This is a genomic window from Flavobacterium sp. XN-5, from assembly GCF_008033395.2.
Taxonomy (GTDB): Bacteria; Bacteroidota; Bacteroidia; order Flavobacteriales; family Flavobacteriaceae; genus Flavobacterium; species Flavobacterium hiemivividum.
This window is the reverse complement of sequence record NZ_VOGZ02000012.1, coordinates 1-57,671: the sequence shown is the minus strand read 5'-3', so window position 1 is coordinate 57,671 and position 57,671 is coordinate 1. Positions and strand designations below refer to the sequence as shown.

48 protein-coding genes (1 of these 48 running past the window's edge) are annotated in these 57,671 nt (G+C 34.0%); 27 read left to right on the top strand and 21 right to left on the bottom strand.

All coding sequences use genetic code 11. The features are described from left to right. On the top strand, positions 1 to 1,907 hold the 3' portion of the coding sequence (gene purL, locus FQU23_RS15530; RefSeq protein WP_147674653.1) for a phosphoribosylformylglycinamidine synthase. 1,747 nt of this gene lie to the left of the window's left edge; only the last 1,907 of its 3,654 coding nucleotides appear in the window; the start codon falls outside the window, past its left edge; it ends in the stop codon at positions 1,905 to 1,907. A 260-nt stretch (positions 1,908 to 2,167) separates the two neighbouring features. Here purL and FQU23_RS15525 read toward each other — a convergent pair whose 3' ends face one another. From FQU23_RS15525 to FQU23_RS15515, 3 genes are all read right to left on the bottom strand, one after another. After that, the gene (locus tag FQU23_RS15525; protein ID WP_147674652.1) at positions 2,168 to 2,662 is read right to left on the bottom strand and encodes a DUF4920 domain-containing protein; all 495 of its coding nucleotides are present in this window, start codon (positions 2,660 to 2,662) and stop codon (positions 2,168 to 2,170) included. Between the two features lie 302 nt (positions 2,663 to 2,964). Then, the gene (locus FQU23_RS15520) at positions 2,965 to 3,915 is read right to left on the bottom strand and encodes an NAD(P)H-dependent flavin oxidoreductase (RefSeq protein ID WP_147674651.1); all 951 of its coding nucleotides are present in this window, start codon (positions 3,913 to 3,915) and stop codon (positions 2,965 to 2,967) included. Between the two features lie 234 nt (positions 3,916 to 4,149). Continuing rightward, complete coding sequence (locus FQU23_RS15515; RefSeq protein ID WP_147674650.1) at positions 4,150 to 4,374, bottom strand: hypothetical protein; 225 nt, start codon at positions 4,372 to 4,374, stop codon at positions 4,150 to 4,152. A gap of 732 nt (positions 4,375 to 5,106) precedes the next feature. Between FQU23_RS15515 and FQU23_RS15510 the strand changes: the two genes are divergently transcribed. The 5 genes from FQU23_RS15510 to FQU23_RS15490 all read left to right on the top strand — a co-directional run bounded on the left by FQU23_RS15510 (position 5,107) and on the right by FQU23_RS15490 (position 13,006). Further along, positions 5,107 to 6,882 (top strand): AMP-dependent synthetase/ligase, encoded by a 1,776-nt coding sequence (locus FQU23_RS15510; RefSeq protein ID WP_147674649.1) that lies wholly within the window; start codon positions 5,107 to 5,109, stop codon positions 6,880 to 6,882. A gap of 189 nt (positions 6,883 to 7,071) precedes the next feature. Beyond that, positions 7,072 to 7,539 carry a MarR family winged helix-turn-helix transcriptional regulator gene (locus FQU23_RS15505; protein WP_147674648.1) on the top strand — a complete coding sequence of 156 codons (468 nt, stop codon included), beginning with the start codon at positions 7,072 to 7,074 and terminating at the stop codon, positions 7,537 to 7,539. Further along, a complete protein-coding gene (locus tag FQU23_RS15500; protein ID WP_147674647.1) occupies positions 7,523 to 9,913 on the top strand; it encodes a 3-hydroxyacyl-CoA dehydrogenase/enoyl-CoA hydratase family protein in 2,391 nt (796 codons plus the stop codon). The genes FQU23_RS15505 and FQU23_RS15500 overlap by 17 nt, the downstream gene beginning before the upstream one ends. 95 nt (positions 9,914 to 10,008) lie before the next feature. Continuing rightward, positions 10,009 to 11,190: an acetyl-CoA C-acyltransferase gene (locus FQU23_RS15495; protein ID WP_147674646.1), complete on the top strand. Its 1,182-nt coding sequence runs from the start codon at positions 10,009 to 10,011 to the stop codon at positions 11,188 to 11,190. Between the two features lie 25 nt (positions 11,191 to 11,215). Continuing rightward, positions 11,216 to 13,006, top strand: coding sequence for an acyl-CoA dehydrogenase family protein (locus tag FQU23_RS15490; RefSeq protein WP_147674645.1), 1,791 nt, complete (start codon positions 11,216 to 11,218; stop codon positions 13,004 to 13,006). 89 nt (positions 13,007 to 13,095) lie between these two features. Here the strand turns inward: FQU23_RS15490 and FQU23_RS15485 are convergent, their stop codons facing one another. The 3 genes from FQU23_RS15485 to FQU23_RS15475 form a co-directional block, all read right to left on the bottom strand. Beyond that, a complete protein-coding gene (locus FQU23_RS15485) occupies positions 13,096 to 13,614 on the bottom strand; it encodes a DUF4251 domain-containing protein (RefSeq protein ID WP_147674644.1) in 519 nt (172 codons plus the stop codon). Positions 13,615 to 13,693: 79 nt separating this feature from the next. Continuing rightward, positions 13,694 to 14,125 carry an META domain-containing protein gene (locus FQU23_RS15480; protein ID WP_132111034.1) on the bottom strand — a complete coding sequence of 144 codons (432 nt, stop codon included), beginning with the start codon at positions 14,123 to 14,125 and terminating at the stop codon, positions 13,694 to 13,696. Between the two features lie 433 nt (positions 14,126 to 14,558). Beyond that, complete coding sequence (locus tag FQU23_RS15475) at positions 14,559 to 16,580, bottom strand: BCCT family transporter (protein WP_147674643.1); 2,022 nt, start codon at positions 16,578 to 16,580, stop codon at positions 14,559 to 14,561. Between the two features lie 699 nt (positions 16,581 to 17,279). On the opposite strand from FQU23_RS15475, the gene FQU23_RS15470 reads away from it, so the two are divergent. Both FQU23_RS15470 and FQU23_RS15465 read left to right on the top strand, forming a co-directional pair. Next, positions 17,280 to 17,807, top strand: a complete 528-nt coding sequence (locus FQU23_RS15470; RefSeq protein WP_147674642.1) for a superoxide dismutase family protein — start codon at positions 17,280 to 17,282, stop codon at positions 17,805 to 17,807. Between the two features lie 101 nt (positions 17,808 to 17,908). Continuing rightward, positions 17,909 to 19,108 carry an LETM1-related biofilm-associated protein gene (locus FQU23_RS15465; RefSeq protein WP_147674641.1) on the top strand — a complete coding sequence of 400 codons (1,200 nt, stop codon included), beginning with the start codon at positions 17,909 to 17,911 and terminating at the stop codon, positions 19,106 to 19,108. 35 nt (positions 19,109 to 19,143) lie between these two features. On the opposite strand, the gene can is transcribed toward FQU23_RS15465, so the two are convergent. The 4 genes from can to FQU23_RS15445 form a co-directional block, all read right to left on the bottom strand. After that, positions 19,144 to 19,779 carry a carbonate dehydratase gene (gene can, locus FQU23_RS15460; RefSeq protein ID WP_132111042.1) on the bottom strand — a complete coding sequence of 212 codons (636 nt, stop codon included), beginning with the start codon at positions 19,777 to 19,779 and terminating at the stop codon, positions 19,144 to 19,146. Positions 19,780 to 19,889: 110 nt separating this feature from the next. Next, a complete protein-coding gene (locus FQU23_RS15455; protein ID WP_147674640.1) occupies positions 19,890 to 21,545 on the bottom strand; it encodes a SulP family inorganic anion transporter in 1,656 nt (551 codons plus the stop codon). 82 nt (positions 21,546 to 21,627) lie between these two features. Next, positions 21,628 to 21,912 (bottom strand): hypothetical protein, encoded by a 285-nt coding sequence (locus FQU23_RS15450; protein ID WP_132111046.1) that lies wholly within the window; start codon positions 21,910 to 21,912, stop codon positions 21,628 to 21,630. 139 nt (positions 21,913 to 22,051) lie between these two features. Next, a complete protein-coding gene (locus tag FQU23_RS15445; protein ID WP_147674639.1) occupies positions 22,052 to 22,525 on the bottom strand; it encodes a Dps family protein in 474 nt (157 codons plus the stop codon). Between the two features lie 95 nt (positions 22,526 to 22,620). Between FQU23_RS15445 and FQU23_RS15440 the strand changes: the two genes are divergently transcribed. Then, entirely contained in the window at positions 22,621 to 23,562 is a 942-nt protein-coding gene (locus FQU23_RS15440; protein WP_147674638.1) for a LysR substrate-binding domain-containing protein, read from the top strand. Between the two features lie 43 nt (positions 23,563 to 23,605). On the opposite strand, the gene FQU23_RS15435 is transcribed toward FQU23_RS15440, so the two are convergent. Together FQU23_RS15435 and mnmD are read right to left on the bottom strand one after the other, a co-directional pair. Next, positions 23,606 to 23,803 (bottom strand): hypothetical protein, encoded by a 198-nt coding sequence (locus FQU23_RS15435; RefSeq protein WP_132111052.1) that lies wholly within the window; start codon positions 23,801 to 23,803, stop codon positions 23,606 to 23,608. A gap of 135 nt (positions 23,804 to 23,938) precedes the next feature. Beyond that, positions 23,939 to 24,604 (bottom strand): tRNA (5-methylaminomethyl-2-thiouridine)(34)-methyltransferase MnmD, encoded by a 666-nt coding sequence (gene mnmD, locus FQU23_RS15430; RefSeq protein ID WP_147674637.1) that lies wholly within the window; start codon positions 24,602 to 24,604, stop codon positions 23,939 to 23,941. 304 nt (positions 24,605 to 24,908) lie between these two features. On the opposite strand from mnmD, the gene FQU23_RS15425 reads away from it, so the two are divergent. Further along, positions 24,909 to 25,976 (top strand): branched-chain amino acid aminotransferase, encoded by a 1,068-nt coding sequence (locus tag FQU23_RS15425; RefSeq protein ID WP_147674636.1) that lies wholly within the window; start codon positions 24,909 to 24,911, stop codon positions 25,974 to 25,976. A gap of 158 nt (positions 25,977 to 26,134) precedes the next feature. Here the strand turns inward: FQU23_RS15425 and FQU23_RS15420 are convergent, their stop codons facing one another. Continuing rightward, entirely contained in the window at positions 26,135 to 26,521 is a 387-nt protein-coding gene (locus tag FQU23_RS15420) for a nucleoside triphosphate pyrophosphohydrolase family protein (RefSeq protein WP_147674635.1), read from the bottom strand. A gap of 82 nt (positions 26,522 to 26,603) precedes the next feature. Here FQU23_RS15420 and FQU23_RS16275 point away from each other — a divergent pair, with 82 nt between their 5' ends. The 5 genes from FQU23_RS16275 to FQU23_RS15395 all read left to right on the top strand — a co-directional run bounded on the left by FQU23_RS16275 (position 26,604) and on the right by FQU23_RS15395 (position 30,001). Next, positions 26,604 to 26,792, top strand: a complete 189-nt coding sequence (locus FQU23_RS16275) for a hypothetical protein (protein WP_147674634.1) — start codon at positions 26,604 to 26,606, stop codon at positions 26,790 to 26,792. 469 nt (positions 26,793 to 27,261) lie between these two features. Next, positions 27,262 to 28,455, top strand: coding sequence for an SRPBCC family protein (locus FQU23_RS15410; protein WP_147674633.1), 1,194 nt, complete (start codon positions 27,262 to 27,264; stop codon positions 28,453 to 28,455). A gap of 64 nt (positions 28,456 to 28,519) precedes the next feature. Then, positions 28,520 to 29,062 carry an RNA polymerase sigma factor gene (locus FQU23_RS15405; RefSeq protein WP_147674632.1) on the top strand — a complete coding sequence of 181 codons (543 nt, stop codon included), beginning with the start codon at positions 28,520 to 28,522 and terminating at the stop codon, positions 29,060 to 29,062. 33 nt (positions 29,063 to 29,095) lie between these two features. Then, positions 29,096 to 29,515 (top strand): hypothetical protein, encoded by a 420-nt coding sequence (locus FQU23_RS15400; protein ID WP_147674631.1) that lies wholly within the window; start codon positions 29,096 to 29,098, stop codon positions 29,513 to 29,515. Positions 29,516 to 29,548: 33 nt separating this feature from the next. Continuing rightward, on the top strand, positions 29,549 to 30,001 hold the full coding sequence (locus tag FQU23_RS15395) for a sensor of ECF-type sigma factor (RefSeq protein WP_147674630.1): 453 nt from the start codon (positions 29,549 to 29,551) through the stop codon (positions 29,999 to 30,001). A gap of 57 nt (positions 30,002 to 30,058) precedes the next feature. Here FQU23_RS15395 and FQU23_RS15390 read toward each other — a convergent pair whose 3' ends face one another. Further along, positions 30,059 to 31,123: a WD40/YVTN/BNR-like repeat-containing protein gene (locus tag FQU23_RS15390; RefSeq protein ID WP_147674629.1), complete on the bottom strand. Its 1,065-nt coding sequence runs from the start codon at positions 31,121 to 31,123 to the stop codon at positions 30,059 to 30,061. 117 nt (positions 31,124 to 31,240) lie between these two features. Here FQU23_RS15390 and FQU23_RS15385 point away from each other — a divergent pair, with 117 nt between their 5' ends. The 3 genes from FQU23_RS15385 to FQU23_RS15375 all read left to right on the top strand — a co-directional run bounded on the left by FQU23_RS15385 (position 31,241) and on the right by FQU23_RS15375 (position 36,109). Next, entirely contained in the window at positions 31,241 to 32,617 is a 1,377-nt protein-coding gene (locus FQU23_RS15385; RefSeq protein ID WP_147674628.1) for a hypothetical protein, read from the top strand. Between the two features lie 125 nt (positions 32,618 to 32,742). Continuing rightward, a complete protein-coding gene (locus FQU23_RS15380; RefSeq protein ID WP_147674627.1) occupies positions 32,743 to 34,704 on the top strand; it encodes a KUP/HAK/KT family potassium transporter in 1,962 nt (653 codons plus the stop codon). A 139-nt stretch (positions 34,705 to 34,843) separates the two neighbouring features. Continuing rightward, complete coding sequence (locus FQU23_RS15375; RefSeq protein ID WP_147674626.1) at positions 34,844 to 36,109, top strand: RsmB/NOP family class I SAM-dependent RNA methyltransferase; 1,266 nt, start codon at positions 34,844 to 34,846, stop codon at positions 36,107 to 36,109. Positions 36,110 to 36,255: 146 nt separating this feature from the next. On the opposite strand, the gene rho is transcribed toward FQU23_RS15375, so the two are convergent. Then, on the bottom strand, positions 36,256 to 38,007 hold the full coding sequence (gene rho, locus FQU23_RS15370; protein WP_147674625.1) for a transcription termination factor Rho: 1,752 nt from the start codon (positions 38,005 to 38,007) through the stop codon (positions 36,256 to 36,258). A 183-nt stretch (positions 38,008 to 38,190) separates the two neighbouring features. On the opposite strand from rho, the gene FQU23_RS15365 reads away from it, so the two are divergent. The 3 genes from FQU23_RS15365 (at position 38,191) to FQU23_RS15355 (ending at position 41,201) form a co-directional block, all read left to right on the top strand. After that, positions 38,191 to 38,604 (top strand): DUF4293 domain-containing protein, encoded by a 414-nt coding sequence (locus FQU23_RS15365; protein ID WP_147674624.1) that lies wholly within the window; start codon positions 38,191 to 38,193, stop codon positions 38,602 to 38,604. 149 nt (positions 38,605 to 38,753) lie between these two features. Then, positions 38,754 to 39,416: a response regulator gene (locus FQU23_RS15360; RefSeq protein WP_147674623.1), complete on the top strand. Its 663-nt coding sequence runs from the start codon at positions 38,754 to 38,756 to the stop codon at positions 39,414 to 39,416. A 90-nt stretch (positions 39,417 to 39,506) separates the two neighbouring features. Beyond that, a complete protein-coding gene (locus tag FQU23_RS15355; RefSeq protein WP_147674622.1) occupies positions 39,507 to 41,201 on the top strand; it encodes a sensor histidine kinase in 1,695 nt (564 codons plus the stop codon). Here FQU23_RS15355 and FQU23_RS15350 read toward each other — a convergent pair whose 3' ends face one another. Next, entirely contained in the window at positions 41,202 to 41,699 is a 498-nt protein-coding gene (locus FQU23_RS15350; RefSeq protein ID WP_147674621.1) for a metallophosphoesterase family protein, read from the bottom strand. A 158-nt stretch (positions 41,700 to 41,857) separates the two neighbouring features. Here FQU23_RS15350 and truA point away from each other — a divergent pair, with 158 nt between their 5' ends. Together truA and FQU23_RS15340 are read left to right on the top strand one after the other, a co-directional pair. Beyond that, a complete protein-coding gene (gene truA / locus FQU23_RS15345) occupies positions 41,858 to 42,598 on the top strand; it encodes a tRNA pseudouridine(38-40) synthase TruA (protein ID WP_147674620.1) in 741 nt (246 codons plus the stop codon). A gap of 154 nt (positions 42,599 to 42,752) precedes the next feature. Then, positions 42,753 to 44,507: an ABC transporter ATP-binding protein gene (locus tag FQU23_RS15340; protein WP_147674619.1), complete on the top strand. Its 1,755-nt coding sequence runs from the start codon at positions 42,753 to 42,755 to the stop codon at positions 44,505 to 44,507. A 62-nt stretch (positions 44,508 to 44,569) separates the two neighbouring features. On the opposite strand, the gene FQU23_RS15335 is transcribed toward FQU23_RS15340, so the two are convergent. Next, positions 44,570 to 45,055 (bottom strand): OsmC family protein, encoded by a 486-nt coding sequence (locus tag FQU23_RS15335; protein WP_147674618.1) that lies wholly within the window; start codon positions 45,053 to 45,055, stop codon positions 44,570 to 44,572. 121 nt (positions 45,056 to 45,176) lie between these two features. Between FQU23_RS15335 and FQU23_RS15330 the strand changes: the two genes are divergently transcribed. Next, entirely contained in the window at positions 45,177 to 46,028 is an 852-nt protein-coding gene (locus tag FQU23_RS15330) for an EamA family transporter (protein ID WP_147674671.1), read from the top strand. Positions 46,029 to 46,108: 80 nt separating this feature from the next. On the opposite strand, the gene FQU23_RS15325 is transcribed toward FQU23_RS15330, so the two are convergent. Continuing rightward, on the bottom strand, positions 46,109 to 46,876 hold the full coding sequence (locus FQU23_RS15325; RefSeq protein WP_147674617.1) for an XRE family transcriptional regulator: 768 nt from the start codon (positions 46,874 to 46,876) through the stop codon (positions 46,109 to 46,111). 134 nt (positions 46,877 to 47,010) lie between these two features. On the opposite strand from FQU23_RS15325, the gene dinB reads away from it, so the two are divergent. Both dinB and FQU23_RS15315 read left to right on the top strand, forming a co-directional pair. After that, positions 47,011 to 48,177: a DNA polymerase IV gene (gene dinB, locus FQU23_RS15320; RefSeq protein ID WP_147674616.1), complete on the top strand. Its 1,167-nt coding sequence runs from the start codon at positions 47,011 to 47,013 to the stop codon at positions 48,175 to 48,177. After that, positions 48,167 to 51,214 carry a DNA polymerase III subunit alpha gene (locus tag FQU23_RS15315; RefSeq protein WP_147674615.1) on the top strand — a complete coding sequence of 1,016 codons (3,048 nt, stop codon included), beginning with the start codon at positions 48,167 to 48,169 and terminating at the stop codon, positions 51,212 to 51,214. The genes dinB and FQU23_RS15315 overlap by 11 nt, the downstream gene beginning before the upstream one ends. A gap of 216 nt (positions 51,215 to 51,430) precedes the next feature. Here FQU23_RS15315 and FQU23_RS15310 read toward each other — a convergent pair whose 3' ends face one another. From FQU23_RS15310 to FQU23_RS15300, 3 genes are all read right to left on the bottom strand, one after another. Continuing rightward, entirely contained in the window at positions 51,431 to 52,321 is an 891-nt protein-coding gene (locus FQU23_RS15310) for an SDR family oxidoreductase (protein WP_147674614.1), read from the bottom strand. A 68-nt stretch (positions 52,322 to 52,389) separates the two neighbouring features. Then, positions 52,390 to 54,075, bottom strand: coding sequence for a hypothetical protein (locus FQU23_RS15305; RefSeq protein ID WP_245181130.1), 1,686 nt, complete (start codon positions 54,073 to 54,075; stop codon positions 52,390 to 52,392). Positions 54,076 to 54,765: 690 nt separating this feature from the next. Beyond that, entirely contained in the window at positions 54,766 to 56,343 is a 1,578-nt protein-coding gene (locus FQU23_RS15300) for a GMC oxidoreductase (RefSeq protein WP_147674612.1), read from the bottom strand. Positions 56,344 to 56,559: 216 nt separating this feature from the next. Here FQU23_RS15300 and FQU23_RS15295 point away from each other — a divergent pair, with 216 nt between their 5' ends. Beyond that, entirely contained in the window at positions 56,560 to 57,465 is a 906-nt protein-coding gene (locus tag FQU23_RS15295; protein WP_147674611.1) for a DUF6268 family outer membrane beta-barrel protein, read from the top strand. Positions 57,466 to 57,671: the final 206 nt, after the last annotated feature.

The following is a 57,671-nucleotide window of genomic DNA, read 5'->3' as shown; positions in this document are numbered from 1 at the left end:
TAGAACAAGTGCTTCAATTAGAGGCTGTGGCTTGTAAAGACTGGTTAACGAATAAAGTAGACCGTTGTGTGGGCGGAAAAGTAGCCAAACAACAAACTGCTGGACCATTGCAATTGCCGTTGAATAACTGCGGTGTAATGGCTTTGGATTACAACGGAAAAGAAGGAATTGCGACTGCTATTGGGCATTCACCTGTAGCCGCTTTACTTGATCCTATTGCAGGAAGTAGAACCGCGATTGCTGAATCTTTATCGAATATTGTTTGGGCTCCAATTAAAAATGGTTTGGACGGAATTTCGTTATCAGCAAACTGGATGTGGGCTTGTAAAAACGAAGGAGAAGATGCTCGTTTGTATGCTGCAGTTGAAAGTTGTTCGAATTTTGCAATCGAATTAGGAATCAATATTCCAACAGGAAAAGATTCCCTTTCGATGAAACAGAAATATCCAAATGACGAAGTAATTGCGCCAGGAACGGTAATTATTACCGCTGGTGGTAACTGTACAGATATTAGAAAAGTAGTAGAACCAGTTTTACAAAGAGAGGGTGGTTCTATTTATTATATTAATTTATCGCAAGATGAATTTAAATTAGGAGGTTCGTCATTTGCGCAAACCTTGAATGCTATTGGGAAAGATGCACCAACAATTAAAGATGCTGCCTTTTTCAAAAAAGCATTTAATACTATTCAGGAATTAATCTTAGAAGACAATATTCTTGCAGGACACGATATAGGAAGCGGTGGTCTAATTACTACTTTATTAGAAATGTGTTTTGCTGATAACAATTTAGGAGCTAAAATAGACTTCTCTGTTTTTGAAGAGAAAGACATTATCAAATATTTATTTGCTGAGAATATCGGAATTGTGTTCCAAGCTAAAGACGATGCCTCTTTAGAGAATAAGCTAAACACAAATGGAGTTTCTTTCTACAAATTAGGAACAGCAACTACAGAATCGACTTTAGACTTTGGTCCTTGCAAATTAGATATTGCGAAATACAGAGACATTTGGTTTAAAACTTCGTTTTTATTAGACCAAAAACAATCAAAAAACGGAATGGCACAAGCGCGTTTTGACAATTACAAAAATCAACCGTTAAACTATACTTTTCCAACACATTTTACAGGAAAAAAACCAGTTATCGATGCTTCGAAACCAAGACCAAAAGCAGCTATTATCCGTGAAAAAGGAAGTAATTCTGAGCGTGAAATGGCAAATGCTATGTACTTAGCCGGTTTTGATGTTAAAGACGTTCATATGACCGATTTGATTTCAGGTCGTGAGACTTTAGAAGACATTCAATTCATTGGAGCTGTTGGAGGTTTTTCTAACTCTGATGTTTTAGGTTCAGCTAAAGGTTGGGCTGGAGCTTTTAAATACAATGAAAAAGCAAATACTGCTTTGAAAAACTTCTTCAAACGTGAAGATACTTTGTCAGTGGGAATTTGTAATGGTTGTCAATTGTTCGTCGAATTGGAATTAATCCATTCAGAACATGAAGAAATGCCAAAAATGTTGCACAACAAAAGTAAAAAACACGAAAGTATCTTTACATCAGTTACAGTGCAGGAAAACAAATCAGTGATGTTGTCTAGCTTAGCTGGATCAACATTAGGAGTTTGGGTTTCACACGGTGAAGGAAATTTCGAATTGCCATTAGGTGAAGAAAATTACAATATCGTTGGTAAATACGCTTACGATGCGTATCCTGCTAATCCAAACGGTTCTCATTATGATGTAGCCATGCTTTGCGATCTTACAGGACGCCATTTAGTGATGATGCCGCATATCGAGCGTTCTACTTTTCAATGGAACTGGGCACATTACCCAAAGGACAGAAACGATGAAGTTTCACCTTGGCATGAAGCATTTGTCAATGCTAAAAAATGGATTGATAGAAACTAAATTACACTGTTATTTATATAGTAAAAGCGTTCTCTTTCGAGAACGCTTTTAGTTTTATATAGAAAAATAAGTTCTTTTAATTTTAAATTTGATTAAAATTAAAGTACCTGTTAATGTTTGCCTGTTTAAACAATTCTGCTGTAACATTAAAATTGAAATTAAATAAAGCTACAACCTACATTTCATAGTTTATATTGCTCGTCTGTAATGCTTTGTTAACAAATTTTATTTCCAGAATTATTCAATGAAAGAAATAGTACTTATATTTTTTTTATTAAAATACCATTAGCCATCAGCGAGTATTTTGTTTTTGGAGTAACGATACTATCAATAGCAGCTTGAGATTTACCACCGTCTTTTGCGTAATGTTTCAAATCCGCAACGCTTTCCACACTAACATACGCTTTCCCGCTAATTACAACTTCCTCGTTAGCTGCATCTGTAGGAACGAAAAAAGCATAGTCTTTAAATTTAACAAACACTTCTTTATCATTAGATAAATCTAAATTCATCCAACATCCTTTCTGCTTACATACTTCCTTTATTTTTGACTTAAATTTCACATCAATTGTATCTCCTTGGGAAAGTTTATCAAATTTAGCCAGCATTTCCTCTTTAGACATTGCATTTTCATCTGAAATACTATCCCCAAAAGTAGCATACGCTATTTCCGTTTTTATTTCTTGAACTTTATCCTCTTTTTTACAACTCATTAATGCCAGAATCGAGCAAGCAATTAAAATTGATTTTTTCATTAGTTTCATTTTTAGTTAGTTATTGGTTATTCTATTTTCAAAAATAGCTAGAATATTGAGACAGCGATTAATTATCTAGGATAATTTTAAAATAAAACATACTTTAAACTTACAATTTTGCAACTAACTTCGGAAAAATATCCAATTGAAATATAACGTTTCTCATTGACAGAAAGATTTTTCGAATGCCTAAAAATATAATCTTAGTTATTTATATAGGAAAAATGTTCTCGAAAAAGAGTGCTTTTTTTTTAGTTTACAGTGGCAATTAAGCGCATATTGAACGTTACTTTAATAAGAAATTAAACCGTAATTGCATTAACAATTTCCGAAACTGGACGTATTGCCCTCGTATCTTCAATTGTGGGGCCAGCAACCCAAACGGTTTTATAGGTAACTTCGGTAGCTGCTTTTGTTACGGCATTTGATCCCATAACATATCGGATCATTTTCACCCATTTTTTCAAGGTTTTATTTTTGCTCAAGGTTTTCTCTATCCAAGATTGTTTAGTCCCTACTTTTTGGACATACGGCGTATTAATCACCGTGCAAGGTGTTCCTGATATTTTCTCGGTTAAAACTATATCATTGGCACCATAATCAACACAAGCTTGTTTGTATTCCTCCGAAACGCCAGATTCAAATGACGCTATAAAAGGACTACCAACTGATACTCCTATAGCTCCGTAGCTTACCATTTTATCTAAATCTGATTTAGTGCTCACGCCACCTGCCGAGATAACAGGCAATCCTGTATTTAAGTTTAACTCTTTAATTAAGGCTTCTGGAGATTTTGGTCCTCTATGTCCTCCAGCCAGATTGTTAACCGCAATTAATGCATCGGCACCTAAGCTTTCTACTTTTTTGGCGAAAGCCAAGTCGGTTACATCACAAAAAACTTTAATCCCTACCTTATGTGCGGCATTAATGGTTTCTTCTGGTGAACCCAGTGAAGTAATAATAAAATCTACATTTTCATCACACAAAACAGCCAGCTGATCTTTATATTTGAGATTTGATTTATTCACAATCAAATTATAACCAAAACTACCTCCTTGAACTTTCGCAGCTTTAAGTTCCACAATGGAAGCTCGAAGTTCCTCCAAGGTACGGTAATTTAGAGCTGGAATACATCCCGCAACACCAGATTTCATTCCTTCGATCACCATTTTAGTATTCGAAACTAGAAACATTGGTGCTATTATCAAGGGGCGATCAATATTCAAAAGGGATGTCAACGAAGGTTTTGTCATTATTTAAAATTTTAATTGAAACAAATATAACAAAATATACTATGCACGCCTAGTATTTACAAAGTTATAGACTAACGCAGTATTCCTTCTCATTAATTAGACCTAATGTACAAAAAGGACTAGAAAGTATCTTTTATTACTTTCTAATCCTTTTATAGTAGCGAAGAGAATACAATTGTATGCCTTAACTGTGTGAATATACCTTCACATTATAATAGTCTCTCTTACTGATAATTATTCCTGCGGCACTAGTTCAGGTTCGGTTGCTTCATCTAAGAAAATTTCGACATTAGCCATAAAAATTTCAGGTTCTCTTACAGTTACCCAATAATCTGAAACAATACTTAATACGACATCCTTTAAACCACACAAAGAGCTTCCATCTTGATGTTCCTCATCTTTTATTACTTCAATAAGCAGCTCGTTCACCTTTCTAATTTTTTCTAAATTCGTCATCATCTTTATTATTTTATTGCTGGTTATGTTTTCGCTAATTCAAAAGATTTCCTGAAGATATCGGGCTATGAACTATCTAATTGTTGTCAAATTTAGAGAGCTAAAATCTTCATTATTTTGGATTGAAAAGTATATAAAATAAATTTTTACCACAATACCCACTTTTAGTGATATTTCAATAAAAAATAGAATTTTGGCAAAGCCCTTGTTTAATTTATAGTTCACAAAAACTATTGTAAGAAATATAACCCGCAATTAACAGTTTTAGTGACCGCATTGAATGTGTATAAGAAACAAAATAGTTCAAGTTGTAAGCAGACCGTTACCTACTAAAATGATAATAAATAAGATTAAACATGTGCTGAAAATGAAAAAGGACCTTCTATTTTTCTACTTGAAATATAAAAAAACAACTACTGATAACGGAAGAATTAATACAGTATTAATAATAACTAACAGCTCAGATTAAGTTTTATCATACTTCAAATCAGAGTTAAAATAGCTAAGTTTTCGATTTATTACATGATTTCATATCTAAACAAACATTTAAAAAAATATAGTAAAACTGAATACTAAAACACCTTTTTTGTTAATAATCAACCTATTAAGCCCTATTTTAAGAAATCGTTTTCGTAAAAGTTGAATTATACGGTTTAAATTTTCGACTTTAATTTTTAAAATCAGAAATTATTGTCATTTTTTATTTAATTTGCAATAAAATTCAATCTTAGAATAATGACAACAATAACCAGACTCTTTGATTTTCCTTATTATCAACAAGATAAATATACTTCAATTCCAGATGCACTGGTAACAAAGCAAAATGGTGTTTGGGAGAAAACTTCTACCCAAGAATACATTGCTAAAGCCAATAACATCTCCAGAGCATTATTGCGTATGGAAGTTAAAAAAGATGATAAAATTGCTATTATTTCTACCAATAACAGAACTGAATGGCATATCATGGATATTGGGATATTACAAACAGCTGCGCAAACAGTTCCTGTATATCCAACTATTTCTGAAGATGATTATGAATACATTTTAAATCATTCAGGAGCGATATATTGCTTCGTTTCCGATGAAGAAGTGCTTAGAAAGGTGAATTTAATCAAACACAAAGTACCAAATCTAAAAGAAGTCTATTCATTTAATCCAATAGAAGGATGCAAAAGCTGGAAGGAGTTGCTGGTTCTTGGCGAAGACCAAAGCAATCAAGAAGAAGTTGAAAACCGAAAAAACGATGTCAAACCAGACGATTTAGCAACCATTATATACACTTCTGGAACAACGGGCCGACCAAAAGGGGTAATGCTTTCGCATAACAATATTGTGTCTGACGTGTTAAGTAGCGCATCCAGAATTCCATTTGAAGCAGGATCAACTCGTGCTTTGAGTTTTCTTCCAATTTGTCATATTTTCGAAAGAATGATTTTGTATTTATACCAATATTATGGTGTTTCGGTTTATTTTGGCGAAGCTATAGATAAAATTAGCGACAACCTTAAAGAAGTGCAGCCTACTGTAATCACTGCTGTTCCTAGGTTATTAGAAAAAGTATACGATAAAATATATGCCAAAGGAGCAGAACTAACCGGAATCAAAAAGAGTCTTTTCTTTTGGGCCATTGATTTAGGATTGCGTTATGAACCTTATGGAGCCAACGGTTTCTGGTATGAATTCCAACTTAAAATTGCTCGAAAATTAATTTTCAGCAAATGGAAAGAAGGATTGGGAGGAAACTTGGATTTAATGGTTTCCGGTAGTGCCGCATTACAGCCTAGATTAACTAGAATTTTTGCTGCAGCTAACATTCCTGTAATGGAAGGTTACGGATTGACTGAAACTTCGCCGGTTATCTCAGTGAATGATATGAGAAACAAAGGTTTTAAAGTAGGAACTGTAGGGAGAGTAATCGATAATGTAGAAGTCAAAATTGCCGAAGACGGAGAAATACTTTGCAAAGGTCCGAACGTCATGATGGGTTATTTTAAAGACGAAGAAAAAACTGCTGAAGCTTTGCAAGGCGGTTATTTTCATACAGGCGATATTGGGAATATAGATGAAGAAGGTTTCTTAAAAATTACCGATCGTAAAAAAGAAATGTTCAAAACTTCGGGCGGGAAATACATTGCACCTCAAATTATCGAAAACACGATGAAACAATCTCGTTTTATAGATCAAATTATGGTTATTGGCGATGGACAAAAAATGCCTGCCGCTTTCATTCAGCCTAATTTTGATTTTGTAAAAGAATGGAGCAACATTCATAAGTTAAATTTGGGTAGCAGTAATCAAGAAATTATCTCCAATGAAAAAGTGATCGCAAGAATTCAAGAAGAAGTTGACTTGTATAACGAAAAATTTGGAAACTGGGAAAAAATCAAACGCTTTGAGTTGACACCTGAAGTTTGGTCTATTGAAGGTGGCGAATTAACACCTACATTAAAATTAAAACGAAAAATCATAATGGAGAAATATATGGACTTATTCCAAAAAATATACAGTTAAATACTATATTTATACTAATTACACCTATCGAATATTTACATAATACGCTGTAAACTATTCTTTTTCAAGATAAAACTCCTCTTTTTTAGAGGAGTTTTTTTATATTTATTACTTTTTAACAAAAATATTGCTTAATATATTATGCGTGCATAGTATTTTTTATTATATTTGAAATCGATACAGTTATATATGAAAGATAAAACAATAGATTACATATTAAGAGCTACTTGGCAAGCCGTTTCAAGAATGTATAACGAAGAAGCTTCTAAGTACGGTGCCACTATGGCAACCGGTTTTGCATTATTGAGTATGGACAAAAATGCAGGCACTCCTTCTACTGCATTAGGTCCAAAAATGGGTATGGAAGCTACCAGCCTTACCAGAACCTTAAAATCCATGGAAGAGAAAGGCCTGATCATTCGAAAGAAAAATCCAGATGACGGACGTGGTGTCTTAATTTTCTTGACTGAACTAGGTAAAGAAAAAAGAGACCTTTCAAAAAACACTGTTTTAAAATTCAATGACACAGTAAGAAATCACATTTCCGATGAGAAATTGCAACATTTTATTGAAGTCTCGGAAATGATCAACGAATTAATTCATAATAAAAATATATTTAATCAAACTGAAAAATTAGACAATGAAACGCACAATTAAAAAAGTTGCAGTAATCGGATCCGGAATTATGGGTTCGGGAATTGCTTGCCATTTTGCCAATATTGGTGTCGAAGTTTTACTTCTTGATATTGTTCCCAGAGAACTTACTGAGGTAGAGACAAAAAAAGGATTGACATTAGAAAGTAAAATTGTTCGCAATCGTTTAGTAAATGAGCATTTAATGAATGCTTTAAAATCAAAACCCTCTCCTATTTACAGCCAAAAATTCGCGAACCGAATTACAACTGGAAACACTACCGACGACATGGCTAAAATTGCCGACGTTGATTGGATCATAGAAGTAGTTGTTGAAAGATTAGATATTAAAAAATTAGTGTTTGAGCAAGTAGAAAAATACCGCAAACCGGGTACTTTAATTACTTCAAATACTTCAGGAATTCCTATTCACTTTATGAGTGAAGGAAGGTCAGAAGATTTCCAAAAACACTTCTGCGGGACTCACTTTTTTAATCCGGCACGTTACTTAAAATTATTCGAAATAATTCCTGGCCCACAAACTTCATCTGAAGTATTGAACTTCCTTACTATATATGGAGAGAAATTTTTAGGAAAAACTTCGGTTGTTGCTAAGGATACTCCAGCTTTTATTGGAAACCGTATTGGAATTTATGGTATTCAAAGTTTATTCCATTTGGTTAAAGAAATGGGCTTAACTATTGAAGAAGTAGATAAATTAACTGGTCCAGTAATTGGACGTCCAAAATCGGCTACTTTTAGAACTGTCGATGTTGTAGGTTTAGACACTTTAGTTCACGTTGCAAACGGTATCTATGAAAACTGTCCAAATGATGAGCAACACGAATTGTTTAAACTTCCTGATTTTGTCAATAAAATGATGGAAAACAAATGGTACGGAAGTAAAACAGGTCAAGGATTTTATAAAAAAGAAGGAAAAGATATTCTAACTTTAGATTTAGACACTTTAGAATACCGCGCCGCTAAAAAAGCATCCTTTGCTACTTTAGAAATGACTAAATCAATTGATAAGCCTATCGATCGTTTTAAAGTTTTGGTAAAAGGAAAAGACAAAGCAGGTGAATTTTACCGTAAAAGTTTTGCTGGTATGTTTGCTTATGTATCGAATAGAATACCTGAAATCTCAGACGAATTATACAAAATTGACGACGCTATGAAAGCCGGTTTCGGTTGGGAAAATGGTCCATTCGAAATTTGGGATGCCATTGGTGTCGAAAAAGGAATTGAGATCATGAAAGCCGAAGGTCTAGAGCCTGCTGCATGGGTAAATGATATGTTAGTTTCAGGAAACAAAAGTTTTTACACTATAAAAGAAGGTGCTACTTATTTCTATAATATTCCATCTAAAGCACAAACTAAAATTCCGGGACAAGATTCATTTATTATCTTGAACAACATTCGCGAAAGCAAAAAAGTGTGGAGTAATAGTGGTGCGATTATACAAGATTTAGGAGACGGGATACTGAACTTAGAATTCCAGTCTAAGATGAATACTATTGGTGGTGATGTTTTACAAGCTATCAACAAAGCAATCGATCTATCAGAAAAAGAATATCAAGGACTTGTTATTGGTAACCAAGCAGCAAATTTCTCTGTAGGTGCTAATATCGGAATGATATTTATGATGGCGGTTGAGCAAGAATACGACGAATTAAACATGGCTATCAAAACTTTCCAAGACACTATGATGCGTGTGCGTTACTCTTCTATTCCAGTTGTAGTTGCGCCACACGGAATGACTTTTGGTGGTGGTTGCGAAATGAGTTTGCATGCTGACAAAGTTGTTGCAGCAGCAGAAACATACATGGGATTAGTTGAATTTGGTGTAGGAGTTATACCAGGTGGTGGTGGATCTAAAGAAATGGCTTTAAGAGCTTCTGATTTATTTCATAAAAACGATGTGGAGCTAAATGTATTACAGGAATATTTCTTGACAATTGCTATGGCAAAAGTATCAACTTCTGGTTACGAAGCTTTTGATTCTGGATTATTACAACAAGGAAAAGATATCATTGTTATAAACAAAGACCGCCAAATTGCGGAAGCTAAGAAACATGCTTTATTAATGGCCGAGGCGGGTTACACGCAACCTATTCGAAGAAATGACGTGAAAGTACTTGGAAAACAAGCATTAGGGATGTTCTTAGTTGGAACTGACCAAATGGAAGCTGGAAAATACATCTCAGAACACGACAAGAAGATTGCTAACAAACTGGCTTATGTAATGGCTGGTGGTGATTTATCTGAGGCAACATTAGTTTCTGAGCAATATTTACTTGACTTAGAACGTGAAGCTTTCTTATCACTTTGTACGGAGAGAAAAACATTAGAAAGAATCCAATTTATGTTAACCAAAGGGAAACCGCTACGTAATTAAGAAAAATAGAAGCAAGACGTAAGAAGCAAGATTTTAAACGTATTTTCTATCTTTCTTCATGTCTCTTACTTCTAAAAATCTCTAAAAAAAAGAAAATGAAAACAGCCTATATAGTAAAAGCATACAGAACAGCCGTAGGAAAAGCTCCAAAAGGTGTGTTCAGATTTAAAAGACCTGATGAGTTGGCAGCAGAAACTATTCAGTACATGATGAATGAACTGCCTGATTTTGACAAGACTCGTATTGATGATGTTATGGTAGGAAATGCCATGCCTGAAGCAGAACAAGGACTTAATGTGGGACGTTTAATCTCTTTGATGGGATTAAAAATTGAAGATGTTCCTGGAGTAACAGTAAATAGATACTGTGCATCTGGAATTGAAACAATTGGAATGGCTACAGCCAAAATACAGTCAGGAATGGCACATTGTATTATTGCTGGTGGTGCCGAAAGCATGAGCTTTATTCCGATGGGAGGTTACAAACCCACACCGGATTATGCTGTTGCAAAAGCAGGAAACGAGGATTACTACTGGGGAATGGGATTAACAGCCGAAGCAGTTGCAAACCAGTTTAAGGTCTCTAGAGAAGATCAAGATGAGTTTGCTTACCACTCTCATATGAAAGCCTTGAAAGCCCAAGCTGAAGGTAAATTTGACAAACAAATTGTTCCAATCACAGTAGACCAAACGTTTATCAATGAAAACGGTAAAAAAGAAACTAAATCTTATGTAGTCAATAAAGATGAAGGGCCCAGAGCAGGAACTTCAAAAGAAGCTTTGGCTGGTTTAAGACCTGTATTTGAAGCTGGAGGAAGTGTTACCGCTGGTAACTCTTCACAAATGAGTGATGGCGCCGCTTTTGTACTTGTAATGAGTGAAGAGATGGTAAAAGAACTTAATCTTGAACCTATCGCAAGATTAGTAAACTTTGCCTCTGCAGGAGTTGAACCAAGAATAATGGGAATTGGACCTGTAAAAGCAATTCCAAAGGCATTAAAACAAGCCGGATTAACTATAAATGATATCGACTTAATTGAATTAAACGAAGCTTTTGCCTCACAATCGCTAGCAGTTATGAGAGAACTTAATTTAAATCCTGATATCGTTAACGTAAATGGAGGGGCAATTGCATTAGGTCACCCACTGGGATGTACTGGAGCAAAATTGTCAGTTCAATTATTTGACGAAATGAAACGCAGAGGAGACAAATACGGAATCGTAACTATGTGTGTAGGAACCGGGCAAGGAACTGCAGGAGTGTACGAATTATTATAAAAAAACATATTTAAAAAATAAAGCCATGAGCGACGTAACAAGAGGTGGTCAATTCCTCGTAAAAGAAACTAAATGCGAAGATATCTTCACTCCTGAGGATTTTTCAGAAGAGCAATTAATGATGCGTGATTCCGTAAAAGAGTTCGTAGACAAAGAATTATGGGCACACAAAGATCGTTTTGAAAAAAAGGATTATGCTTACACCGAAGCAAGCATGAAAAAAGCTGGAGACTTAGGTCTTCTAGGAGTTGCGGTTCCTGAAGCTTACGGTGGACTCGGAATGGGATTTGTATCAACAATGTTAGTTTGTGATTATATTTCAGGTGCAACGGGATCTTTCTCGACTGCTTTTGGAGCGCATACAGGTATTGGTACAATGCCAATTACCTTATACGGAACAGAAGAGCAAAAACAAAAATATGTACCTAAATTAGCTTCTGGCGAATGGTTTGGAGCTTACTGCCTTACTGAGCCAGGTGCAGGATCAGATGCCAACTCAGGAAAAACAAAAGCAGTTTTATCTGAAGATGGAAAATACTATTCGATCACAGGACAAAAAATGTGGATTTCGAATGCAGGTTTCTGTTCACTATTTATCGTTTTCGCTCGTATAGGTGATGATAAAAACATTACTGGTTTCATTGTAGAAAATACTGATGACAATGGAATTTCAATGGGTGAAGAAGAGCATAAATTAGGAATTCGTGCATCATCTACACGTCAGGTTTTCTTTAGTGAAACGAAAGTTTCAGTTGAAAACATGTTGTCTGAAAGAGGTAACGGTTTCAAAATCGCAATGAACGCTTTAAATGTAGGCCGTATTAAATTAGCTGCAGCTTGTTTAGATGCTCAAAGAAGAGTAATATCGGCTTCGGTAAACTACGCTAACGAACGAATACAGTTTAATACACCTATTTCACAGTTTGGAGCGATTCGTTCTAAATTAGCTGATATGGCAACTAGCTGTTATGCTGGAGAAAGTGCTTCTTACAGAGCTGCAAAAAATATTGAAGACAGAATCATTGCTCGTGAAGCTGAAGGAGCTACTCATCAAGAAGCAGAATTAAAAGGTGTGGAAGAATACGCTATTGAGTGTTCAATCTTAAAAGTTGCTGTATCTGAAGATATTCAAGCGTGTTCTGATGAAGGAATTCAAATCTTTGGTGGAATGGGATTCTCTGAAGATACTCCGATGGAAAGTGCTTGGAGAGATGCTCGTATTGCACGTATCTATGAAGGTACTAACGAAATCAACAGAATGTTATCAGTAGGAATGTTGATTAAAAAAGCAATGAAAGGACATGTTGATTTATTAGGTCCAGCGATGAAAGTTGGGGAGGAATTAATAGGTATCCCTTCTTTTGAAACTCCTGATTATTCTGAGTTATTTGCAGAAGAAAAAGAAATGGTAGCCAAATTGAAAAAAGCGTTCTTAATGGTTGCTGGTAGTGCAGTTCAAAAATTCGGAACTGAATTAGACTCTCATCAACAAATTTTGATGGCTGCTTCAGATATGTTAATAGAAATATACATGGCTGAAAGTACGATCCTTAGAACTGAAAAACTAGCTAAAAATCAAGGTGAAGATAAAGTACAAGAGCAAATTGCAATGGCAAAATTATACTTGTACCAAGCAGTAGATATCGTTACTCAAAAAGGAAAAGAAAGTATTATTTCTTTTGTTGAAGGTGACGAACAACGTATGATGCTTATGGGATTAAGACGTTTCACTAAATACACCAACATGCCAAATATTGTTGGATTAAGAGAAACAATCACTACGAAATTAGTTGCAGAGAACACATATTGCTTCTAAAAGCAAAGATCGATACTAATTCAAAATGCTGAAAAACCGTCAAGTTTTAATTAACGAGACGGTTTTTTTTTTATATTCGAAATTTACTATTAATCTTTTTTCTTATCAATTTTAAATATTTCGCCATAATAAGAAATGGCACTACGATTATTCGAGTTAATTGTAAGTGTTGCACTACCAGTGAATGATACGGAAAGTGATATTTTGAAAACATCGGCTTCTCCCCTAACCGTAGCTCTAATTTCATACGCTTTTCTCCTTTTCTCAATCGTAAAGTCGATTGGTTTTCCCTCAAATTTCAATCCGCTATCTCCACCATAGCCAATTCCGCTGTAACCCCTTCCAAAAAAAGGCATTTCGCTTTTAATAAAATCAGGTTTAAATTCAATAAAATTCGGGTTCGTAGTTAAATCAATGGCATTAAATCCTTGAGGTAAAGCTTTCTGACCAACAAAAACAAATTTTCTAGAATCTACTAAAGCAGCTGTTCGTTTTACTTTTTCAACCTTCCTTTCCTGTCTTAGCTGCGTTCTCGATTTTTCTTGGGCAAAGCCCATAGTAACTACCAATAAAAACAAAGCTATTGAGATTGTGTATTTAAGTTTCATGGCTACTATTTTTTTAGGTAAAGAATCTTATCAACTCTATAAAAAAAATGATGCCCTAAAAAGGGCATCATAAATAATTTTATTTCTTAGTAAAACGCATCATTTCTACGTCTCCCATAATAAAGCTCAAAGTTTTACCATCTTCAGAAACTTTATAAGTCTCAACTTTTTCCAGTGTAGACATAAAAACACCTTCTCCAGAACCTTGGCAAGCCATCATGGTCATTGCAATTTTCGAATCTTTAAAGTTAATTTTATTTGCCTCTACAGACAAGGGTCCCATAAAATTATTACAACTACTGTTTCCTGAAATTTTATTCTCTTTGACATCAAAGTTAATCGTTGGCTTTTTTTCTGGATATAATCCCTCAAAAGTAATCCTTGGTCCAGTGATGTAATTCAATTCCCAAGCTCCTTCAAGTGAAGAAACATCCTTCACTGTTGATTTAGTGGAATTACAAGATACAAACGCTAAACATAAAATTGCTACGGATAGAAATACTTTTTTCATACTTTTTATTATTAAATTATTTGAGTAAATACTCGTTAAAAAACTACTGCAAAATTAAGTCTAAAATCTATCCTATAGAATTGTTAAATCGGAGCCATCACTACATTAAATATCTCCAATTATAACAAGACTTCAAAGAAATTCTATATTCCAAAAATCATTTTTATTTTACATTACGATATATAGAAATTGCTCTAGAAATAATGACCATAATTTTGTTGTAAATCAGTAAGTGCACAAACTATACCAAAAGAACAAATAGCTTAGAAAATAGGTGTTTTACTAGCCCAAACACCTCACTTGTAGCACCCTATTTAGTAGTTCTTTTTGATTCTGCTAAACATAGAGCCTTTTCACTTTTACCTATTTAACTAAAAAACCGCAATCATCGAGGACAATTGCGGCTTTTCTATTTTTAAACGTTGTATTATGATTAATTGGGTTTCATCAATAAATCATGCATCCCATCTGATCCTAATGTTAAGAAACGCTCGTACTCTCTTAATACATCCGAGATAATTTCATCCTTACTCAAATATTGAATATCGTAACCCATACGGTGATCTCCAAAATAACTAATTGGTAAAAATACAGTCTCTGAATCAATATTCGGAGTGTTTTGTTCGTTAATTAAGGTTTCTGAAATGGTTTGTGGCTGCGCCATAACACCGTAAACGAAATCGCGCAATTGATCGTGCTTAATAACAAGTTCGATAGAGTTATTTGGAGTAGTATGATGAATTATACTAGCTGCAATTTCATTTTTTTCTAACTCTTTTACCAATTCCTCAAATGAAAGACGCACCGTTTCATTTAAAAACTTCCTAATATCTTTCTTTTGCGAATAGGTAAGTATTTTTTCTAATCGGACTTTCCAATGGTAATCGTTCCAATTTAAACTTCCATGAGAATATTTAGAGGTACTATACTCATCGTCTGCTAATAGAGCTTTCCATAAATTAACACATAATAATAACATGATTATACCAAAAGGCAATGCAGTAACCAAAGTCATAGTTTGCAAAGAGGCTAAACCTCCAGAACTCAACAAACTTAATGAAACAACGGTAAGCAATCCTCCCCAAAATACATTTTGCCATTTTGGAGAATTAGTAGCTCCCTTAGAAGAAATTCCATTCATAATGAAAATCCCTGAGTCCGCCGATGTAATAAAGAATACACATATAATTGCAATCGATACTATATTAAGCAAGGTTGTCAGTGGAAAGTAATTGAAAAAACTAAATAACAATGTATCTGTGTTTTTAGCAAACTCACTCAAAGCCCCATGCGCAACAAATTCATCAATCCATATCGCACTACTTCCAAAAATTGTCATCCAAACAAAATTAAAAAATGCTGGAATAAACAAAACAGCTAATATAAATTCGCGTATCGTTCGCCCTTTAGAAATTTTAGCGATAAATAAACCTACATAAGGCGCCCACGCTATCCACCAAGCCCAGTATAGAATTGTCCAGTTAGAAAACCATTCTTGGCTCTCTTTCTCAAAGGCATAGGTATTAAAAGTCAACGACATGAAGTTACTAATATAATGACCAATTCCTTCTGTTAGTGTACTTAATATATAAATTGTTGGCCCTGCCACCAAAATAAAAAGCATTAATAAAGTCGCCATTATAATGTTAATCTCACTTAATTTCTTCACCCCTTTTCCTAAACCACTTGTGGCAGATATAACAGCAATAACCATCACGATAACAACAATACCTACTTGGTACTCAAAACTAGTGTTTGGAATAATACCTAAACTCTGTAGTCCTGCACTTAATTGTAATACTCCAAAACCTAAGGTCGTAGCAATACCAAAAAAAGTACTACACAAAGCAAAAACATCTACAATGTTTCCAAATTTACCATGAATTTTATCTTTCAACATTGGGTAAAAACCACTTCTAATAGCCAATGGCAAATTATGACGATAGGCAAAATAAGCCATAGAAAGACCTACAACTCCATAGATCGACCAAGCATGAAAGCCCCAGTGGAAAAAGGTATATAATTGCGCTTCTTTAGCCCTTAAATGTTCGTCAAGATTGCTAATCGCTGGGTTAGCATAGTGAGCCATGGTTTCGGCTACACCAAAATACATTAGCCCAATTCCCATTCCTGCTGCAAAAAGCATCGCAACCCAAGAGAAGAAAGAATACTCTGGTTTTGTGTCGTCTGCTCCTAATTTAATTTTACCAAATTTACTAACGGCAATACCCACTAGAAATAGTACAAAAACGGTAACTATCAAAACATACAACCACCCCAAATTTTTAAAGATGACAGCCTTAACTTCATTAAAAAAATCATTAGCTTCAGTTGGAAAAAAACCACAAAACATGGATATGATAATAATTATAGTCAAGCTCGGTAGCGCGACTGACCTGGTAAAGTCTGTTTTAAAGTTATATTTTCGTTCTAAAAAGTGCTTTAATTTATTCATAATTCATCAAATTGGGTTAACTATACATTTAGAATCTACAGGATTATAATTAGTCATTTATGTATATTATTTTCGAACAATTACATAAAATTCACTAAACATAAGGATATATTTCCTTGATTAATAAGTGGGTAAAAGTTAATCTTATTTATCTTTAAATAAAAAGAGCAAACAAGATCACAGTAAACAATAAGGAAATAAAACCATACTATTTATGTAAAAAAAACTTTAAATGAGTAAATGATTAAAGATCTTTAATCAATGTCAACCTGTTTAATAAAAACAGTCTTAAAAAAGTAAAATATTGGACTCCAAATTTATGAAAAAAAACAGCCTTTCCATCCTAAATTAAATATTAAAATAAGAAACCGAGAATACCACAACTATAAAAACAGAATACTAAACTATTTTCATTTCTTCTATTAAAAAGGTAAATTATAATCTTTAACAAAATACTTGAAAAATCATTTTTTACAAAATTCAAGCAGTAAGGAGCATCAAACCCTTCGAAAACGGTCACTATAGATAAATTAAATCGCAGAATTAGCTCAACATTCACATGTCTTTTCGAATAAAAGACGTGGTTTTTGCTTATATTAACTTTGTAAGATAAGCCTAACGAAAATTTAATGGTAATTTAATTTACTACTTATAATTTTATACGTAATTTTATGTGCTAATTGAAAAACATCCAATATCATGAAAAAAATAATATTTTCGATCGCATTAATAATTGCCGTACTTATTGCTTGTAAAACAAACAGCAGCTCTAGCGACACTAAGAAATTATCTATCGTATTTGAAGCGAAGAGCAATAGTAGCGTTTCAGGCACCGCCACCTTTATCGAAAAAAATGGCAAAGTAACTTTCGTTGCAAAAATGGCAGGATTAAAACCAGGAGTTCATGCCATTCATATCCATGAAAAATCGGATTGTTCAGCTGCAGATGGAAGTTCTGCTGGAGGACATTGGAATCCTACTTTCAAAAATCATGGCAAATGGGGCGTTGGCCAATACCACAAAGGAGATATAGGTAACTTTACAGCCGATGCTAATGGAAATGGAACCATCACCTTAACTACTGATGAGTGGAATATTGGTTCTGGAGATCCAACAAAAGACATACTAGGTAAAGGACTGATTGTACATGAAGGAAGCGATGATTTCGTTTCGCAACCAGCGGGTAATGCAGGAGCAAGAGTAGCCTGTTCAGCAATCATAAAGTAGTTTAATACTGCACGCATCCCCTAATTTCAAACTAACTGTACAGTATTTTATTTAAGACAAGACCCGAAAATAGCATAGCTTTGTACTATTAAAATTTAGCAATGATTAACCCTTCAGCATCAGGTTGGATAGATAAGTATTTTGTAAAACAAAAATCAAAGGAAAAGCTCGTTTACGAGAATCCCCACTTGTTTTACACCAATATTAGAAAAACAGGATTCATATATGGTCACATCGTCTCATTTGAAACGGCAGTTCCTATTGTAACGAAAGGCTGGGTTCATAACGAAATGCCAAAAGTTGCCTTATTAAGCACACTGTATGCTATGTACGGGCTCACTACCTGTGATAAAAATCATGCTGATTTTCTAGACAAAGCATTAGCGTTTTATACTGAAATGACTCCAAAAGGGTATAATTTACTTAAAAAAATATTACCTGATAGTCCGCCTTCTTTAAATTTAGAAAAAATAATTGATGACAGAGTACAAACTAACATCGATATCTTTAGCAAGAACTTTTCTCATATTGTAACAAACGCTTTGCTTTTTATAGATGTTTTAGCTTTTCGCCAATATTTGATTCATGGTTCAATTCCCGAAAAGTATTTAAAAAAGATAGAGGAAGCAGTCGTTAGCGTTGTGTCACTTGCTTTAAAAACAAAATCTAATAAATCAAAATACGATGATTTATTAATAAAATTATTTGAAGCATCAGTTCGCTATAGTAAATTTTCTAAAGTTAGTGTTCAAAATCTAGACGAACTAAATCTGAACTATTTCACCTCTGAATTAGAAAAATATTATCTAATTGACATGGCAGGAATGGCGCTTTGGAGCGATGGAAAGATTGAAAATGAAGAAGCTTATTTTTTATACAAATTATCCGAACTAGTTGCAATTCCTGATGCTTTTGTAACGGAGAGCATTAGCAATACAGATGCATTTATTACAGAACATAAAAGTAAAATTCCCTATTTTAATTATTCAAATCCCGTTAAACATTTTTACGATCAAACGACTGAAACTGTAATTACATTAATCACAAGAAATAAAAATCGCTTAGTCAAAGAAATTCTTCAAAGTAGAGATCTAATGATTCTTTTAGCTATTTCTACCAGGAGAGACTTGGATGAAAAAGAAAAGAAAAAAGTAAAAAAGCAGTTATTGGACGTTTGTAAAACCATTCCTTCACTGACTATTTTTCTACTTCCTGGCGGTAGCTTGCTGTTGCCAATTTTGATCAAGTTTATTCCTAAAATGTTACCCACTGCTTTCAATGAAAATTTAGATATAGATTAAAAAAAAAAATCGCCCGAAGGCGATTTTTTTTTTTACTATAAGTTTAATTGGTAAACTTCATCTAGCTCCTTATTTGAACTTATATTCACTTTTAAATCTGTTACAAAGCCAGAATTTAATCCGTAAACCCAACCGTGTAGAGTTAAATCTTGTCCGTTTTTCCAAGCGTTTTGCACTATCGATGTCTTTGATAAATCAAAAACTTGCTCTTTGGCATTGACTTCAACAAAAGCATTAAATCGTTCTGTCTCGTCCTCGATAGAATCCAAGTAAGTATTGTGTAAACGATACACATTCTTGATATGTCTTATCCAGTTATCGATAATTCCAATAGATTCATTACCCATTGCTGCTTTGATACCTCCACAACCATAATGTCCACAAACAATAACATGTTTTACTTTTAAAACATTTACCGCATAATCCAATACACTAAGCATATTCATATCTGAATGTACTACCATATTAGCTATGTTTCTATGTACAAAAACTTCTCCGGACTTAGCTCCGATAATTTCGTTTGCTGGAACACGACTGTCTGAACAACCTATCCACAATAATGGCGGCGTTTGTCCTTTGGCTAAATCTGCAAAATAATTTGGATCTATTGCCAAATTTCTCTCAACCCATTCCTTATTATTATCTAATATTTTTTTATAAAAATCGCTCATTTTATTTATTTATTTATCTTTTGTTGTGAATTCTAATCTCAATTTCAAACCTTAAAAACAGTGTAAAGAAAATACTTTTTAAAGTTTAATCTGCACTTCTAAATTTTTAATTATTCTTGAAAAACTTCTTTGAACACTTCTTTTTTAACCATCTCTCTTTTGGCAACATCATAATAATGTTCAAATGTAACGTGATTGATAGTGTCTGGACTATTTGCTAGGTCATAAGCTTTTTTAAATCCTTTAAGCTTTACTTTTATGTTTTCGTCCACTGCTCTGGTTTCTTTAAACTCACGTATCAAATCTAAGATATCATGAGCTATATAAACAGTATCGTGAGCATTTATTACCACTTTTGAGTTTTCTGGAATATCATTTAAAGTGCTTTTTATGGCAGCTTTATTTAAAAAAGAAACCTCTTGCGCTAAATCAATATGAATGATATCACCGTCAACATACTCTTTCTTCTTAAAACTGTAAGCTCTTTTCAAATTTCCTTTTAGAATAAAAATAATACTAATTACAATACCTAAAAGTACTCCTTTCAACAAATCTGTTGTAACTACCGCTATTAAGGTGGCGATAAAAGGAATAAATTGATACTTTCCTTTTTCCCAAAAATGCATAAATGTTGCTGGCTTTGCCAATTTATAACCCACTAAAATTAATATAGTTGCTAAAGTAGCTAGTGGAATTTTATTTAATATTACTGGAATAGCAAGTACACTTAATAGTAAAAGTACACCGTGAATTATCGTTGACATCTTTGATTTGGCTCCAGCATTATTATTTGCCGAAGAGCGCACTACTACAGATGTCATAGGTAAACCTCCTAAAAGCGCACTTAAAATATTACCTACTCCTTGCGCTTTTAATTCCACATTAGTATCTGTATATCTTTTATGTTCATCCATTCTATCCGATGCTTCAATACACAATAGTGTTTCAATAGAGGCTACAATCGCGATTGTTAAACCAACTACCCAAACTTGAGGATTCAAGAATCCTGAAAAATTAGGCGTAACCACAATCGATTTTAATTCATCAAAAGAAGTAGGAATTGGTAAAGATACCAGATGCTCATTCGAAATAGCTAAAGAACTACCTGAGATAATAAAAATTTCGTTTAACACAATTCCTGATATTACTGCTATTAAAGCACCAGGAATTAATTTTAATTTCTTTAAAAAAGGAACTTTATCCCATGAAATTAATATGATTAACGATACAACAGTGACAACAATTGCCCCTAATTGAAATTGATTAAAAACTTCAAATAAAGAAGAAAATGTGTTGTCTCCATTACTTTGAACAAAAGACTGATCTCCTTCAAAATCAGCATCATATCCAAATGCATGGGGCAATTGTTTTAAAATAATAATAACACCAATACCAGCAAGCATTCCCTCAATAACATTAGTAGGGAAGTAATTTGAAATACTCCCTGCTTTGATATATCCTAATGCAAGTTGCATAACTCCAGCGATTAACACCGCTGTTAAAAAGATGTCAAAAGCACCAAAATCAGTAATCGCTGTTAAAATAATCGCTGTTAAACCTGCTGCAGGCCCTGAAACACTTATATGTGATTTACTTAAAAAACCTACAACGATTCCTCCAATAACTCCTGAAATAATTCCTGAAAATAAAGGTGCTCCAGAAGCCATTGCAATTCCTAAACACAAGGGTAGCGCCACCAAAAAAACCACTAAACCAGATGCGAAATCAGATTTAAGGTTGGCAAAAAGATTAATTTTTTTTGTCATAATACTAAAATAAATTATACGTAAACGTGCTACAACATTAATTAATGTAGCAGTTCATTTTTTTAAAATTTAAACGGAAGTATTATGCCAAGTTAGGCGGAGGGGAAAATATAGTTGCCGCAATCTTATCGTGTTTCGATAGATTTTCGGATAAGATCAGACTTGATCTATTGTGTTCTAATGCTAGTAATCCAAGATCTAAATTGCTGTAATAATTAAAAACTTTCACCTCTTTTGGGGTGTGTTCTTCTTCGGATAAACTATAAAAAATAGAAGTGTCGCATGATTTATCTATCATCCCCACAACTGCGGGAGTTGATAGAAAAGCTATAAATATGAATAAAAAAATGCGAGCTATTATTTTCATAATTGCAAAAGTAAGATTAAATAAATAAAATTGAAACTTCGATAAAAAAATTTGCGAAAATTTAACATTAGTAAAAAGCCAAAATAATACTCATAGTACTACTATGGCTTTCGTTTTATTTTAAAGGACGGGAGCTTCATTATTCCTCTAGCCAAGCCTGCATCATCCATATTGTTTTCTCTTGCTCAGCAATAAAGTCGCTCATCATTGCATTAGAACCTTCGTCATTAACTTCTGCTGATTTATTGAGAATTTCTCTTTCTATCGTTAGTAAGTGAGATAATGAATTTACAATCAGTTGAACCGCTTTTTCATCATTTGAAATATTTTTACCAACTGTCAATTTATTATGTTTTATGTAGTCCTCAAATGTATGCAGTGGAGTTCCTCCTAACGTTAAAACACGTTCGGCGATCATATCAATCTTTAACTGCGAGTCATTATATAGTTCTTCGAATTTTACATGCAAATCAAAAAAACGTTTTCCACGGATGTTCCAATGAATTCCTCTTAAGTTCTGATAATAAACTTGATAATTGGATAATAAGGAGTTCAATTCACCTATTATTACTTCTGTTTCTTTAACGGGTAGACCTAAAATATTTGTTTTCATGATTTTAATTTTAACAAAGGAATGAAGAAATTCACAGAAAGCACTATAAATTAAATTGATTGTTTTTATATTTACATCGTAAAATACTATCAAAAATGACAATCACTCAATTAAAATACGTCTTAGCAGTTGCTGAGCATAAAAATTTCACTTTAGCTGCAGAAAAATGTTTTGTTACCCAACCCACTTTAAGCATGCAAATTCAAAAAATCGAAGAAGAATTAAGCATCTTGATATTTGATCGCTCGAAAAAACCCATTCAACTTACTGATATTGGGCAAAAAATTGTGAATCAAGCTAAAAATATTGTCAATGAAGCAGATCGAATTCACGATATAGTTGAACAACAAAAAGGATTTGTGGGCGGTGAATTCAGATTAGGAATAATTCCGACAATTATGCCAACTCTGCTTCCTATGTTTTTAAACAACTTTATAAAGAAATATCCAAAAGTTAAGCTGATTATAGAAGAATTAAATACGGATGAAATTATAACTAAACTTAATAATGGTCATCTCGATGCCGCAATCGCGGCCACTCCGTTGATGGAGGAAAAAATTAAGGAAATAGTTTTATATTTTGAACCATTTGTAGCATACATTCCCGAAAGTCATCATCAATTTAAAAAAGAAGAAATTTCGATTTCAGATTTAAATATAGATGAAATTCTTTTATTGCAAGATGGCCACTGTTTTAGAGATGGAATTTTGAATTTATGTAAAAATAATCCAAAAAATGAATCTAGCCATTTTCAAATAGAAAGCGGCAGTTTTGAAACATTGATAAAATTAGCTGATGAAGGACTAGGGACAACGCTCCTTCCCTATTTACATACCTTAGATCTAAAAGAAGCTGATAAAATAAAATTACGCCATTTTGTAGAACCTAAACCAGCTCGCGAAGTAAGCTTGGTTTTTCCAAAAAGTGAATTGAAAATGCATATAATTGATGCTTTGCGCACGAGTATCGCCGGAGTTATCAAAGGAGCTATTGTTTTCCAAAACGTACAAATTATAAGCCCGTTGAAAAGCAAATAGACAAAAAAAGAGGCTATTCTTGTGGAATAGCCTCTTTAATATATTATGAGTTTACTTTTAATACACATTGTTTTAATTCTGGTTTTTCTATAATATAATGAAATAACCATTCTTGTAATTGTTCTATCTCGTAGGGCAATAGTGTTTTGATGGCTTTTTCTAATTCTTTGCAAAAAAGTATCGGGTCGAAACTCACTCTTTCTAGTATTGATTTTGCGTAATCAAACGTTATTTTAGACATAATAATTTGAGAATTTATGGTTAAACTAATTTTGAACTTAGCGTAAAAATACATCTTTTAAAACAACCTCTTATCTATTTAACGTTTAATTTACATTATTAGTATGAGGTCTTGAAATAATAATGGAAATATAAATTATTCTAATTTACTGGCACGAAACATCTCTCTTTTTCCCGGTGGACCTGCCAGTTTTTCGACTTTAAAACCTACTTCGATCATACTCCTTTTCACTACCCCACGAGCTGCATAAGTAACTAATGTCCCATTAGACTTCAGTGCGTTATACATTTTTTGGAAAATAGCCGTGCTCCAAAGCTCTGGCTGCACACGATAGCCAAAAGCATCAAAATAAATCAAATCGAATAGATCCAAGTCATTAATTTCTTCGAAAAACTGCTTTCTTTTAGTTATAGTAAAATTATCACTAACATCAACCTCTTCTTCCCAATTGCATTGATGCATTTTTTCGAAAATACCTTTGTGATCTCCAGCATTCAACTCCTCCACATAATTCATAGAAACTAATTCCTCAGCAGATATTGGATAAGCTTCTACTCCTACATAATCGATTGATTGATTCATTTTCTTTCCTTCTAGAAAAGTAATAAAAGCATTCAAACCCGTCCCGAAACCAATTTCTAAAATAGAAATGGTTTTATTTTGAAATAAGGATAATCCGTTATTAATAAAAACATGTTGCGCTTCTTGAATTGCACCATGCTTAGAATGATAACATTCATCCCATTCCTTAATTTGTATGGTAGTAGAACCATCAAGTGTATGTATAATTTCTCTTTTCAAAATAGTATTTTTGAAGCTATTATTAATTTATACTTTTCGTATTGGGTCAAAATTAGTAAAATCTACAATAGTTCATTCAAAAAGCGCTCTTTATTATGTATTTCATAGAAAACACAAGCTTTTTATTTGATTTTTATACTTGCAAATAAATCAATATTTAAAGCTATAATTATTGAAGTTTTGACAAGAAATTCGTTGTTTTTTATTTAATTTTGCATGAATCAGAGTTTAATTTACATATAAAGTATGCTTTAGACGATTGATTAGACTATTTCCAACTTTAAAATAAAAACAACATAATATTATGAGCACAACTCACACTGGCAAAATTGATATCATAAAAGCAGCGGCTTCTAAAATCAATGAAGTAGATTTTGAAAATTTAAGCTTTGGTTCAGTATTCACTGATCATTTACTTGAATGTGATTTTATAAATGGAGAATGGCAAAAACCGGTCATTAAACCGTATGCACCATTTTTGCTAGATCCTTCTGCTAGAGTTTTTCATTATGGTCAAGCCATTTTTGAAGGGATGAAAGCATATAAAGATGATAGTGATGACATTTGGCTTTTTAGACCTGATGAAAACTTCAAAAGATTCAATAACTCAGCAGTAAGAATGGCGATGCCAGAAGTTCCTGAAGATGTTTTTATGAATGGTCTAAATGAACTATTGAGGTTAGATGAAGCTTGGATTAAAAAAGGAAAAGGAAATACATTATATATCAGACCGTTTTTAATTGCTACTGGTCAAGGAGTAATTGCAAATCCATCTGACGATTACAAGTTTATGGTTATTTTATCGCCAGCAAAATCATATTATTCTGGAGAAGTAAAAGTATTAATTGCAGAGCATTTTAGTAGAGCTGCAAACGGTGGAATTGGAGCTGCAAAGGCTGCAGGAAACTACGCTGCTCAGTTTTACCCAACTAGCTTAGCAAACGCAGCAGGATTTCAACAAGTAATCTGGACAGATGATGCAACACATACAAAACTTGAAGAAGCGGGTACTATGAATGTGTTTTTTAGAATAAATGACACTTTATATACTGCTCCTACAAGTGAGAGAATCCTTGATGGTATTACTAGAAAAAGCCTTATTGACATGGCTAAAAAAGAAGGTATTACAGTTGAAGTGCGCCCAGTTTTAGTTTCAGAGCTTGTTGAAGCATCTAAAAATGGTACTCTAAAAGAAATATTTGGTGCAGGTACTGCAGCAGTAGTTAACCCGATTATTGGATTTTCTTATAAAGAAGTGTATTATGAATTACCAAAAATTGAAAATTCATATGCGTCTCAACTTAAAGATAAATTAACGAACATACAACACAAACTAGCCGAAGACACCTTTGGCTGGACTGTAAAAGTATAGTTCATATTCTATTATTTAGACGGTACAACTTTAAATATAAAAGCGATTTCCATAATTGGAAATCGCTTTTGTATTATATCTTATTTATTCACGGATTAAGGCTTTATTTGCCGTTGATAAAAAACCAGCAACTATATACAAGAACGAAAGAAACTTTGTTATTCTCCCAAAATTTTAGAGAAATTGGGTTTGAAATAATTTGGTCCCTTCATTACTTTTCCATCTTCACGATAGATAGGATTACCTTCGGCGTCTAATTTACTCATATTACTACGCTGAATTTCATCAAAAACCGCTTCTATTTTATCTTGTAACCCATGTTCTATGATCGTTCCACATAGGATATACATCATATCGCCTAAGGCATCTGCTATTTCTACCAAATCATTATTTTGAACAGCTTCCAGATATTCTTCATTTTCTTCCTTCATCAAATGATAACGTAACATTTTCTTATTTTCTCCCAAATCAGCGACTGGAGTTTCACTATGTCCAATCTTAAATGCCGTGTGAAATTCTTTAACTGAATCGATTTGTTTTCGCATAATTATATTTGATTAAATGAGGGTACAAATTAGCAACTTATTCTAAACAATTGATTAAATTTGCACAAAATAATTCAAACGTATGTTTAGTCAAGGACAATTAATATTTGCAGGCTTTTTTTTTATTGCTTTTGTTATAGCAATGATATTTGCTTATCGAAAAGATATAAAAATTCATCAAGAGTTTTACAAAGGCAACTACAAAGTATTATTAGCTTTCGTATTTTTTATTGGGATGCTATTTGTAATAAAAGTGTTTTTTAAGCGCTAATTTTAGTTCGAAAAAATGCTCGCTTTTCAGCGAACAGTATTTTGCCCATTCTGCTTTTTTAAGATCTGAAAATATTTTTTAATAGTACACTATTATTATTGAATAGGAATTTGGTTTTATTTCAAAAGACAGACTACTTCCTTCGAAATCTGTTCCACAAGATTTCACAAAATCCTATTTTACATAGATATTATTGCTACAGACGACACATTCTCACATTGCAAACCAATGTTAATTACTGGAATGTTAAGCTACAATTCACTTTATTCAGTAACTATTTTCGCTCCCTCATTAATAAACCGTAATATTACATTTAGAATCAATATGTTCAAATAATAGTATTCGAATTAAAAGATAATTGAAGAAAAATACTCCGCAGAATTTCTGTACAATTTTCATAATTTCTTTATGATTCGTCCTACATATTAATAAAAATTCTAACTTTACAACTGAATTCAACCAATAGATTATGCGTATTTTAAAATATATATTTCTCTTGTTATTACTTAGTATAGTAGCCTTGTCTATTTTTATTGCCACACAAAAAGGTGAATTTACTATCGAAAGAAGCAAAATTATCAATTCACCAAAATCAGCTGTATTTAACTACGTGAACGATTATAGAAACTGGGCCGACTTCGGTTCCTGGACTGCCGAAGATCCAGAAATGAAAGTTCTATATCCAGGAGTAACTATTGGTAAAGGCGCATCCTATTCTTGGGAAGGAAAAGATGGTACTGGTGAAATGCGCACTTCGTTTGTAAAAGAAAATGATAGTATTGCTCAAAAAATGAATTTCAACGGAACCAATTCATCCGTTTTCTGGACTTTTAAAGATACCATTGGCGGAACAAACGTCAGATGGAAAACTAAGGGGAACATGAGCTTTCTTTTTAAAGTCTATACTGCTTTAAACGGCGGAGTTGACAAGGTTATTGGAAGCATGTATGAAAAAAGCTTAGCTAACTTAGACAAGGCACTTGATTATGAAATAAATACATTTTCGGTAAAAGAAAACGGGCTAGTAAAAAAACCTCAAACTTTTTATTTGGCTCAAACTTTCACAAGTGAATTATCAAAAGTTAATAAAAATGCTAAAATTGTTGTTCCAACTATCGTCGCTTTTTGTGAACAAAATGACATTTCTGTAAATGGAAAGCCATTTGTAATTTATCACACCTATGATATCGCAAAAGGATTGGCAAAAATTTCAATTTGCGTTCCTATTAAAAAGGAAATTTATATTAGTCCTGGAAGTGATATCGTTTCTGGAAAACTAGACGCATCTGAAGGAGCGAAAACAACTTTAACTGGCGATTATTCGCATATCAATAAGGCATATCAAAAAGCGGTGGACTTTGTCAATAAAAACCAATTAACTCCAGATCCTCAACTTTCACATATCCAGATTTATTTGAATGGTAAAAACGAAATAAAAAACCCTTCTAAATGGGTTACTGAAGTTTACATCCCGATTTTACCGAAAATTATTATACCGGTAAAAACGTATGTTCCAGTTCCTGCTAAACCTACTACTACCGCACCAGTAGCGCCTATAACTGCAATAACTCCAGTAAAAATAGACAAACCTACGGTGAAACCTACTCCATCAAAAAAATCACCGACCACTAAAACCACAGAAGAATTGCCTTCTGAATTCTAGTTTTTTTTTTCGTAGCTAATTAAACCTTCTTACCCAATATCAATCTAACCTATAAACTATCGCTTTGCAGGAAGAAGAGGAATTTATTCAGCAATTATTGAACCCCACGACACAAAACGAGGCGTTCCAAAAACTCCTATTAACCTATCAAAAGCCACTTTATAATCACATTCGAAATATCATTTTGAATCATGATGATACAGATGATGTGTTGCAAAATACCTTTATTAAAGTTTATCAAAATTTAAGTAAATTTAAAGGAGAAAGCAAACTGTTTTCGTGGATGTATCGTATTGCTACAAATGAAGCACTTACATTTTTAAATCAAAAAGCTAAAAGAGGAGGAATCTCATCTGAGACATTACAGAATAAAACAATTGACAATCTTACATCTGACAGCCATTTTGATGGCGATGAACTTCAAGTAAAATTGCAAAAAGCGATTATTACCCTTCCTGAAAAACAACAATTGGTTTTTAAGATGAAATATTTTGAAGAACTAAAATACGAACAAATATCAGAAATATTAGGGACTTCAGTTGGTGCATTGAAAGCTTCCTACCATCATGCGGTAAAAAAAATTGAAGCATTTGTAACTTCAAATTAAACCTTTTGACTAAAATTAAGTCCTATACATGTTATGAAAGAATTTAAATTAGAAAACGAACCTAAAATTGAATCTGGATTTAAAACTCCAGAACTGTACTTTGAAAATTTTTCAAAGAACCTCATGCAGCAATTACCTGAAAAAGAACCAAAGGTGATTTCTCTTTTTCAAAAGAATAAAAAGGTTTTCATGATGGTTGCCGCGGTTTTAACTATTTCCTTGCTAGTTCCTGTAGTCTACAATAATAGCATCAATGCAAATAGTAATGAGATAGACGCAATAGCATTGGAAAATTACCTAAGTTATCAATCTAATATTAATCAATATGAATTAATTAATGGTCTAGAGGCTGATGAAATCGATAATATTAAAACAACAGTAGTTCTAGAAAATGCAACTATTGAAGACATATTAGCAACTAATGGTAATTTAGAACTCCTTATGCTAGAATAAACTTTGTAGAAAATTATAATAAAAAATATAAAAATGAACATTAAACAAATAATCCCATTTCTATTGTTGTTGACCTCCTTTAATTTTTATGGTCAAGATGCAGGAATGAAAGATAAAAAAGAGCAAATCAAAACACTAAAAGTGGCTTTTTTAACTACCGAATTAGACTTAACAACTCGTGAGGCAGAAAAATTTTGGCCTATCTACAACACCTTTGATGATAAGCAATTTGAGATAAGACATCAAAAAATGCGAGCATTTAAAAGCCGCATGAGCGATAGCGCTTTCAATAATATGACTGAAAAAGAAGCAAATGCACTACTTACACAAATGGACAGTGCAGATGAAGAATTATATTTATTACGAAAAAAATTCACAAAGAATTTGAGAGAAGTGATGAGCGCTAAAAAGATCATAAAACTTAAAAAATCTGAAGAAGATTTTAATAGAAAATTATTGCATCAATACAGAGCGTCAAAAAAATAACACTAGATTAAAATAAAACTACTACCCTATCCATACATCGACGTATGAGATAGGGTTTTATTTTATAAAATTAATACGTATCATTTTATTTTTACCAGCTGCAATTGCAGTATGATTATCTAAGAATCTAATGGTCAATAGACTCGGATCAGTAGTTAACTGCCTCCATGAATTTCCTCCATCAGCGGAATAATATAGTCCTGATGCACCAACAGTAACTAATGATTTTCCATTACTACCTGGAACATATTGTACACAAGAAGCATATCCAAAAGCCATGTTCTCTGAAACTAATTCCCATGTTTTACCACCGTCCTCAGTTCTAGCTTTATTTCCGAAATTTTGATTAAGAGATTCATAATCGCCTCCAGCTATAAATCCGCTTTTCGAGTCATAAAAATCAGCAGTGAAAATTCCAGCCATTGCTTTTCCTTGCACAATGGGTGTGTCAAATACTTCCCAATTATTTCCCTTGTCAGCAGAATAGAATACTCTCGCTTTTTTACCTCCAGAAACGATCCACGTATCATTTCCCTTTATCACAATATTAGTATTACTTGCAGCAAAAGCAGCCTCACCATCAACGATTTTTGGTGATTTACCAGAAGATACTTTATTCCATGAGTTACCGCCATCTCTAGTTATAATTATCGAAAGATGATCTGTAATAGGATCTCCCATTGCAATTCCTTCGTTTTTATTCCAAAATTTCATGCTGTCGTAAAAAACTTTCTCATTATTTTCTTGATACACTAATGTTGTTTCTAAATTCTCCTTATTCACTTTATAAAGTAAACCTGGATTAGCAACGCTCAACAAAAATATATTTTTTGGTGTTTGTGCAATACTTCTAAATTCTAACGTTAAAGTATCCTTAGAGATTTTGCTTTCAAATTTTTTGTTTTTTTCCAAATCAAAAAAACCAAATCTTGAATTATTTGCTGCGTACCAAATTTTATTTCCATCTACGGTAATAGCTCTAATACTGATATTATCTTGAAATAAAGTATCAATTTTTACTGTTTTAAAAACAACGGCATCATCAACGGCATCTTTATATTTTACTGTTTTGCATGAATTTAAAAACACAAAACCCAATGCCATTAAAAAAATATTTCTCATTTGAATCCTTTTATTTAAAGCTAATTTACAATTTAATATAGTAATAGCAAACGGCACAAAAACTAATTGGCACAATAATTGAATATTAGACTATTGTTGAATAAAAACAAACATACTATGAAAACTAAACTATTAATATTAAGCCTGATGACCTCGGTTTTTATAGTGCAAGCGCAAGATAGAAACAGGGTTTATGCATCTAACAATGAAATTAGTGATAATTTAGATTTGAGAGCCGTTGCTGATATTTTTGGAGATTCAAGAAATCTTCAGGATTTTGAAAGACAACTAAATGACCCTGAACTTCAAATCTCTAATTTAGATTTAAATAACGATAACGAAGTAGATTATTTACGAGTGATTGAAACTGTAGAAAATAGAACTCACGTAGTTATAATTCAATCTGTGCTTGATCGTGATGTTTATCAAGACGTTGCAACAATCGAAATCGAAAAAGATCGATATAATAAAATTCACCTACAAGTTGTGGGAAATGAATATATGTATGGTCCAAACTACATTTACGAGCCCATATATTATAGAACTCCAGTTATTTATGCTTCTTTCTGGTCTTATAATTACAGACCTTATGTGTCAAACTGGTATTGGAACTTTTACCCCTCGTACTATTATGCCTGGAATCCATTCCCTGTATATAGATATCGAAATAACATACAAGTTAGCTTAAACATATACAATAACTATAATTATGTGAACTACAGAAGAAGTAATCAAGCAGTAGTTCTTTACAATTCAAGACGTTCAAATGGGTATGAAAGACAATATCCGAACAATAATTTTACGAGAAGAAATGCTACTGTTTCAAATCGATATGAATTAGAGCAAAGAAGAGGAAATCGTAATACAGGATCTCGAAGTGAAGTTGGTAATTCTCAAAACAGAAACCAATCTTCAAGGGATGTTGCTTCTAGAAGAAGCGATAGCCAAAGAGCTAATTCTCAAAACAGAACTAGTCCATCAAGAGAAACTACCACACAAAGAGCAGGAAATCAAAGGGACTATTCTCAAAATAGAAGTACTACTTCAAGAGAAAGTGTTCCACAAAGAACTGAATCACAAAGAAGCAACTCGCAAAACCGTGCTGTTCAGTCAAGAGAAAGTGCTCCACAAACAACTCAAACGCAAAGAGACTATTCTCAAAACAGATCAAACCCATCAAGAGAAAATGCACAAAAAAGAACTGAAACGCAAAGAAACTATTCTGAGAATAGAAATACTTCTGCTAGAGAATCTGCTCCACAAAGAGTTGAATCGCAAAGAAGCAACTCTCAAAGTCGAGCTACTCAATCTAGAGAAAGTGCACCACAAAGAACTCAAACGCAAAGAGATTATTCTGAAAACAGAGCTAACACTTCTAGAGAAAGTGCTCCTCAAAGAGCTCAAGTACAAAGAGGAAATTCTCAAAAGAGTGCTCCACAACGAACAGAATCAAGCAGAGACAACTCTAGCAGAGGAGGTAATAGAGGATCATAAAAAAAGTTAAATAAAGTAGTTTTAAACACGGTCAAATGGCCGTGTTTTTTTTATGTCTTTTTTGAATTAAACAGCACTAATCTATTTAAAAAGAGTAAATTTGCCGAGTTTTTTAGATATAAAATATGGACACATCGCATAAAAACCTGCATTCAAAATTATCGTTTGGTGGTTTATTGATTTCGTTGGGAATAATATATGGAGATATTGGGACATCCCCTTTATATGTTATGAAAGCCATCCTTGGTGATGGAATAATTAATGCCGATATTGTTTTGGGAGGGGTTTCAGCAGTCTTTTGGACACTTACTTTGCAAACTACCATAAAATACGTGATCATAACGTTGGGTGCTGATAACCACGGCGAAGGTGGGATTTTTGCCTTGTATGCCTTAGTAAAGAAAACAAAAATAAAATGGCTCATTGTCCCCGCAATCATTGGTGGTAGTGCCTTACTGGCCGATGGAATTATTACTCCGCCTATTTCTGTTTCTTCGGCAATTGAAGGGATCAAAACGTATTACCCTCAAATAAATACCATACCTATTGTTATAGGAATTCTATTTGTTTTGTTTAGCATTCAACAATTTGGATCAAAATTAGTCGGGAAATTCTTTGCTCCTATGATGCTAATTTGGTTTTCAATGCTAGGAATCCTTGGTGTAATCCAAATAACAAAGTATCCTGAAGTCTTCAAAGCATTCAACCCTTACTATGCCTACAATCTTTTATCTGCTCATCCGGATGGATTTTTTGTGCTGGGTTTTGTATTTCTATGTACTACTGGAGCCGAAGCATTGTATTCAGACATGGGACATTGTGGAAGAAAAAACATTCGAATCAGTTGGATATTTGTAAAAAGTGCACTGGTCTTGAACTACTTCGGACAAGCCGCTTTTTTAATCCATCATGAAGGTGCAACTTTACAAACATTGGGGGGATCAAACGGCAATCCGTTCTATCTCATCATGGCCGACTGGTTCCAGCCCATCGGAATTGTAATCGCTACTCTTGCTGCGGTTATCGCCTCTCAAGCGCTTATTAGCGGTTCATTTACTTTGATAAATGAAGCGATGCGATTGAATTTTTGGCCAAAAGTAAAAATAAAATATCCCACAGAATTAAAAGGTCAATTATACATCCCGTCCATCAACTGGCTGTTATTTTTTGGATGTGTTGGAATCGTTTTACATTTTGAGGAATCCGGAAATATGGAACACGCTTATGGTCTAGCGATAATTTTATGCATGATAATGACCACTATTTTACTCAACTTCTATTTAATCATGAAAAGAGTGAAATTATATTTTATCGTCCCTCTAATAACTATCTATTTGGCTATTGAATTTAGTTTTTTGGCAGCCAATATCACTAAATTTGCCGAAGGTGGTTATGTAACGCTTATCATTGCTATGATGCTAATATCAGTGATGACTATCTGGTTCTTAGCTAAAAAAATAAGCAAGAGTTATACAAAAATTGTAAAAATTGAAGATTATAAAAAGGTATTGAAAGAATTAGGAGCTGATCTTACAATTCCAAAATATGCGACGCACTTAGTTTATATGACCAATGCAAATCGTGTGAACGAAATTGAAGAAAAAGTAATGTATTCTATTTTACAAAAGAGACCCAAAAGAGCAGACATCTATTGGTTTGTGCATGTCAACATTTTAAGTGAACCTTACAGAACTGATTATAAGGTAACCGAAATCATGAAAGACGACTTGTATCGCGTCGATTTCAATCTAGGATTTAGAGAACCTACAAAAATAAACCTGATGTTCAGAGAGGTAATCAGAGACATGGTAAAAAAAGGGGAAGTCGACATCACCAGCCGATATGAATCCTTGAACAAAAACAATATTATCGGAGATTTCAAATTTGTATTATCTGAAAAATTCCTTTCTAATGACAGTGATTTAAGATGGCATGAAAAAATAATTATGAACTCCTATTTCATGATAAAAAAATTAAGCCTGTCTGAAGAAGGCGCTTTTGGTCTAGACAGTAGTTCTGTGAAAATCGAGAAATTCCCGATGGTTCTTCATGCTCCAGAAAAAATGTGTTTAACACGGATTAAATAAGTATTTATTCAACTAAATTTCAAAAACACTGCTAGTTTAGCGGTGTTTTTTTTTAATTGAAAAATATTAAATCAACAATCATTATTTAAAATTTAACTTTCGGTCAATTAATAGTACCTTTGCACCTCAATTAATTAAAATGAGATTACACAGAAATTTAGTTTATACTACCATTGATTCCCTAAATGCAATATTTAACGAAGGGGAATATGCTGATAAAGTGGTTGCGAGAGCCTTAAAAAAAGACAAACGTTGGGGAAGCTCTGATAGAAAATTTGTTGCCGAAACGATCTACGAAGTAGTTCGATGGAAAAGATTATATGCTGAGATTGCAGAAGTAAAGGAGCCTTTCGACAGAGACAATCTGTGGAGAATGTTTGCTGTATGGGCAGTTTTAAGAGGCTATCCTATTCCAGATTGGCGTCAGCTAGAAGGAACTCCTGAAAGAAAAATAAAAGGGCGCTTTGATGAATTATCAAAAGTTAGAGCCTTAAAAGAGTCTATTCCAGATTGGATGGACGAAGTAGGTGTAAAAGAATTAGGAGAAAAAGTTTGGGCAAAGGAAATTACTGCTCAAAACCAACCTGCAAAAGTTATCCTAAGAGTTAATACACTAAAAACTACAAAAGCAGAATTAAGAGCGATTTTAATGGATTTAGACATTGATACTGATCCACTTAAAGACCAACCCGATGCTTTAGTCCTTAAAGAAAGAGCTAACGTTTTTATGACAGACGCTTTTAAGAAAGGTTTCTTTGAAGTACAAGATGCAAACTCGCAACTTGTAGCTGCTTTTCTTGATGTTAAACCAGGAATGCGCGTAGTAGATACTTGTGCAGGTGCAGGTGGTAAAACGTTGCATATTGCTGCGTTAATGGAAAACAAAGGACAGTTAATTGCTATGGATTTATACGAAAGTAAATTAAAGCAATTAAAAATAAGAGCCAAACGTGACGGCGCATTCAACATTGAATACCGCATCATTGATAGTACGAAAGTAATCAAGAAATTGCACCAAAGAGCTGATCGTGTATTGATTGACGCGCCTTGTAGTGGACTTGGAGTTCTTAAAAGAAATCCTGATGCTAAATGGAAATTACAACCTGAATTCATTGACAATATTCGTAAAGTACAGGCCGAAGTTTTAGAAAGCTATTCTAAAATTGTAAAACCAGGTGGGAAATTAGTTTATGCTACATGTTCTATATTACCATCTGAAAACCAAGAGCAAGTATCTAAGTTCTTAACTACTGACATTGGAAAAGAATTCAACTTTGTTAAAGATCAAAAAATTCTAGCTTCAGATTCTGGTTTTGATGGATTTTACATGGCGCTTTTAGAAAGAAAAGAAGAAGCAGTAAAACCAAAAGAAGTAAAAGCTGCAAAAGAAAAAGCAGAAGAATAATAAGAGCATAGAAAATAGATTTTAGACTCACTACTAGTCAAAAAAAAAAGCCTCGAAATAGTACTTACTACTTTCGAGGTTTTTTTTATAGCAGAAAACAAACTAATCTATTTTCTGTATTCTATCTTCTTTGTTCTTTTCCCGACCTAATCGTTCATCGAGATTAAAAACTCTTCATTATTTTTAGTCTGTTTAAAACGGTCGTTTATAAAACTCATTGCTTCAACAGGATTCATATCTGAAAGATATTTTCTCATGATCCACATTCTTTGTAATGTTTTTTGATCTAACAATAAATCGTCACGTCTTGTACTAGAAGATGTCAAATCGATGGCTGGGAAAATACGTTTATTAGCAATTTTTCTATCTAATTGTAATTCCATATTACCAGTACCTTTGAATTCTTCGAAAATCACTTCATCCATTTTTGAACCAGTTTCAGTCAATGCAGTTGCAATAATACTTAAAGAACCACCATTTTCAACATTACGAGCAGCTCCAAAGAAACGTTTTGGTTTTTGCAAAGCATTCGCATCTACCCCACCACTCAATACTTTTCCTGAGGCAGGTTGCACCGTATTATATGCTCTGGCCAAACGCGTAATGGAATCTAAAAGAATCACTACATCGTGCCCACATTCTACTAATCGTTTTGCTTTTTCGAGTACGATATTAGCAATCTTAACATGTTCTTGCGGTTCTCTATCAAAAGTTGAAGCAATTACTTCACCACGCACACTACGTTGCATGTCTGTAACCTCTTCTGGACGCTCGTCTATTAATAAAACAATTAGATAAACTTCAGGATGGTTTGCAGCAATTGCGTTAGCAATTTCTTTCAGCAACATGGTTTTCCCCGTTTTTGGCTGAGCGACAATCATACCACGTTGTCCTTTTCCTATTGGAGAAAACAAATCAATTATTCGAGTCGAAATCGTGCTTTGTCTTGCCGCTAAATTAAATTTCTCTGACGGAAAAACAGGAGTTAAATGTTCGAATGAAACTCTATCACGAACAACCTGAGGATCATGTCCGTTAATTTTTAAAACTTTTACTAAAGGGAAGAACTTCTCGCCTTCTTTAGGAGGTCTCACCACACCTTTTACAGTATCTCCGGTTTTAAGTCCGAATAACCTGATTTGGGAAGTTGATAAATAAATATCATCTGGTGAAGCCAGGTAATTATAATCTGAAGAGCGCAAGAAACCATATCCATCAGGCATCATTTCAAGAACTCCTTCACTTTCTATTATTCCGTCAAATTCAAAATCAGAATCCCTAAAATTATTTTTCTTACTTTTAAAATTTGGGTTTTGATTTTGCTTATTTAACTGATTTGGATTTACTTTTTTTGCAGGAGCTACGATTTCTTGATTTTCAGTTGTATCATTGGTAACAGCAACAGCTTCCTCATTTTCTTTGTTTAATTCTTTTGCTTCTTCTTTATCCTTTTTTAAAGCAATTTTCTTTTCGTAGGCTGATTTATTAAATTTAATAATCTTACCTACTTTTTTTTCTGACACTGACGAATCATTTACTGCTTCCTTTTCGTTGACAGCGTCTACTTGAGAGCGCACTTCTACAGGGATTTCAACTTTAGCTCGTAGATCATCCGTATCTGCTGAAGTTGATTCGTTAATATCTATAGGAGTATTTTTTGCTTTTTGAATTGCCACCTTCTTAACGGGAACAATACGAGCTCTTTTAGGTTTATCATCCTCGCTAATGGACTCCACATTTAAATCTAAAGTTGGTTCAACTTTAGTTGTTTGATGTTCTAAAATATGACTGATTAAAGTCTCTTTTTTAACACCGTTAAACTTTATGGTTTTAGCTGCTTTAGCTATAGCTTGAAGCTCAGAAAGCTTCATTTCTTTTAATGCAGAAATATCAAACATGAATGTTCTATTAGTTTAATTAATTTGGATAATACTAAAAAGATAGGTAGTAATTATTTTATCTTGAATTGACCGCAGTATGAAGTGCTTACGGTACTCTCATGCAATATTACGAATAAATTCTAACGATACAATAGTATTTTAAAAAAAGAAAATATATTTTTGTGAAACAAATTTAACAAAATGATACAAAGAATTCAAACGATATATTTATTTCTTGCTTTTGTAGTGACAGGAATATTGCCTTTTTTATTTCCATTATGGACAATGAACGATGGAAAGGAATATTTTTTTATGCAAAATCAATTTTATGTTATACTTTTGGGCTTGAGCACAACGCTTAGCGTAGTGAGTATTATTTCCTATAAAAAGAGACAGAATCAATTTGTTATTGGCAGATTGAATATAATTTTAAATTTAATTTTATTGGGATTGTTTGTATATCGTTCACTAAATGTATCTGGAGAAACGGTTCTTGTTTCTGAGAAAGGTATTGGGATGTTTCTACCTATTGTTGCTATCGTGTTATTAGTATTAGCTAATAAGGCCATCAAAAAGGATGAAGATCTTGTAAAATCTGTGGATAGATTGAGGTAGACCCATAATATTAGTTTATTAGTGCGAAGAGAGCCCGAATGAAAATTCGGGTTTTTTTGTGCTTAAAACTGATAAAAATTCAATTAATAAAAATATTTTAAGAATCTATTGCAGTTTTTTTTTCTAAATTTGATCTAATACCCTATAACATGAATGATAAAATACGAATACACCTTGCAGATGATCATCAAGTCTTAATAGACGGGATGCGAACGCTGTTAAATACAGTTTCTAACTTTGAGGTAGTAGGTTTTTCTTTAGACGGCAGTACCATTTATGATGATGTATTAAATAACGAAACACATATTCTCGTTCTTGACATTAGCATGCCAAAAAAAGATGGTATCGAAGTAATTAAGGAGTTTTCTAAAAAAGGGTATCCCTGTAAAGTGATCATACTATCTAGTTACGATGACTTAAAAATCATCCAAGAAGTTATGAAATTAGGCGTGAGTGGCTATTTGACAAAACAATGCGCTGGCGAAAGTATCGTAGAGGCCATAAATGCTGTTGCTAACGGAGAAGATTATTTTTGCTCCACAGTTAGAGAGAAAATATTTAATAGCGCAATTAAAGACAATACAAAGTTAAATAAGGAAAAAGTAGTCGTAGACTCCATCTTAACGGAGAGAGAAATCGAAATCATTACTTTAATCGCATTAGAAAATAGCGGAAAAGAAATAAGTGAAAAATTATTTATAAGTACCAATACTGTCGAAACACACAGAAAAAATATTATGAAAAAGCTAAAAGCAAAGGGCTCGATTGCTTTAGTTAAATTTGCAATTAAAAACAAATTGATTAGACAATAAGACATTAAAAACGCTTTAGTTTACTTATCTCAAATCGGTTTGATCATTTACTATCAAAAATTAAAGAACAATAACAGAAACTTTCCCTCTATGCACAAAATCAGATTCTTGTTATTATTGTTATTGTTAAGCATTATTTATCAGCCCATATTTTCTCATACTAAAAGTCCTTCTAAAAAAGAAATTATAGAACTGTCAAATGAAGCCACCCGGCTTATGAATGCAGGCAAATATGAACAATCTTTAATAAAATCAAGAGCCGCTTTACAATTTGCAATAGCCATAAAAGACGACAACACAATAGCAAGCTGTTATAATACAATTGCTGCGAATTTTGATGAACTAAGCGAATTTGACAAAGCTTTTTTCTACTATAAAAAAGGACTTCTTTATGCTGACAAAGCAAATAATGATGAATTAAAAAACTGGCTGTACAACAATTTAGGAAACATATACTGCTTCGATAAAAAAGAATATAAAAAAGGGATTTATTATTATAAAAAATCACTAGATTACAGTCGGAAAGTTGGGGATTCAGTTCAAATCGTTTTCACAAATCTAAACATAACTTGGGCCTATTTTGACATAGGCGATTTTAAATCCGGGGAACCGTATTTAAAATTTATTAATAAACATCATGATAAATTTGGTGATGAGTCCACAATTGTTGCGTTAAACATGCTAAATGCTATGTATTATGGCTACAAAAACGAACCAAAAAAAGCGGTTTCCTTCTTTGAAAATGCAATTGCATTAGGGAATAAAGGAAACGAAAAATCAGATTTATCGTTTACACATCAAGAATACTCTCGATTTTTATTAAAAAATGGGAACTATAAAAAAGCGTACGAAAACTTAGCTGCTTATAATGATCTCACTGCTGCCCTGAGTTATAAAGAAAAGCTAAAGAAAATTAATGTTGCCGGAATTAATCTGGAAATAGATGAGTACAAAAGAGAGATAGATAATATCGAAACAAAATACAAAACCAAAGAGCAATTACTTATAGAAAAACAGTCTAAAAACAAGCAAATAAGTATTATTATCATCTCATTACTGCTACTGATTATTATTCTTTCCTATTTTTTCTTTCAAAACACAAAACTGAAGCAACAGAATAAACTCAATGACATCCAGAGCAAAATTCAGCAAAATATTATTAATGCATCTATCAACGGCCAAGAGCAAGAACGTAAAAAAATTGCAAATTTCCTGCACGACAACATAAGCGCTTTGCTTTCGTCAGCTGGTTTGCATTTGAGCGTTTTTAGTTCGAAAAACAAAATTGAATCAGAAGAAATTGAAAAGACAAAGGCTATCCTAAAACGAGCTCATAATAAGGTTCGTGATTTGTCTCATGAACTTTTGCCATCTCTACTATCTCGTTTTGGTTTATTTTATGCGCTTAATGATTTGTGCGAGCAAAACTCAAATTCGAGTATGCATTTTGAATATTCAAGTACTGTTGATGAAAAAACACGCTACAATGTTGAGTTTGAAATGAAAATGTACTTTATAGTAATGGAACTACTTAATAACGTGATCAAACACAGTGGTGCAGGAAGTGCTACACTTAGTTTACTGGAGGTCAACGATGAATTGCTTATCCACGTTTGGGACAACGGAACAGGTTTTGACACCAATGATTACAATACTATTGAAGGTTTTGGATTGAATCAAATTCAAGCCAGAATAAACAATATGAAAGGGGAACTTGTTATACAGTCTAAGTTAAATTCTGGGACATCGGTACATATTAAAGTTCCTATTTTACATGCGGATTAATTATACGCGCTTTTCGATTTCGACAATCTCCAAATCCTTAATTTTGTCTCCCTCAATTACAAAACGAAGCATCGTTCGCACTTGATGAAATCCGCTTTTGCCGCAAGCACCAGGGTTCATATGTAGTAAATTATGTTTCTTGTCGAACATTACTTTCAATATATGTGAATGCCCACAAATAAATAATTTAGGAGGATTTGCAGCCATCTCCGCTTTAATGGCCGGACTGTATCTCCCAGGATATCCGCCAATATGCGTAATCCACACATCGACTCCTTCACACATAAACCGATTGTGTAATGGAAACTCTAAACGTGCCTTAGCATCATCGATGTTTCCATAAACAGCTCTCAAAGGCTTTAGTTTTTTTAAAGTATCGGTTACTATTAAGTCTCCAATGTCACCGGCATGCCAAACTTCGTCAGCCTGAGCTACATATTTCAGTATAGTATCGTCTATATGACTGTGGGTATCAGAAAGTAAAAGGATTTTTTTCATTCAGCAGGAACTATTTTAACAATTATGAGCTGTAAAGGTAACTCGTTTCCTCAGAAAAGAGAATATAAATACTTACATTTAGAACTTACACATTTAACCTTTTCTCAAGACAAAAACTTTGTACCTTTGCTACTTTAAAACTTTGCGATACTATTATCTTGAGATATTTTATAAAATTAGCATATAACGGAACCCCATATCACGGCTGGCAGTATCAACCTAACGCTTCTTCTGTTCAAGAAACGTTGAACAAAGCTATTTCTACGGTGTTGAACTCAGAAATTAGTATTATGGGAGCTGGACGCACAGACACTGGTGTTCATGCTAAGAAAATGTACGCTCATTTTGATTTTGAAACTCCATTTGACATTCCGAATATAGTTCATAAACTCAATTCCTTTTTACCAAAGGACATTGTCGTTTACAACATCATTACAGTTCCAGATGAAGCCCATGCTCGTTTTGATGCTTTAAAAAGAACTTATGAATACCATATCACCATTTTTAAGGATCCCTTTTTGCAAGAGCAAAGCTGGTACTTTCATCAAAAATTAGATGTCGATTTGATGAATCAAGCAGCAAAATTGTTATTTAACCATATTGATTTTCAATGTTTCTCGAAAGTAAATACGGATGTTAATACTTTTGATTGCACAATATTTGAAGCCAATTGGAAACAAAACAACAACCAGCTCGTATTTACAATTTCGGCCAATCGTTTTTTGCGAAATATGGTGCGTTCAATTGTGGGAACGCTCGTAAACGTGGGTTTGCATAAGATTACACTTGATGATTTTAATACCATCATAGAAAATAAAAATAGAGATAAAGCTGGGTTTTCAGTTCCAGCACATGGTTTGTATCTGACTGAAATAGAATATGATTATATTAGTACTTAGTACATAGTGATTAGGACTAAAGACCTTAAAATAAACTCATCCCCTGCCCTGATGGCAATGGAAATCCTTTAGCGCCGGAGTTTGGCGGTCAAGATTGTAATGAACAGCAGGATTAACCTCCTGAAAAACTGAAATAAATTCAGCAAAAAATAAAATGAAAGCAAAAGCATTCGATACTCGATTATTCAAACGAATATTACAATATACAAAACCGTACCAATGGCGTTTTAACGGCGTGATTGTGTTTGCCGTTTCCTTATCCATATTTGCCGCCTTACGTCCATATTTATTGAAACAAACCGTAGACGGATACATCCAGACGGAGGATGCAAACGGATTATTATACTACATTACCTTGATGGGTATTGTGTTATTATTTGAAGTTTTTTCGCAGTTTTACTTTGTTTTCTGGGCAAACTGGCTGGGTCAGGATATCGTAAAAGACATTCGAATCAAATTATTCAAACATATATTGAGTTTCAGAATGAAATATTTTGATTTGGTCCCAGTAGGTCAATTAGTAACTCGTTCTGTATCAGATATTGAATCGATTGCTCGTATTTTCAGTCAAGGATTATTTATGATCATCAGTGACTTAATGAAAATGGTGGTCGTACTGATTTTTATGTTTTACATGAACTGGAAACTGACTTGGATTGTGATTGTTGCCATGCCGGTTTTAGTATTTATCACCCGCATTTTTCAACGTAAGATGCAAGTGGCTTTTGAAGACGTGAGAAACCAAATTTCAAACATGAATTCCTTTGTGCAAGAACGTGTAACCGGAATGAAGATTGTACAACTCTTCAACAGAGAAGAAATTGAAGCTGATAAATTCAAGGAAATCAACGACAAACACAAAAAGGCTTGGATTAAAACAATCCTCTATAACTCCATTTTCTTCCCCATCGCCGATATTATTTCCTCGCTAACCCTTGGTTTTATTATCTATTATGGTGGAATTAAGATTCTCAATGGTGATAATTTCACCACTTTTGGAGATTTATTTTCCTACACCATGTTTATAGCCATGCTTTTTAATCCATTGCGCCAGATTGCTGATAAATTCAATGAGATGCAGCTTGGAATGATTGCTGCTAATCGTGTTTTTGCGATTATTGATACTCAAGACCAGATTCAAGATACAGGAACTGTTGAAGCCCCGGTTTTCCTTGGGAATATTGTATTCAAAGACGTTCATTTCAGTTATATTCCGGATGAAGAGGTGATAAAAGGTATCGATTTAAATGTTAAAGCGGCAGAGACGATTGCAATTGTGGGATCTACTGGAGCAGGAAAATCGACTATCATTAATTTGCTGAACCGTTTTTATGAAATTAACAGCGGTACCATTTGCATCGACAATGAAAATATTGAAAACTATACTTTAGGATCATTGCGCAAGCAAATTGCTGTTGTACTACAAGATGTTTTCCTATTTGCTGATACCATTTTCAACAACATCACGTTGAACAATCCAGAAATTACAAGAGAAGATGTTTTGGCTGCTGCCAAGGAAATTGGTGTACATGACTTCATCATGAGTTTACCGGATAACTATGACTTTGATGTAAAAGAACGCGGTGTGATGCTGTCTTCGGGACAACGACAATTGATTGCTTTCTTGAGAGCTTATGTCAGTAACCCGAGTATTCTTATTCTTGATGAAGCGACTTCTTCGATTGACACCTACTCTGAAGAATTGATACAACGCGCCACCGAAACGATAACTACAGGAAGAACCTCGATTGTTATTGCTCATAGACTGGCAACTATCATAAATGCTGATAAAATTGTGGTGATGGATAAGGGATTAATTGTGGAGCAAGGAACACATCAGGAATTAATCAATAAAGAAAACGGCTATTATAAAAACCTTTATGATTCTCAGTTTTCGGTAGCAAATTAATCGATAAAGTTCAGCTTTGAGAAGTATAAATTTATACTCCTTTTTTAATACTTGCTGTTTTTTCAAGATGATATATCTGAAACTACTTCGCAAAGTGGTTCATGTATGATAGGGAAGTTACAGGAATTAGCGATAAAACAAAGTTCGTTTGCCTTTTTGTGTAAACTTATCGCTTCGGTTATTTTTTCTTTTTGTCGAATGATCACTTTCGGATACAAACGAACTTGAGTAAAACGCCCGCTGCCGCTTTCTAAAACTTCAAGCGTTGCATCAGCTGCATCAGAATAAGATACTACTTCAATTCCGTTTTGTGAGCAAACATACAAATAGGACATCATGTGGCAGGAAACAACACTACTTAACAGTAAATCTTCGGGATTGTACAAACTTGGGTCACCTTTAAAAGCTTTGGCTGCTGAAACATCTAAAATATCTTTCCCTTCAATTGTGATGGTGTGGTTTTTCGTGTAAATTTTGGAAGTAGAAACCTCTTCTTTTATAGTCGAAAACCAATTCAATTTTGCTTTAAATAGATGTTTGAACCCCATTATTTTCTTTTTATTCAAAAGTACTTAAAAACTGGAACAACGATTGCCATCACTAAAAAATGAATTACTCTTTTTGAAAAAAAAAATTGTAATTTTGACCGCTTACATCATCAATGATAAAGTGAAAAACAAACTATTCAACATACCTCCATTACCTGCCGTACTTTTTGCCATAATAAGTGTTCAGTCTGGTGCCGCAATTGCAAAGAGTCTTTTTCCTGCTCTTGGTGCCGCTGGAACTGCCTCTCTTAGAATTGGTATTTCGGCTTTAATTCTCTTCGCATTTTATAGACCCAATCTATTCAAAATTACCCCGCAGCAATGGAAACTCGTAATTCCCTATGGTTTGTCTCTGGGAGCGATGAATTTAATTTTTTACATGTCTATAGAGAGAATTCCCATAGGACTGGCGGTAACACTGGAGTTTATAGGTCCGTTACTGGTCGCTGTTTTTGGTTCAAAACGTTTTGTAGATTATTTATGGGTACTTCTGGCCGCAGCCGGAATAGTTTTGATTGCTCCCTGGTCAAACAACGGAATAGACGTTTTAGGTGCTTTGTTTGCTCTATTGGCAGGAGCCTTCTGGGCTTTTTATATCGTTTTGGGAGGGAAAATTTCAAAAATAATGAAAGGCGGAGATGCTGTTACAACCGGAATGCTCTTTGCGTCTCTTCTAATTATCCCTTTTGGAATTATGGGAGACGGGCTAAGTAATGTCACACCTACACTCCTTTCTTTAGGAGTAGCGCTAGCTCTTTTATCTAGTGCCATTCCTTTTACTTTAGAAATGAAAGCTCTTGGCCAACTTCCAGCACGTACATTCAGTATTTTAATGAGTCTGGAACCCGCAGCAGCTTCTATTTGCGCACTGATATTCTTACAGGAATATCTTGCTCTTAACGAGGTTGTAGCTGTTGTTTTTGTAGTAATCGCTTCCGCTGGATCAACACTGACAGCCAAATCAGAAACTTAATTTATAGTCGTGAAAAGGCGGTTTCGTTTGTTGTAGCTTTTTCAAATTGTATAAGCCACGATGTTATTTTGCTTGCTCTTTTAATTAATTTTATTCCCTACTTCTCGAATTTCTCTACGTAGTTCTCTAAACATATCCTTTACACTCTCGGTACTTAAATCATCGGGTGTAAATTCATTGGTAGCAATACTACAGGCGTATTCCCAAATTTCTAAAATCTCTGATGCTTTAACTTGATAAGGTAAATAAATCGTATTGTCAGAATGTAGCATTAATGCATTCTTTCCGTTTTTATTTAACCGTTTGTAAACTATTCCCTCGCTTTTAGTTACAACTATATAGGTTTTTCCATCCATAACATCACCCAGTCTTTCTACATATTGGGCTACAATAAAAGATCCTTCCTTATGTGGCGGCATGGAATCTCCTTCTACTGGAAAGGCTCTAAATTTTCCATTCCGCAAGAAGGGAAGTGAGATATGCTGAAGATTTTCTATAAATTCTGGATCTGCATATCCTGAAGCATATCCTGCTCTCGCTTTATGAGGTACAATTTCTATGATATTTTCTCCCTGTTGGTCAACAGTTATTGGCAATAATATCCTGTTATCTCCCAGTTTTAGTAAGTCCTCAAAGGGTATTTTTTGCACGTCTACCGAAAGTAAAATATCAATACTGACATGGAAATAATAAGAGATTCTCTTCAAAATATCGTAAGGAGGCTCAGAACTGCCGTCTTCATATTTGACATACCTTCCTCTTGTTATTAAAAGATTTTGGGCAAGTTTCTCCTGAGAAATACCCTTCTTAATTCTGAGATGCCTGATATTGTCGGAAAATAAAGACATAGTTATTTTGTTATAATTTGTAACTACAAATATACTTTATTTTGTTACAATCTGTACTAATTTTGTAGTTCAAATTTATCAAGGAAGTTTTGAGATGAAATGGATAGATGTACAATTTGAAAAATAAAATCAGTATGGCAAGGTCAATAGTACACATGGATATGGACACTTTTTTTGTATCCTGCGAAAGGTTAACCAATTCAAAGTTAAACGGTTTACCGCTAATTATTGGCGGTGGAGACAGAGGCGTGGTCGCTTCTTGTTCTTATGAAGCTCGAACATTTGGTGTTCGCTCTGCGATGCCTATAAAAATGGCGCTTCGTCTTTGTCCGCAGGCAAAAGTAATGAAAGGCGATATGGAATTGTATTCTAAATTATCCCATGATATTACCCAGGTTATTGAAGAAAAAGCGCCCATTGTAGAAAAAGCAAGCATCGATGAATTTTATCTAGACATTACGGGAATGGATCGGTTTCATGGTTGTTACCAATGGACTAACGAACTCTCACAATCAATTACAAATGAAATAGGGTTGCCGCTAAGTTTTGCGCTATCCGTTAACAAGACGGTTTCAAAAATTGGAACTGGAGAATCAAAACCAATTGGAAAATTAGAAATTCCGGAAGCCATGGTCAAATCTTTTTTGAATCCATTATCTATTCAAAAAATTCCCATGGTTGGCGATGTTACTTTTCAATTGCTGTCGCGCATCGGCATTCGAACCATTCAAACCTTATCAGAAATGCCTGCAGAAGTGCTGCAGCAAATGATTGGCAAAAACGGAATCGACATCTGGAAAAAAGCAAACGGTATTGACAACAGTCCAGTGGAGCCTTATACGGAGCGAAAATCAATTTCGACGGAACACACCTTTGGACAGGATACTATCGACATTCAAAAATTAAAATCAATACTGGTAGGCATGGTGGAAAAACTGGCCTTTCAGCTGCGCTCTGAGGAATGGCTCACTTCGACGGTAGTGATAAAAATACGCTATTCTAATTTTGATACCGAAACAAAGCAATGCCGAATCCCATACACATCGGCTGATCATACTTTGACAAGAGGCGTCACTGAATTATTCGATAAGTTGTATCAACGTCGCATGCGGTTGCGGCTGATTGGTATTCGCTTTAGCGGATTGGTTCGCGGAACCTACCAAATCAATATGTTTGAAGATACTGAGGAAATGCTATCGCTGTATCAGGCGATGGATCGAATGAAAAAGCGCTACGGTTTTGATGCAGTAGCTCGGTGTGCTGGCGCAAATCTTAAAACAAAAAACAACAATGTATCTTAATTGTCATTCTTATCACAGCCTGCGTTATGGCACTATTCCCTTAACCGAATTAGTGCATCAGGCCGCCACTTGTGGTGTAAAAGCAATGGCTTTAACTGACGTAAATACGGTTACGGGAATCTATGATTTTATCAAAGAATGTAAAGTTGTTGCTATAAAGCCCATCGTCGGAATCGAATTTAGATACAATAATAAACTACTTTACATTGGCTTAGCCAAAAACGCAGCAGGCCTCGCCGAGATGAATCGTTTTTTGACCAAGCATAATTTCGATAAAACGCCCCTACCCGCTCAAGCACCTCAATTTCATAATGTAAATATTATTTATCCGGTCGAGAACGCTACTGAAGTTTTTAGAGATTTTGAATTTTTAGGCATCCGTCCGGAGCAGCTTCCCCTGCTATTTCATCCCATGTGGAAAAACAAACTGGGTAAAATAGTGGTTTTGCAACCCGTAACTTTCAGGACCAAGAGAGAGTTTAACCTTCATAAAATCCTTCGAGCAATTGATACTAATCTCATTTTATCAAAACTTACTGAAGCCGATTATTGCAGGACATCCGAAACGATGATTCCATTAGGAGAACTGCTGGAAAGATTTAGAGATCATCCCCAAATTATTAAAAACACCGAAAGCATCATTGCCGAATGTAATTTTGAATTCGATTTTAAAACACCCAAAAACAAAACAAATTATACAGACAACGGAGAAAACGATATCCAGCTTCTCACAAGCCTTGCTAACCAAGGATTAATAAAGAAATACGGCAACAATAATCTTCAGGCACGAGACAGAGTAGAAAAAGAACTCAAAGTCATCCATGAATTGAAATTCAGCGGTTATTTTTTAATTACTTGGGATATTATTCGTTATAGCAACAGCATGGGATTCATGCATATTGGGCGAGGTAGCGGTGCCAACAGTATTGTGAGTTATTGTCTCGGTATTACAGACATTTGCCCGCTAGAACTAGATTTATACTTTGAACGTTTTTTAAACCTGAACCGCAAAAGTCCGCCTGATTTTGATATTGACTGGAGTTGGAAAGAACGGGATATCATTCTCGAATACATTTTTAATCGCTACGGTCGAGATCATGTGGCTTTTTGTGGTACGAATGTAGAATTCAAATACCGATCGATATTCCGCGAAGTAGGTAAAGTTTTTGGTTTACCCAAAGAAGAACTGGATGCACTGGCAAAAAACCCAATGCAGCTACACGATACTAATTCGGTAGTTACTTTGGTGCAGAAATACGGCATGCTACTCGAAAAATATCCCAATCAACGCAGCATGCATTCCTGTGGAGTATTAATTTCAGAAGAACCTATTACAAATTACACGGTTTTAGAAATGCCACCGAAAGGCTTTCCCATTGTTTTGTTTGACATGCACATTGCTGAGGATATTGGTTTTGAAAAATTTGATATCTTAAGTCAGCGTGGCATTGGTCATATCGATGACACGGTGAAACTGGTTAGAAAAAATCGCGGTATCGAAGTCAATATCCGAGATACGACCTTATCAAAAAATGAAGCCAAGTGCAATGAATATTTAAGTACTGGAAAAACCATTGGCTGTTTTTATATCGAAAGTCCCGCCATGCGTGGCTTATTGCGAAGACTCAAATGTGAAGATTATAAAATATTAGTCGCTGCATCCTCCATTATACGCCCGGGTGTGGCGCAAAGTGGGATGATGAAGGAATACATCTTTAGACACAACCACCCCGATCAATTTGAATATTTTCACGAAACATTCAAAGAACATCTGGGAGAAACCTATGGTGTTATGGTGTATCAGGAAGATGTGATAAAAATCGCATTACATTTTGCAGGAGTCCCTGCCTCTGATGGAGATATTCTGCGTCGGGCGATGAGTGGTAAAGGACGCTCTAAGGCAGCATTGCAAAAAGTAAAAGATAATTTCTTTGCATGTTGTGCTCAAAAAGGACATCCTTTAGCACTTAGTCAGGAAATATACCGCCAAATAGAATCCTTTGCGGGTTACTCCTTTTGCAAAGCCCACTCGGCCTCTTATGCGGTCGAAAGCTATCAAAGTCTATACCTGAAAGTGTATTATCCCGTAGAATTCATGGTGGCTGTAATCAACAACCAAGGCGGTTTTTACAGGACAGAAGTATATGTGCATGAGGCTAAAATGTCCGGTGGTATCATTAATACTCCCTGTGTAAACAAAAGTGAATATGAAGCTACTTTGTATGGAATTGATATTTATCTGGGTTTGATGCATCTCGAAGGACTCGAATCTAAAACAGCGCATCGTATCATTGCAGAACGCAATACGAATGGGGAATACCAATCACTCGAAGATTTCATCAATCGCATTCCGATAGGAATAGAGGGAATCCAAATATTAATTTTCATTGGTGCCTTCCGTTTCACAACCAAGACAAAAAATCAATTGCTCGTCATCGCCAGATTGATACTGGTGAATTTTAAACCGGAAAACCGGAATTTAATGCTGCTTCAGGAACCAGTCAAAGAATATGAACTTCCCGTATTAGAACGTTCTCCTTTTGAAGATGCCTTCGACGAAATAGAACTACTTAGCTTTCCGGTCTCCTGTTCCCCATTCGATTTATTGCAAACCAAATACCGCGGTGATGTATTGGCCAAAGATTTATTGAAATATCATAAGAGAACTGTGAAAATGCTGGCGTATCTTATCTCTAGAAAACACGTCCCTACTAAAAGAGGGACAATGTATTTTGGAACCTGGATTGATGCCGAAGGGGAATTCTTTGACACAGCTCATTTTTCGGATAGTTTACAGAAATATCCTTTTCTGGGTGGAGGTTGTTATTTGTTATTGGGAAAAGTCGAAGTCGATTACCACTTCCCTACTATAACTATAACCAAAATGGCAAAAATGCCGTTCATTCCAGACCCGCGTTATTCTAATTCCACAGACCGACAATACAAAGCGCATCAACAAATTAAAGAAGATGTAAGCATGACCCATCGAGCTCCCTATCCACAGGAAGTTAATTTACCGAGGCATAAGATGTCTTAGTGATGTAACAGGTTAGGATTAAAGGGCAACGCTACTAAAAATATAATCCTGTTAAGGAAAATATTGCCAGTTGGTACTAGTACGAAGTCGGGAAACTTCACTAAGCGCAGATCCCAATAGTATATGTAAAATAATTGCCACAGATTCACAGATTAAAAAGTTATTTTTATAATCTGTGAATCTGTGGGCAAAAAAACATACGTGGATTAAGGCAATTTAATATACTAATTCCTCTTTATGTTTTTTAATAAAATCAGCCCATCTTGTTGGCTCTTTTCCTGTGATTTCAAAAAAATTATCAAAAGTATCACTAGCACCAGGAATGGTTCCGTTTGCGTGTTGTTTCCAATGATCATATACACAGTTCATATAAGCCATATCTGCTCCAGCATCTTTCATTTTTTGTAAAAAAATATCAGGAGAAAGTGGTTCGTATCGAAACGGTTTACCAACAATTGATGTCATCAATTCTGCAATTTCTTTAAAAGTTTTTGCATCATAACTAAGCCTGTAGGTTTTCCCACTATGCAATTCCGGATGGGATAAAGCTAATGCAGCAACTTGTGCCACATCATCGACATCGACCCAACTTAAACGAGCATTGTCAACATATGCATTAAGCACTCCTTTGTTTGTTGCTTTTTCGCTTCCATAGCTTAATAAATTTTGCATAAAATCCTGAGGGCGCAAATGAGTAAAAGAAAAACCACCCCATTCAACATACCTTTCTACTAACTGATGCCAGACCCAATGCCCCACCGTTGCATCATCAGGTCCGCAAGCTCCTAAATGCACAATATGTTTAATCCCAGCTTTTTTAGCATTGTCTAATAACACCTTACTTTGGCGTAACATGTCAACAGTATAAGCAGTTACCATAAATAAACGATCTATGCCTTCAAGAGCAGGCAAATGTGTCGTATCATCATCAAAATCAAGAATCACAGTGGCTATCCCTTTATTTGCAAAAGGAATCGCTTTTTCTTTAGAGCGCACTGCTGCAACAATTTCTATTTCCTTATTGGACAAAAGAAATTCGATAGTTTTACCACCAACCTGACCTGTTGCTCCAGTGATAAGTATTTTTGGGAATTTGGTATTGCTCATTATCTGCATGTTTTTTTGTACTTTGTAAATTGTAGTCAAAGTTATAAATTAACCAGGACTATATGCTGTTATTTTGGAAGTGAAATTTTTGCTTTGAAACCTTTATTAATTTGAGAATCGAAAGTAAGTATTCCGTTGACTGCCTGAATACGATTTTCTGCATTTTGTAACCCATTTTTCAAAACTAGTTTTTCCGAGAAGCCTACCCCATTATCTGAATAGTCTATTTTTAGATTTTTTTGATCGCAATCAAAACCAATGATCACAAAGCTTGCTTGGCTGTGTTTTTTCATATTGACCATGAGTTCTTGCAATACTCTTTGTAGCGCGATCTTTTTCTCGGTTTTTACTTTTGGCCAATCTATTGGATTTCCGTTTTTAATAATGACTTCGGTACTGCGACTTTTATAGCTACTTAGCATTTGCTTTAAATTCTGGTCAAAACTCTCTCCCGTCTCTATATTACTATTCTCCCTAGAGAAATTTCGCGTCCTAACATATATTTTATCAAGGCTATCTAACAGCGTTTCCTTTTTTACAGGATTCTGCAAATCTTGAGTTTCGGCAAAAGTCATTGCATGAAAAACATCATTGGCCAGTTCATCGTGGAGTTGTTTAGAAATACGAGTTTCCGTATTATAACTAGCTTCTAAGCGTTCTTGTCGGTTTTTATTTCTATAATAATTAATCAAATACCCTATAGTTCCAAGTAAAAGAAGGGATCCAAAAACTAAGAGATATTTATGGCTCTTTTGTGTTTCTAGTTGGAGTAAGGTTTCTACTCTTTGTCCTTTGTATTTTATATTTTCTAAAGTTGTCTTTCTCGAATCATATTTAATTTTAGCAAACTGATTTTTGGCTTTACTACGTACTGTTTTAATACTATCGTTAAGATTTATGAACAATGTAGCATAGCTGTTCACTCCTTTTTCCAGATTATAAGACATTAAGAACTCCAACGCCTCTAGTCGTTCATCAATACTTTGATGTTTTGTGGCTACTTTATAAGCCAGTAAAGCATTCTCCTTCGATTTTTGATAGTCTCTATTTTTATAAAAATCGGCCAAATGCAAATAGCTTTCAATACTCCCATAGGAATCTTTAATTTTAGTTCTGATTTCTAGCCCCTCATTCATTAAACTCAAGCCCTCTAGAATCTGATTGTCTTTATAATAAGCATATCCCAAATTGTCAATAATTCTGGCCCTTCTATTGAGTAACGTATCTAAAATAGTTGATTTTAAAATTGGCCTTAAAATAGCAATAGCTTTTCTGTACTCTTTTTCTTTTATATAAACAGTAGCGATATTATTGAACGCTGTCACTTTATCTACAGAATCGTATGTAGTTTTTAAAATTGTAGTATAATAGCGAACGGCGTCTTCGTAATTTTTTACTTCTTTTGCTGCAATTCCGAATAAATTATATGCAGCCATTTGATATTGAAAATCATTCTTTATGTATGGCAAAGCCTCCATCAAGGTTTCTTCACTACTATAATAATCGCCATAGGTCTGCTGAATATGTGCCATTCCAAGTAGATTATAGGCAATGTAAGGGCTGTTCCCATCACTTACAAATAATTCTTTTGACTTGTTATAATAATAGAAAGCACTATCGACTTCGTTATCCCTATTAAACGAATCGCCTAGTTCAGAGTATTTTTTGGCTTGGATGCTACGTTTACTTTTATTGTTTTTAGCACTATCAGAAACTGTTTTAGTGTCTTTTTGACAAGAGGTAATCAAAAACAAAAGCAACAAAATATAAATCGGGGGACGCAACATATAAAATTAGTTTCCCCGAAAATAGTATTAAATAGTAAATTAAAGCTCCTTATTTTGGATTTTTTGAAGGTGTTATGGTAATTATGTTATCCACACCCTTCTTATTCAAACGTCAAAGACCGACAACACAAAACGCATCAGCAAATTAAAGAAGATGTGAGTATGACCCATCGAGCTCCTTATCCGCAGGAAGTCAATTTACCGAGGCATAAGATGTCTTAGCAATTTTTACGTTGAAATATTTACAGTGGTATTTGTAATTAATCTAAATGGTAAAACTTTGAAACCAAAAAACGCAGAACAAAATAAAGCACACTGACAACTACTGCAAAAGAAAGTAAAAAACTAATTAAGTTCACGACGATATTAGGAATAAACTTCAATCTGGGGTGCATATAGCAAGGCTCACGATGTAATCTTTCGTGGAAGCTTTCTTTTACTATTTTTATTTTTTTCTTAATAACACCGAGTTTTTACAAGCTACATCCATTACAATTAATTGAAATAACAATCATATTGTTACAGCTTAATTACTATTTTCAATTCTCTTTTTAGCTCTACTAAATTAAACAATTAATTCAATATAAAGTATTTAGAAAATGGAAAGAACGTGGCGTTTACATCTAAGTTTTAATCCTAAATCTATAGTCTGTTCTTTCACACTGTTGTATCATTCGAAAATGGAATTTGAGCCATAGCTCTTTCGGCAATTGCTGTGATTGATAACGAAGGGTTAACTCCTGGATTTGCTGATATCATAGCACCGTCAATGACAAACATATTTTCATACCCAAAAACTTTGTTGTTTTTGTCTATCACACCTTTTGAACTGTCTTTCCCCATTACTGCCCCACCTAATACATGAGCAGTCGTTGGAATACCAGCAACAGCTTCCAAAACAAACGAAGTTGCTTTTCCGTTAATTAACTTGCTATATCTATCCGTTAAATCTCTAGATTCGGGAATATCAGCAGTAGGTTTTAATCCTGAACTTACATTGGAAGACATTCCTCCAAAAAAGTTGTTCTTAAACTTTAACGTACTATCTATAGATTGCATGAACAACAAAACGGTAGTACTTTTTGACCAACTGTTTCTAAAATAAATTTTGAAATAACTCAAAGGATATTTTAGCAGTTGTTGTATCATGTTCATAAAACGCGTTCCTGCATTTTTTCCGTGAGAAATAGGCAAATGAAGTAATTTCCAGAAACCGGATCCCTCAGCATAGCGCACAATTTCTAAATGACTATTATCATCTGTATGCAGTAAACTTCCGATAGCCACTCCTTTTGACAAATTTTTATTTTTATCCAAAGTAGAAACACTAATTAGGGTTTCATTATTGGTCCTGATGTCATCTCCTAATTTATCCGACAATAAAGGAAGTGATTTCATTTTAAGTTTAAGCAAGAGTTTCACAGTACCTAATACTCCGCCAGAGAAAATCACCCCTTTTGATGTGAATTCCTTTTTCCTACTGAAAAATTGAGTACTGGACTTGACAGAAATTTTAAATCCTGTTGTTCCCTCCTTACCGTCTATGGGTTTTACATCATATACTTCGTTTTCGGCTAGAATTGTAGCTCCTAATTTTTGAGCTAAATAAAGATAATTTTTGTCTAAAGTGTTTTTTGCATTATGCCTGCAACCCGTCATGCATCCTCCGCAAAAAGTACAACCTGCGCGATCTGGGCCTTCGCCGTCAAAATAGGGATCTTTCACTCTCTGGCCTTCTTTCCCAAAGAAAATAGCCACATCAGGATGCTCAAATTGATCTTCACGCCCCAACTCTCTTGCTAATTCTTTTAAAGCTATATCACCATCAAACAATTTCGGATTTTTAGAAGCGCCAAGCATCTTAAGTGCTTGTTGATAGAAAGGTTTAAGTTCCGTTTCCCAATCCTCTAGTTCACTCCAACTTCCTGACTTATAAAAATTAGTTCTTGGGATGGGTAATGTATTGGCGTAGACTAAAGATCCCCCACCAACTCCTGTTCCTGATATAATTACGACATGCCTGAAAATACTCATTTTCATAATACCAAAAAAACGCAAGTACGGCATCCATAACCATTTCCTTAGATTCCAATTAGTCTTGGCAAAATCATTCGCTTTGTACCATTTCCCTTTTTCTATTACAAGTACTTTATACCCCTTCTCTGAAAGTCGTAAAGCACTTACTGAACCACCAAACCCACTTCCTATAATAATATAATCAAAATCGTGTTGCATATAATGGGTTGTTTATTAAACGTATTTATTCAAATTTTATTTTTTGCAAGCACTTAATGAAATACCTATCAAGTTTTGCTTTGGAACTTACACCATATACCATACTTTATATACTAACATAACTACTTAATTTAAAACAAGATAAAATGAATGAAAAAAAACCGTTAGCCATAAAAATACACCTTTTCGTATAATAAAAAAAGGTACATTTATAAAATGCAAAATAAATTACTTGTTTTTCTGCTTTTAGTTTCTCCATTACTAAGTAATTCACAAGAATATGTGGATCTCTTAAATATCAGTTATTCTAAAACAGGAGATACTTCCTTCCAAAACAACCACGAAAACACAACAATTTCCATTTTTGACTCTAAGGCACTTTTACCTATCGTTATAAATGTAAAAACAGCATTTATCACTGGCTTTGATTTTAATATTAAAAAATTTCAACTTTTTCCAAATTCAAGCGATACTAATTTATATTATACGCGCATAAAAATAGGTATTGCTACAGATCATTCTGAGAAATGGTCAGGTACTTATGTCCTATTACCAATACTATCCTCAGATTATAAAAAGATAAGTACAGAGGATATCTACATGGGGGGTCTTGCTGTATGGACGTATAAAAAACGAAAAAACTTTAATTATAAATTTGGTTTATACATTGGAAATGAAGCGTATGGATTTTACATCACTCCGCTAATAGGAGCCTATTACATCAGCCCTAATTCCAAATTTGAAATTAACTCTATATTCCCTGGATTTATAGATGTCAATCTAGGTATTTCTAATAAAACAAAACTAGGAATAGACTACAAAGGTAATTCTGAAAGTTTCAAAATTCATAATGAAGATTCTCAAACTACATATACCGAAAACAATTCGTTAGAGTTTTCATCTTATATCCAAAATAATTCACTTTCTAAAAACCTACTTTTACGTCTAAAAATCGGATTTGCTACAAATACTTATGATGTATACGCAGTCGACGATAAAATTGATTTAGCAATTACTCCGTTTCGAATAGGTGATAATAGAACGAAACTAAACCCTAATATAAATAGTAGCACCTTTTTAAGGCTTGAGGCGATTTATCGTTTCTATACTTCTTCAAACTAAACCACTATTTAAAGTTGATTAAACAAAAAATAAAAACATTCAGAAGGCACTGGACTGGTTATGAAAATAATTATTTAAAAATTCCCGGAGAAAAAATCGATCCAATTAAACACAAAAAAACCCTATCCGATTAGGATAGGGTTTTCTAAAGAAAGGCGACGACATACTCTCCCACATAACTGCAGTACCATCTGCGCAGGCGGGCT

Coding starts and splice junctions, on each gene's coding strand:
- FQU23_RS15525 (WP_147674652.1), bottom strand. CDS start 2,662: ATGAAAAAATCAATTTTAATTGCTTGCTCGATTCTGGCATTAATGAGT.
- FQU23_RS15520 (WP_147674651.1), bottom strand. CDS start 3,915: ATGACAAAACCTTCGTTGACATCCCTTTTGAATATTGATCGCCCCTTG.
- FQU23_RS15515 (WP_147674650.1), bottom strand. CDS start 4,374: ATGATGACGAATTTAGAAAAAATTAGAAAGGTGAACGAGCTGCTTATT.
- FQU23_RS15510 (WP_147674649.1), top strand. CDS start 5,107: ATGACAACAATAACCAGACTCTTTGATTTTCCTTATTATCAACAAGAT.
- FQU23_RS15505 (WP_147674648.1), top strand. CDS start 7,072: ATGAAAGATAAAACAATAGATTACATATTAAGAGCTACTTGGCAAGCC.
- FQU23_RS15500 (WP_147674647.1), top strand. CDS start 7,523: ATGAAACGCACAATTAAAAAAGTTGCAGTAATCGGATCCGGAATTATG.
- FQU23_RS15495 (WP_147674646.1), top strand. CDS start 10,009: ATGAAAACAGCCTATATAGTAAAAGCATACAGAACAGCCGTAGGAAAA.
- FQU23_RS15490 (WP_147674645.1), top strand. CDS start 11,216: ATGAGCGACGTAACAAGAGGTGGTCAATTCCTCGTAAAAGAAACTAAA.
- FQU23_RS15485 (WP_147674644.1), bottom strand. CDS start 13,614: ATGAAACTTAAATACACAATCTCAATAGCTTTGTTTTTATTGGTAGTT.
- FQU23_RS15480 (WP_132111034.1), bottom strand. CDS start 14,125: ATGAAAAAAGTATTTCTATCCGTAGCAATTTTATGTTTAGCGTTTGTA.
- FQU23_RS15475 (WP_147674643.1), bottom strand. CDS start 16,580: ATGAATAAATTAAAGCACTTTTTAGAACGAAAATATAACTTTAAAACA.
- FQU23_RS15470 (WP_147674642.1), top strand. CDS start 17,280: ATGAAAAAAATAATATTTTCGATCGCATTAATAATTGCCGTACTTATT.
- FQU23_RS15465 (WP_147674641.1), top strand. CDS start 17,909: ATGATTAACCCTTCAGCATCAGGTTGGATAGATAAGTATTTTGTAAAA.
- can (WP_132111042.1), bottom strand. CDS start 19,779: ATGAGCGATTTTTATAAAAAAATATTAGATAATAATAAGGAATGGGTT.
- FQU23_RS15455 (WP_147674640.1), bottom strand. CDS start 21,545: ATGACAAAAAAAATTAATCTTTTTGCCAACCTTAAATCTGATTTCGCA.
- FQU23_RS15450 (WP_132111046.1), bottom strand. CDS start 21,912: ATGAAAATAATAGCTCGCATTTTTTTATTCATATTTATAGCTTTTCTA.
- FQU23_RS15445 (WP_147674639.1), bottom strand. CDS start 22,525: ATGAAAACAAATATTTTAGGTCTACCCGTTAAAGAAACAGAAGTAATA.
- FQU23_RS15440 (WP_147674638.1), top strand. CDS start 22,621: ATGACAATCACTCAATTAAAATACGTCTTAGCAGTTGCTGAGCATAAA.
- FQU23_RS15435 (WP_132111052.1), bottom strand. CDS start 23,803: ATGTCTAAAATAACGTTTGATTACGCAAAATCAATACTAGAAAGAGTG.
- FQU23_RS15425 (WP_147674636.1), top strand. CDS start 24,909: ATGAGCACAACTCACACTGGCAAAATTGATATCATAAAAGCAGCGGCT.
- FQU23_RS15420 (WP_147674635.1), bottom strand. CDS start 26,521: ATGCGAAAACAAATCGATTCAGTTAAAGAATTTCACACGGCATTTAAG.
- FQU23_RS16275 (WP_147674634.1), top strand. CDS start 26,604: ATGTTTAGTCAAGGACAATTAATATTTGCAGGCTTTTTTTTTATTGCT.
- FQU23_RS15410 (WP_147674633.1), top strand. CDS start 27,262: ATGCGTATTTTAAAATATATATTTCTCTTGTTATTACTTAGTATAGTA.
- FQU23_RS15400 (WP_147674631.1), top strand. CDS start 29,096: ATGAAAGAATTTAAATTAGAAAACGAACCTAAAATTGAATCTGGATTT.
- FQU23_RS15395 (WP_147674630.1), top strand. CDS start 29,549: ATGAACATTAAACAAATAATCCCATTTCTATTGTTGTTGACCTCCTTT.
- FQU23_RS15390 (WP_147674629.1), bottom strand. CDS start 31,123: ATGAGAAATATTTTTTTAATGGCATTGGGTTTTGTGTTTTTAAATTCA.
- FQU23_RS15385 (WP_147674628.1), top strand. CDS start 31,241: ATGAAAACTAAACTATTAATATTAAGCCTGATGACCTCGGTTTTTATA.
- FQU23_RS15380 (WP_147674627.1), top strand. CDS start 32,743: ATGGACACATCGCATAAAAACCTGCATTCAAAATTATCGTTTGGTGGT.
- FQU23_RS15375 (WP_147674626.1), top strand. CDS start 34,844: ATGAGATTACACAGAAATTTAGTTTATACTACCATTGATTCCCTAAAT.
- rho (WP_147674625.1), bottom strand. CDS start 38,007: ATGTTTGATATTTCTGCATTAAAAGAAATGAAGCTTTCTGAGCTTCAA.
- FQU23_RS15365 (WP_147674624.1), top strand. CDS start 38,191: ATGATACAAAGAATTCAAACGATATATTTATTTCTTGCTTTTGTAGTG.
- FQU23_RS15360 (WP_147674623.1), top strand. CDS start 38,754: ATGAATGATAAAATACGAATACACCTTGCAGATGATCATCAAGTCTTA.
- FQU23_RS15355 (WP_147674622.1), top strand. CDS start 39,507: ATGCACAAAATCAGATTCTTGTTATTATTGTTATTGTTAAGCATTATT.
- FQU23_RS15350 (WP_147674621.1), bottom strand. CDS start 41,699: ATGAAAAAAATCCTTTTACTTTCTGATACCCACAGTCATATAGACGAT.
- FQU23_RS15340 (WP_147674619.1), top strand. CDS start 42,753: ATGAAAGCAAAAGCATTCGATACTCGATTATTCAAACGAATATTACAA.
- FQU23_RS15335 (WP_147674618.1), bottom strand. CDS start 45,055: ATGGGGTTCAAACATCTATTTAAAGCAAAATTGAATTGGTTTTCGACT.
- FQU23_RS15325 (WP_147674617.1), bottom strand. CDS start 46,876: ATGTCTTTATTTTCCGACAATATCAGGCATCTCAGAATTAAGAAGGGT.
- dinB (WP_147674616.1), top strand. CDS start 47,011: ATGGCAAGGTCAATAGTACACATGGATATGGACACTTTTTTTGTATCC.
- FQU23_RS15315 (WP_147674615.1), top strand. CDS start 48,167: ATGTATCTTAATTGTCATTCTTATCACAGCCTGCGTTATGGCACTATT.
- FQU23_RS15310 (WP_147674614.1), bottom strand. CDS start 52,321: ATGAGCAATACCAAATTCCCAAAAATACTTATCACTGGAGCAACAGGT.
- FQU23_RS15300 (WP_147674612.1), bottom strand. CDS start 56,343: ATGCAACACGATTTTGATTATATTATTATAGGAAGTGGGTTTGGTGGT.
- FQU23_RS15295 (WP_147674611.1), top strand. CDS start 56,560: ATGCAAAATAAATTACTTGTTTTTCTGCTTTTAGTTTCTCCATTACTA.